At 40.1% G+C, this 51,027-nt stretch carries 49 protein-coding genes and 4 pseudogenes; 34 read left to right on the top strand and 19 right to left on the bottom strand.

Annotated elements, in window-relative coordinates; genetic code table 11:
• Positions 1 to 328: 328 nt before the first annotated feature.
• From CV014_RS16895 to CV014_RS16875, 5 genes are all read left to right on the top strand, one after another.
• Positions 329 to 487: a hypothetical protein gene (locus CV014_RS16895; protein WP_236143086.1), complete on the top strand. Its 159-nt coding sequence runs from the start codon at positions 329 to 331 to the stop codon at positions 485 to 487.
• Positions 439 to 1,869 (top strand): sensor histidine kinase, encoded by a 1,431-nt coding sequence (locus tag CV014_RS16890; protein WP_236143085.1) that lies wholly within the window; start codon positions 439 to 441, stop codon positions 1,867 to 1,869. The genes CV014_RS16895 and CV014_RS16890 overlap by 49 nt, the downstream gene beginning before the upstream one ends.
• A gap of 146 nt (positions 1,870 to 2,015) precedes the next feature.
• Positions 2,016 to 2,495: a DUF2267 domain-containing protein gene (locus CV014_RS16885; RefSeq protein WP_236143084.1), complete on the top strand. Its 480-nt coding sequence runs from the start codon at positions 2,016 to 2,018 to the stop codon at positions 2,493 to 2,495.
• Between the two features lie 245 nt (positions 2,496 to 2,740).
• Entirely contained in the window at positions 2,741 to 3,544 is an 804-nt protein-coding gene (locus tag CV014_RS16880) for a hypothetical protein (RefSeq protein WP_236143083.1), read from the top strand.
• A gap of 164 nt (positions 3,545 to 3,708) precedes the next feature.
• A complete protein-coding gene (locus tag CV014_RS16875) occupies positions 3,709 to 5,214 on the top strand; it encodes a phenylacetate--CoA ligase family protein (RefSeq protein WP_236143089.1) in 1,506 nt (501 codons plus the stop codon).
• Positions 5,215 to 5,218: 4 nt separating this feature from the next.
• On the opposite strand, the gene CV014_RS16870 is transcribed toward CV014_RS16875, so the two are convergent.
• Genes CV014_RS16870 through CV014_RS16860 form a run of 3 tightly spaced genes read right to left on the bottom strand, consistent with a single transcriptional unit; the run spans position 5,219 to position 10,602 of the window.
• Positions 5,219 to 5,470 (bottom strand): DUF4351 domain-containing protein, encoded by a 252-nt coding sequence (locus CV014_RS16870; RefSeq protein WP_236143082.1) that lies wholly within the window; start codon positions 5,468 to 5,470, stop codon positions 5,219 to 5,221.
• A gap of 21 nt (positions 5,471 to 5,491) precedes the next feature.
• Complete coding sequence (locus CV014_RS16865; RefSeq protein ID WP_236143081.1) at positions 5,492 to 6,727, bottom strand: molybdopterin molybdotransferase MoeA; 1,236 nt, start codon at positions 6,725 to 6,727, stop codon at positions 5,492 to 5,494.
• 2 nt (positions 6,728 to 6,729) lie between these two features.
• Positions 6,730 to 10,602 (bottom strand): PAS domain S-box protein, encoded by a 3,873-nt coding sequence (locus CV014_RS16860; RefSeq protein WP_236143080.1) that lies wholly within the window; start codon positions 10,600 to 10,602, stop codon positions 6,730 to 6,732.
• Positions 10,603 to 10,883: 281 nt separating this feature from the next.
• Here CV014_RS16860 and CV014_RS16855 point away from each other — a divergent pair, with 281 nt between their 5' ends.
• The 6 genes from CV014_RS16855 (at position 10,884) to CV014_RS16830 (ending at position 17,125) form a co-directional block, all read left to right on the top strand.
• Complete coding sequence (locus CV014_RS16855; protein ID WP_236143079.1) at positions 10,884 to 11,441, top strand: RDD family protein; 558 nt, start codon at positions 10,884 to 10,886, stop codon at positions 11,439 to 11,441.
• Between the two features lie 43 nt (positions 11,442 to 11,484).
• Complete coding sequence (gene rpmG, locus CV014_RS16850; RefSeq protein ID WP_103135703.1) at positions 11,485 to 11,679, top strand: 50S ribosomal protein L33; 195 nt, start codon at positions 11,485 to 11,487, stop codon at positions 11,677 to 11,679.
• A 2-nt stretch (positions 11,680 to 11,681) separates the two neighbouring features.
• A complete protein-coding gene (gene rpsR / locus CV014_RS16845; RefSeq protein ID WP_096582652.1) occupies positions 11,682 to 11,897 on the top strand; it encodes a 30S ribosomal protein S18 in 216 nt (71 codons plus the stop codon).
• Between the two features lie 334 nt (positions 11,898 to 12,231).
• Entirely contained in the window at positions 12,232 to 14,292 is a 2,061-nt protein-coding gene (locus tag CV014_RS16840) for a ribonuclease catalytic domain-containing protein (RefSeq protein ID WP_236143078.1), read from the top strand.
• 193 nt (positions 14,293 to 14,485) lie between these two features.
• Complete coding sequence (locus tag CV014_RS16835; RefSeq protein ID WP_236143077.1) at positions 14,486 to 16,309, top strand: sensor histidine kinase; 1,824 nt, start codon at positions 14,486 to 14,488, stop codon at positions 16,307 to 16,309.
• Positions 16,310 to 16,408: 99 nt separating this feature from the next.
• Positions 16,409 to 17,125, top strand: a complete 717-nt coding sequence (locus CV014_RS16830; protein ID WP_236143076.1) for a chromophore lyase CpcT/CpeT — start codon at positions 16,409 to 16,411, stop codon at positions 17,123 to 17,125.
• 46 nt (positions 17,126 to 17,171) lie between these two features.
• Here the strand turns inward: CV014_RS16830 and CV014_RS16825 are convergent.
• The 3 genes and pseudogenes from CV014_RS16825 to CV014_RS16815 all read right to left on the bottom strand — a co-directional run bounded on the left by CV014_RS16825 (position 17,172) and on the right by CV014_RS16815 (position 18,375).
• Positions 17,172 to 17,770 (bottom strand): annotated as a pseudogene (locus CV014_RS16825) (MBL fold metallo-hydrolase).
• A 161-nt stretch (positions 17,771 to 17,931) separates the two neighbouring features.
• The gene (locus CV014_RS16820; protein WP_103135697.1) at positions 17,932 to 18,129 is read right to left on the bottom strand and encodes a type II toxin-antitoxin system HicA family toxin; all 198 of its coding nucleotides are present in this window, start codon (positions 18,127 to 18,129) and stop codon (positions 17,932 to 17,934) included.
• The gene (locus CV014_RS16815) at positions 18,130 to 18,375 is read right to left on the bottom strand and encodes a DUF1902 domain-containing protein (RefSeq protein WP_103135696.1); all 246 of its coding nucleotides are present in this window, start codon (positions 18,373 to 18,375) and stop codon (positions 18,130 to 18,132) included.
• 233 nt (positions 18,376 to 18,608) lie between these two features.
• Between CV014_RS16815 and CV014_RS16810 the strand changes: the two genes are divergently transcribed.
• On the top strand, positions 18,609 to 18,836 hold the full coding sequence (locus tag CV014_RS16810) for a hypothetical protein (protein ID WP_236143075.1): 228 nt from the start codon (positions 18,609 to 18,611) through the stop codon (positions 18,834 to 18,836).
• Complete coding sequence (locus tag CV014_RS16805) at positions 18,826 to 19,203, top strand: type II toxin-antitoxin system RelE family toxin (protein WP_236143088.1); 378 nt, start codon at positions 18,826 to 18,828, stop codon at positions 19,201 to 19,203. Before CV014_RS16810 ends, CV014_RS16805 begins: the two co-directional genes overlap by 11 nt.
• A gap of 87 nt (positions 19,204 to 19,290) precedes the next feature.
• Here CV014_RS16805 and CV014_RS16800 read toward each other — a convergent pair whose 3' ends face one another.
• Positions 19,291 to 19,935 (bottom strand): hypothetical protein, encoded by a 645-nt coding sequence (locus CV014_RS16800; protein ID WP_236143074.1) that lies wholly within the window; start codon positions 19,933 to 19,935, stop codon positions 19,291 to 19,293.
• A 648-nt stretch (positions 19,936 to 20,583) separates the two neighbouring features.
• Here CV014_RS16800 and CV014_RS16795 point away from each other — a divergent pair.
• From CV014_RS16795 to CV014_RS16760, 8 genes are all read left to right on the top strand, one after another.
• On the top strand, positions 20,584 to 21,861 hold the full coding sequence (locus tag CV014_RS16795) for a serine hydrolase (RefSeq protein WP_236143073.1): 1,278 nt from the start codon (positions 20,584 to 20,586) through the stop codon (positions 21,859 to 21,861).
• A 342-nt stretch (positions 21,862 to 22,203) separates the two neighbouring features.
• On the top strand, positions 22,204 to 24,711 hold the full coding sequence (locus tag CV014_RS16790; protein WP_236143072.1) for a PAS domain-containing sensor histidine kinase: 2,508 nt from the start codon (positions 22,204 to 22,206) through the stop codon (positions 24,709 to 24,711).
• A gap of 378 nt (positions 24,712 to 25,089) precedes the next feature.
• The gene (locus CV014_RS16785; protein ID WP_103140554.1) at positions 25,090 to 25,452 is read left to right on the top strand and encodes a four-helix bundle copper-binding protein; all 363 of its coding nucleotides are present in this window, start codon (positions 25,090 to 25,092) and stop codon (positions 25,450 to 25,452) included.
• 229 nt (positions 25,453 to 25,681) lie between these two features.
• Positions 25,682 to 26,479: a hypothetical protein gene (locus CV014_RS16780; RefSeq protein ID WP_236143071.1), complete on the top strand. Its 798-nt coding sequence runs from the start codon at positions 25,682 to 25,684 to the stop codon at positions 26,477 to 26,479.
• 353 nt (positions 26,480 to 26,832) lie between these two features.
• Positions 26,833 to 27,399, top strand: coding sequence for a COP23 domain-containing protein (locus tag CV014_RS16775; RefSeq protein ID WP_236143070.1), 567 nt, complete (start codon positions 26,833 to 26,835; stop codon positions 27,397 to 27,399).
• A 6-nt stretch (positions 27,400 to 27,405) separates the two neighbouring features.
• On the top strand, positions 27,406 to 28,560 hold the full coding sequence (locus CV014_RS16770; RefSeq protein WP_236143069.1) for a S1 family peptidase: 1,155 nt from the start codon (positions 27,406 to 27,408) through the stop codon (positions 28,558 to 28,560).
• Positions 28,557 to 30,188: a trypsin-like peptidase domain-containing protein gene (locus CV014_RS16765; RefSeq protein WP_236143068.1), complete on the top strand. Its 1,632-nt coding sequence runs from the start codon at positions 28,557 to 28,559 to the stop codon at positions 30,186 to 30,188. The genes CV014_RS16770 and CV014_RS16765 overlap by 4 nt, the downstream gene beginning before the upstream one ends.
• 149 nt (positions 30,189 to 30,337) lie before the next feature.
• A complete protein-coding gene (locus CV014_RS16760; protein ID WP_236143067.1) occupies positions 30,338 to 32,014 on the top strand; it encodes a trypsin-like peptidase domain-containing protein in 1,677 nt (558 codons plus the stop codon).
• 35 nt (positions 32,015 to 32,049) lie between these two features.
• Here the strand turns inward: CV014_RS16760 and CV014_RS30435 are convergent, their stop codons facing one another.
• Together CV014_RS30435 and CV014_RS16750 are read right to left on the bottom strand one after the other, a co-directional pair.
• On the bottom strand, positions 32,050 to 32,541 hold the full coding sequence (locus CV014_RS30435) for a DUF3368 domain-containing protein (RefSeq protein WP_236143066.1): 492 nt from the start codon (positions 32,539 to 32,541) through the stop codon (positions 32,050 to 32,052).
• 5 nt (positions 32,542 to 32,546) lie between these two features.
• Positions 32,547 to 32,798: a UPF0175 family protein gene (locus tag CV014_RS16750; RefSeq protein WP_236143065.1), complete on the bottom strand. Its 252-nt coding sequence runs from the start codon at positions 32,796 to 32,798 to the stop codon at positions 32,547 to 32,549.
• 314 nt (positions 32,799 to 33,112) lie between these two features.
• Here CV014_RS16750 and CV014_RS16745 point away from each other — a divergent pair, with 314 nt between their 5' ends.
• Together CV014_RS16745 and CV014_RS16740 are read left to right on the top strand one after the other, a co-directional pair.
• Positions 33,113 to 33,529: a XisH family protein gene (locus CV014_RS16745; protein ID WP_236143064.1), complete on the top strand. Its 417-nt coding sequence runs from the start codon at positions 33,113 to 33,115 to the stop codon at positions 33,527 to 33,529.
• Positions 33,517 to 33,852, top strand: a complete 336-nt coding sequence (locus tag CV014_RS16740; protein ID WP_236143063.1) for a XisI protein — start codon at positions 33,517 to 33,519, stop codon at positions 33,850 to 33,852. Before CV014_RS16745 ends, CV014_RS16740 begins: the two co-directional genes overlap by 13 nt.
• 59 nt (positions 33,853 to 33,911) lie before the next feature.
• Here CV014_RS16740 and CV014_RS16735 read toward each other — a convergent pair whose 3' ends face one another.
• The 9 genes and pseudogenes from CV014_RS16735 to CV014_RS16695 form a co-directional block, all read right to left on the bottom strand.
• The gene (locus CV014_RS16735) at positions 33,912 to 34,157 is read right to left on the bottom strand and encodes a DUF433 domain-containing protein (RefSeq protein WP_236143062.1); all 246 of its coding nucleotides are present in this window, start codon (positions 34,155 to 34,157) and stop codon (positions 33,912 to 33,914) included.
• A gap of 264 nt (positions 34,158 to 34,421) precedes the next feature.
• Complete coding sequence (locus CV014_RS16730; protein WP_236143061.1) at positions 34,422 to 34,760, bottom strand: XisI protein; 339 nt, start codon at positions 34,758 to 34,760, stop codon at positions 34,422 to 34,424.
• Positions 34,751 to 35,161: pseudogene (locus CV014_RS16725) on the bottom strand (XisH family protein). Before CV014_RS16725 ends, CV014_RS16730 begins: the two are co-directional and overlap by 10 nt.
• Positions 35,162 to 35,295: 134 nt before the next feature.
• Positions 35,296 to 36,714: a serine/threonine-protein kinase gene (locus CV014_RS16720; protein ID WP_329608397.1), complete on the bottom strand. Its 1,419-nt coding sequence runs from the start codon at positions 36,712 to 36,714 to the stop codon at positions 35,296 to 35,298.
• Between the two features lie 75 nt (positions 36,715 to 36,789).
• Positions 36,790 to 38,643 (bottom strand): tetratricopeptide repeat protein, encoded by a 1,854-nt coding sequence (locus CV014_RS16715; RefSeq protein WP_236143060.1) that lies wholly within the window; start codon positions 38,641 to 38,643, stop codon positions 36,790 to 36,792.
• Positions 38,644 to 38,863: 220 nt separating this feature from the next.
• Positions 38,864 to 39,199 carry a XisI protein gene (locus tag CV014_RS16710; RefSeq protein WP_236143059.1) on the bottom strand — a complete coding sequence of 112 codons (336 nt, stop codon included), beginning with the start codon at positions 39,197 to 39,199 and terminating at the stop codon, positions 38,864 to 38,866.
• Complete coding sequence (locus CV014_RS16705; protein ID WP_236143058.1) at positions 39,187 to 39,603, bottom strand: XisH family protein; 417 nt, start codon at positions 39,601 to 39,603, stop codon at positions 39,187 to 39,189. Before CV014_RS16705 ends, CV014_RS16710 begins: the two co-directional genes overlap by 13 nt.
• A 57-nt stretch (positions 39,604 to 39,660) precedes the next feature.
• Positions 39,661 to 39,861 carry a hypothetical protein gene (locus CV014_RS16700; RefSeq protein WP_236143057.1) on the bottom strand — a complete coding sequence of 67 codons (201 nt, stop codon included), beginning with the start codon at positions 39,859 to 39,861 and terminating at the stop codon, positions 39,661 to 39,663.
• Between the two features lie 217 nt (positions 39,862 to 40,078).
• Positions 40,079 to 40,855: an ABC transporter permease gene (locus tag CV014_RS16695; RefSeq protein WP_236143056.1), complete on the bottom strand. Its 777-nt coding sequence runs from the start codon at positions 40,853 to 40,855 to the stop codon at positions 40,079 to 40,081.
• A 283-nt stretch (positions 40,856 to 41,138) separates the two neighbouring features.
• Here CV014_RS16695 and CV014_RS16690 point away from each other — a divergent pair, with 283 nt between their 5' ends.
• Both CV014_RS16690 and CV014_RS16685 read left to right on the top strand, forming a co-directional pair.
• On the top strand, positions 41,139 to 42,287 hold the full coding sequence (locus CV014_RS16690; RefSeq protein ID WP_236143055.1) for a DegT/DnrJ/EryC1/StrS family aminotransferase: 1,149 nt from the start codon (positions 41,139 to 41,141) through the stop codon (positions 42,285 to 42,287).
• Between the two features lie 16 nt (positions 42,288 to 42,303).
• Positions 42,304 to 42,459, top strand: a complete 156-nt coding sequence (locus CV014_RS16685; RefSeq protein WP_236143054.1) for a hypothetical protein — start codon at positions 42,304 to 42,306, stop codon at positions 42,457 to 42,459.
• Here the strand turns inward: CV014_RS16685 and CV014_RS16680 are convergent.
• The gene (locus tag CV014_RS16680) at positions 42,424 to 43,173 is read right to left on the bottom strand and encodes a DUF561 domain-containing protein (protein WP_236143053.1); all 750 of its coding nucleotides are present in this window, start codon (positions 43,171 to 43,173) and stop codon (positions 42,424 to 42,426) included. The genes CV014_RS16685 and CV014_RS16680 overlap by 36 nt on opposite strands.
• A gap of 534 nt (positions 43,174 to 43,707) precedes the next feature.
• On the opposite strand from CV014_RS16680, the gene CV014_RS16675 reads away from it, so the two are divergent.
• From CV014_RS16675 to CV014_RS16630, 9 genes and pseudogenes are all read left to right on the top strand, one after another.
• The gene (locus CV014_RS16675; protein ID WP_236143052.1) at positions 43,708 to 44,598 is read left to right on the top strand and encodes a phosphate/phosphite/phosphonate ABC transporter substrate-binding protein; all 891 of its coding nucleotides are present in this window, start codon (positions 43,708 to 43,710) and stop codon (positions 44,596 to 44,598) included.
• 15 nt (positions 44,599 to 44,613) lie between these two features.
• Positions 44,614 to 46,517, top strand: a pseudogene (locus CV014_RS16670) (ATP-binding protein).
• A gap of 59 nt (positions 46,518 to 46,576) precedes the next feature.
• Positions 46,577 to 47,011 (top strand): NADAR family protein, encoded by a 435-nt coding sequence (locus CV014_RS16660; RefSeq protein ID WP_236143050.1) that lies wholly within the window; start codon positions 46,577 to 46,579, stop codon positions 47,009 to 47,011.
• A gap of 228 nt (positions 47,012 to 47,239) precedes the next feature.
• Positions 47,240 to 47,551, top strand: a complete 312-nt coding sequence (locus tag CV014_RS16655) for a hypothetical protein (protein ID WP_236143049.1) — start codon at positions 47,240 to 47,242, stop codon at positions 47,549 to 47,551.
• Positions 47,552 to 47,908: 357 nt separating this feature from the next.
• Positions 47,909 to 49,005: pseudogene (locus CV014_RS16650) on the top strand (tetratricopeptide repeat protein).
• A gap of 81 nt (positions 49,006 to 49,086) precedes the next feature.
• On the top strand, positions 49,087 to 49,248 hold the full coding sequence (locus CV014_RS16645) for a hypothetical protein (RefSeq protein ID WP_236143048.1): 162 nt from the start codon (positions 49,087 to 49,089) through the stop codon (positions 49,246 to 49,248).
• Positions 49,249 to 49,678: 430 nt separating this feature from the next.
• Positions 49,679 to 50,362: a uracil-DNA glycosylase gene (locus CV014_RS16640; RefSeq protein WP_236143047.1), complete on the top strand. Its 684-nt coding sequence runs from the start codon at positions 49,679 to 49,681 to the stop codon at positions 50,360 to 50,362.
• A 91-nt stretch (positions 50,363 to 50,453) separates the two neighbouring features.
• Complete coding sequence (locus CV014_RS16635; RefSeq protein WP_236143046.1) at positions 50,454 to 50,624, top strand: hypothetical protein; 171 nt, start codon at positions 50,454 to 50,456, stop codon at positions 50,622 to 50,624.
• An 8-nt stretch (positions 50,625 to 50,632) separates the two neighbouring features.
• On the top strand, positions 50,633 to 51,027 hold a 395-nt coding region (locus tag CV014_RS16630), incomplete at its 3' end, for a leucine-rich repeat domain-containing protein (protein ID WP_329608396.1).

Raw genomic sequence — 51,027 nt, 5'->3', positions numbered from 1 at the left:
TTTTTGGTGTTTGATAGATAAGTTCCTTCCAGGTCAACTGCATATAGAATTTAACTTTTATGGTAAAAGTTTTGCTTCAGTAAAAACACTTAAAAATAATGGAGATGGTAACTAAAAAGTTAAGCATTGTTAAGTTCCGAATTTTTGTATAAACGGAAACTACACTATTTTGGCATTTCGTTAATAACTACTACTTTGTGAATACAATTAGAGTATGTGGAAAATACTGAGTTGAAAGTAGTAGTCTGGTGAATTCAACATGGGGGTTCGTAGTGGCGATTTATCGCTGAAATCGAGGGCTTTAGCCCAACTACAAACTTGAAAATTCATGCGCCGGACTAGTGAGTTATGGCTTACGGTAAGTTATGTAGTGGAGTATTGCGATCGCCATACCAAAAATATTCCCAAAAATAACACCTGCTGGTTGCAAATTGTCCCATGTTTCAAGCTACCCGTCGTCGTCTGGCTATTTGGTATACGGCTGTAACTGCTGTGTTGTTGCTGCTATTTGCTAGTGGTGTGTATTTATATGTCCGCAATACTTTAATTGAGCGTGTTGACGATACTTTAAATCATGTAGTGGAAATTGTAGAGCGATCGCTGGTCATTGAAAGGTCTAACAATGAGCTTGAACCATTTCATATCAATGTAGAAGCTAGTTTTCGCAACAATGCAGAGACAGTAGAAGACGACCACATTGATTTAGAGTGGTTTAGTCCGACTGGTGAATTAATTTGGTCTACTTTTTCTGAGCCTCTCAATCTTCCCATCCATAGCGATCGCAATGGTGAAACTGTACGCATAATTAAACAAGAACAAACCGAAAACCCAGAAACTCCTAACTCACAACTCAGCACTCACAACTCAGCACTACTCTTGCGTCAAGTTACCCAACGGGTGGAAATGGGACGACAGGTTTTGGGATATCTGCGTGTGAGTCATCCTTGGTTTGAGGTGACTAAACCCAGTCGCCAATTAATGTTTGATTTGGCGTTGGGTACGGGGTTAATGGTGGTGTCTGTCGCGGCTAGTGGTTGGTTTCTGTCTGGGAAAGCGATGGAACCTGTGGGAGAGTCTTACCAACGTCTCAAACAATTTACGGCTGATGCTTCCCATGAATTGCGAAGTCCCATTGCTTTGATTCAAACTAATGTGCAAGTAGCTTTAACTGATTTGGAGTTAACGGAAACTGAAGTTGGTGTGGCGAAAAATTATCGCCAACAGTTAAAGGTGGTAGAAAGGTTAACTCAGCGTTTGGGTAGGTTAGTGAATGATTTATTATTCCTGGCGCGTCAAGACGGGGGGATGAGTAGAGATGATTTTACGGCTTGTCCTGTGGATGCTTTGCTGATGGAAGTTGTAGAAGAACAACAACTTCTGGCTACAGAAAAAGCGATTAAGTTGAGTTTACATCTAATTGATCCGCCTATATCGGAAACTAGCCCAGAATTATTAGAAAATTGGTTCACCCTTTGGGGTAATTGGGATCAGTTGGTGCGTTTATTGACAAATTTGATTGGTAATGCTTTGCAATATACTCCAGCAGGTGGAGAGGTGAGTGTAGAACTAGCCAGGATAGAGAGAATTCGCTACAGTAGTGTCCCTTGTTTGCAAATTCAGGTGAGTGATACGGGTGTGGGAATTCCTGCTGAGGCGTTACCCAAACTATTTGACCGATTTTATCGTGTTGATCCTGCACGTACCCACAAAACGCGGAGTTTAGCCACAGATAATGCTACAGGTTCAGGATTGGGATTAGCGATCGCACAAGCGATTGTTGAACATCACCACGGGCAAATTCAAGTAGAAAGCACTTTAGGTAAGGGTACTACTTTTATTGTGATTTTACCAGTCACTCTGGAGTCTTAATTGATTAATTAATATTTGTTTCCTGTGACAGATGAATTGCACGCTCGGAATTCATTACTTTAATTATTGACGGTTGCATAATTTGGCTCACAATTAATATTTTTCACTGACAAAATGCAGCCATAAAGTAATTTTTGGAGTTTGCAATGTCAACTGCTATACAAGAAAGAGATATCCCATTTTTAGAGAAAGTTAAAATGGCCAGTGGGTTATCAGATATCTATGATGCTAGAGATATTACAGAAGTAGTCTTTCGAGTAATGCGTGATTTGATGACTACAGAAGCAGCTGATCACGTTGAGCAAGAACTGCACAAACCAGCAGAAATTACTGATGATAAATCTCTGCAAATGGAAATTGCTGATTTATGGCATGATACTAATCCACTTGTGAGATTTTTGAGCCGTGTACGTCCACCTTGGCAGGGGCCTGGTATTTTTAAAATTGATAGCGATCGCTTTCTTTTTCGAGTTGCTAATGAAGGCGGAATGCCCCCAAATGTCGATAGAGAACAAGTTGTCAAGGCTGTTTTTGCTGCTACTAAAGATGAATTGTCTCCAGAAAGAATAGAAGAAATTGCTAGTTGGCTACCAGACAGAGTTCGTCAACTTTGGGAGGAAGCGTAGTCAAGTTAGTGAAAGATAAATTCATCAGTAAGGACTTTAGTCCTTACTACACACTACAGATAATAAAAGTTTTTTATATGAAGCGTATTGCTACATCTGATTTTTCACGTTATGTAGAACAGTTAACGCAAAACCTAACCCCCTAACCACCTTCCCTACTAGAGAAGGGGGAAAAGTTAAGGTGTATGAAAATTTTGGTTTTGGACAAATCAAATTACCCAATTAAATGTTATTAGGAGTCATTGATGAATACACGTTCTCAAAAGTTATTTGGTGCTATTTGTGGAGGTATGCTGATGAGCATATCGCTAATTCCTCAAAGTGCATCAGCACAACAATCTACTCCCAAAGTAAATCCTTGTCCTAGCATTTTCTATGAAGAACCACATAACAATCGGGTTGTAGTTCCTCAAGGTTGTCCTCCCAATGCGTTAACTCGCAGACTTGAGGCTCAAGGGTTACTACCTCCCGTTACTTCTCCTACTACCCAATCATCATACCCACAAGGTGTAGGCGGAGAAGCACCGCAAGCACGTACCCCTGGTTTGAATCCTTGTCCTCGCATTTACTATGAAGAACCTTTCAACTCTAGAAATGTAGTCCCTCAAGGATGTCCTCCCAACGCAATTACCCAACAATTGCAATCACAAGGAATCACCCCAGAACAAGCAGCTATTCCTCGTCCAGATGTGTCCGTGACTCAGCCACCCTTACCCAGCCAACAGCAGCAACCCAGTGCTAGACTCGCTTTGGTGAATAATCAAGTTAACGTCAGGCTGATAAATGAAACTGGTGCGGAAATAACTTATGAAGTCATTGGAGATACACCACCGCGATCGCTCCAAGGTAAATCAGATGTTATGCTACAAAGTCTAAATGCACCTGTGACAGTCACACTCTACCGCAATGATGGCGGTTTGTTGCAAGTGACTCCACAACCCACCTCAACCCCAGGAATGTTGGAGGTAAGATTAGGGGCAACCACCAACTTCGGACAAGATAAAAACACAGTCAGAATTCAAGAAAATGGTTCTGTGTATTTGAACTAGTCAATAGTCATTAGTCAATAGTCATTAGTTCTCCCATACCCAATGCCCCATTCCCATAGTAACCCGCCCCTTGTTCGCTATACTTATCTATACTTGTTGTTCTTGACTCATCGCTGTATGAGTAAACCAAGACTATTGACTAATAACTAATGACTAATGACTATATGCAATATAAATCACGAAGTCAGCAGGTAATTAAGGCGTGGGAAGATTTTGTTTCTACGCCTTTAGATGTTTTATTGAATCAGCATATAAATACTTCACCAGAAAAAGTTATCTTAAATTTATTTCATGATGTGGCGGCTCATGTTCCGGCTTATGAAGCGTTTTTAGCAGCAAATTCTATTCATCCTGATAGTATTCAAAGTTTAGCCGATTTTCAGAAATTGCCGGCGATCGCGAAAGAAAATTATATCTCGCGTTATTCTCTAAGAGAGTTATGTCGTCACGGAAAACTAGAAGGTTGCGATATGATTGCGGCTTCTTCTGGTTCGACTGGGAAACCGACCTTTTGGCCGCGGTTTTTTATCGATGAGCTGCAAATTGCTACACGTTTTGAGCAGATTTTTCATGATAGCCTCGCCGCCGAAAGTAAACCCACCCTGGCTGTAATTTGCTTTACTCTCGGTACTTGGGTGGGTGGGATGTTCACTACTAACTGCTGTCGTTATCTCGCTAGCAAAGGCTACCCCATCACTGTCATTACTCCTGGTAATAATAAAGATGAAATTTTACGTGTAGTGCAGGAAATCGGCGATAATTTTGCACAGGTGGTTTTACTGGGATATCCCCCATTTCTCAAGGATGTTATTGATACAGGTATTGCTCGCGATGTAGACTGGCAACGCTATCAGATTAAATTTGTGATGGCGGGTGAGGTATTTAGTGAAGAATGGCGGAGTCTAGTGGGTGAAAGGGTAGGTTCTCAAAATCCCTGTTATGATTTTGCATCCCTTTACGGTACAGCCGATGCAGGAGTGTTGGGAAATGAAACACCTTTGAGTATTTGCATTCGGCGGTTTTTGGCGCAAAATCCAGAAGCGGCTAAGGCTTTATTTAAAGAGTCTCGTTTACCTACATTAGTGCAGTATGACCCAGTCAGCCGTTTTTTTGAAGAGGAAAACGGGCAATTATTGTTTTCTGGAAATAATGGGATTCCACTGATCCGCTACAACATTTTAGATACGGGTGGCATTATTAGTTATGATGCCATGCTGCAATTTTTGGCAGATTGGGGATTTAATCCTTTAGAAAATCTAGACCACAATTCCAGAGGGATTCACAAACTACCCTTTGTTTATGTCTTTGGACGTTCTAACTTTACTGTCTCCTACTTTGGCGCAAATATCTACCCAGAAAATGTGACAGTGGGATTAGAGCAACCTGTAATTAAAGAGTGGGTGACAGGTAAGTTTGTTTTGCAGGTAAAAGAAGATGAACACAAAAACTGGTTTTTATCTGTGGTGGTGGAATTAGCACCAGGTGTAGAAGCTAGCGAAGATAAACGTCAAGCTATAGCAGCATCGATTCTCACTCAACTATTGCGGCTCAATAGCGAGTTTGCTAACTACGTCCCCAAAGAATACCAAACACCGCAAGTTATGTTAGCACCAATGGGCGATCGCGAATATTTTCCCATCGGTGTGAAACATCGCTACACACGTAAATGAAGCTTTAAGGATGATGATTTTGCAACCAACTCACTAAATCAGCTGCGGTAGCAAAATCTAACAAAGCTTCAGCCAGATTTTCTAATTGTTCAATAGATAACTTACCAATCTGCTGTTGTAATTCCTGACTAACAACACCAATGCGCCGTGTTAGCTGGCGCATTACCACTTCTTGAGTCTGTTCTTGTCTAACTTCTTCACGAACTTCCTCATAAAAGCGAGTTTTCTTGATATCAAAATCCTCTAGTCCGAACATTTTCCTTAACTGCTCCGAAAATTACATGAATAGTTTTAAAATCTGTACTTGTTCTCCTGGCAAAATTAAGGTTTGACCTACCCGCAGTACAGCTAAAGCATTAGTTTGCGCTAAATTAATCAAATTACCAGAACTATGACGACCTCCCGCCTGATGAAATTCGTACACGCCATCAATTAAATACAACCGTCCCCAAATATAAGTTTCGCGCTTCCCGTCCGATCGCAGCTCGTCATGCGATCGCACTTGCACAAATTCTGCTTCCCAACCTTGAGTTAATCCCGCTAATTTCTTAATTGCTGGTTGTACAAATCGCCAAAATGTCACTAATACCGCCGCCGGATTTCCTGGTAAACCAAAATAGATAACGGGGGAATTGGGGAATGTGGCGACTGTGAGGGGTTTTCCTGGACGCATGGCGACGCTGCGGATGGGAATTTCTGCACCCAGAGAAGTGAGAATTTTGTCAACGTAGTCATAATCACCAACAGACACACCACCGGAGGAAATGACGATATCGGCTTGGGTGATGGCTTGTTTAATAGTTGCTGCTAAGGCTTCTGGATGATCGGAAACAATACCTAATAATATCGGTTCTGCGCCGCTTTGTTGGACTAAAGCTGCTAAGGCATACTGATTAGAATCGACAATTTGTCCTGGTTTTAGGGGTTGATTGACTGTAACTAATTCATTACCAGTAGATAAAATTGCCACACGAGGACGACGGTAAACCCTGACAGGGGAACATTGAGATGCAGCTAAAACAGCAATTTCCGCCGCCGTTAACTTGATACCGCTTGGTAATAATTGTGTCTCTGCTTGGTAATATGAGGCTTTGCGTCTGACAAATTCCCCTAGTTGGGGTGTGGTGATAATCGCCACTTGCTGATTTTCTTGGCGTGTTTTCTCTTGCATGACTACGGTATCTGCACCGTCGGGAATGACTGCACCGGTAAAGATGCGCGCCGCTTGTCCTGGTTGTAGGGTAAATTGTGGTTGCTGTCCTGCGGGAATTTCGGCGACAATTTCTAAATTCACCGGCTGTTCAGCACTGGCGTTTTTGACATCTGCATAGCGCACCGCATAGCCATCCATTGCGGAGTTATCCCAGTGAGGAAAATCTAAGGAACTGGTGACGGGTGCGGCTAAAATGCGTCCATTGGCGGCGAATAAATCTAAAACTTCTGTATCTTGCTGCTGATTTAGAGGTTTGACTAAATTAAAAATAATATTGGCTGCATCCTGGACTGATAACATATTCACTGTTGTCTGAGTAAATTGGCAATGACTTGCGCTAGTTCAAAGGGATCAATCGGTTTAGAAATATGCTGTTGAAAACCAGCTAATATTGCTTGCTGTTGATCACTGTCTCTAGTGTAGGCACTGAGGGCGATCGCGGGAATATTTCCTCCCAGTGCTGGCGGTAGTTCTCGAATCTGACGCATTAAACTGTATCCATCAATATCTGGCATTCCAATATCAGCAAGTAAAATATCTATCTGGGACTGACTGATGACTTGCAGCACTTCGGCGGCGGAAGTGGCAACTAATACCTCAGCACCAGCTTGTTCTAAAGCACAGGTAACATAATCACGGGTATCAGGGTCATCATCTACGGTGATAATTCGCACATTATCGAGGCACAAAGCTGTAAAATCACTCTCTTGATTTCGCAGTTTCTCTGTATCGTCTTGCGCCTGGAGTGGTAATTGAACTGTAAATTTTGCACCTTGTCCCTGACCTGAACTTTCGGCGATGATTGTACCACCATGTAACTCTACCAAATGACGTACAATCGCCAGTCCTAATCCTAAGCCACCAAAATTTCTGGTAATACTGCTATCAGCTTGGCGAAAATAATCAAAAATGTGGGGTAAAAACTGAGAATCTATGCCAATGCCAGTATCAATCACTTGTAGCTGTGCTTGATAGTCTATTTTGGTTAATTTAATCACAATTTTGCCGCCCGATGGAGTGAATTTGACGGCGTTGGATAATAAATTCCACACTATCTGCTGTAGTCTAGCTGCATCTCCCAAGACTATACCGACATCATCAACGATAGTCTGGATTTCAAGGGATTTAGCTTCCGCCGCCAAGCGGACTGTTTCCAAAGCATCTGTAATGATGGAAACTAAGTTAACTGGGTTAGTCTTGAGGGTTAATTTACCCCTTAAAATACGAGAAACATCGAGCAAATCGTCAATTAACTTAGTTTGTACTTTGGCGTTGCGCTCAATTGTTTCTAAAGCATTGTTTACCGTAGCTTGGTCGAGTTTACGAGAACGCAGGAGTTTTGACCAACCTAAAATCGGGTTAAGTGGCGATCGCAATTCATGAGATAAAACTGCTAAAAATTCGTCTTTAATTCGGTTGGCTTCTTCTGCTTTTGTGCGCGCTATTTGCTCCCGTTCCAATAGTTCTAGGCGTTCAGCTTCGACTTGTTTGCGATCGCTAATATCTGCACTAGAACCAACTACCCGCACTATATTTCCATCCTGATCACGGATCAAATACCCCTGATCCCATAGATACACCCAATGGCCATCTTTATGGCGGACTCGGTATTCTGCACTATAGCGATCATTGTTTCCATTCGCCACAGCTAGCCAAATGGGTTGACAGTTAGCCAAATCCTCTGGATGCAACCGTTCTGTCCACCAAGTGTTGGTTTGGGGAACTTCTTCAGGATGAAACCCAATTACCCGATACAAACCCTCAGAACGGTAAACATAGCCTGTTTGCAGATTCCAATCATACACAATCCCTGCTACAGCCTGTGCTGCCAAACGGAAGCGTTCTTCACTTTGACGCAGTGCGATTTCTGCTTGCTGCTGTGGAGTCAGATCCAGCACAAAACACAACCAAGTTAGGGGACATTCCTCCAAAATTGTCGCTCCCAACAAAATGGGGACTCGACTCCCATCTTGGCGAATATATTCTTTAGTAAAGGGTGTACATTTGCCGGTAGTTTGTAACTCTACCACGCCCTGTTCATCTAAGTGCCAATATTCTGGCGGAGTTATATCCCGCCACCGTAAATTCCCATTATTCAAATCATCTGGGATGTAACCCAGCATTTGCAAAAATAAATCATTAGCTTCAATAATATGTGTAGAATTAGCCACAACTACACCAATAATATCGGCATCAACTAAACGCCGAAATTTAGTCTCACTAATCTTTAAAGCTTTTTCTAAACGTTTTTGTTCGGTAACATCAAAAGACATTCCCGCCAACATTTTGCGTCCAGTTTCATCAATGAAGGGAAATTTGTACGTGATAAAATGAAGTTCTGCATCCCCTTGAGGAAAACTTTGTTGTAATTCCACTGGTTGATGATTTTGGCGGATATCGTGATCGCATTCGTAAAATTTATGCGCTACGGCAATTGGTAATAAGTCAAAATCTGTCTTATCAATGACATCAGCTATATCCTTTCCAACCAAGTTAGCTCCTACTTGGTTCATATATACATATTTTCCCTCCTCATCCTTAATATATGCGCTACCTGGTATATGCTGCATAAAGCTAGCAAATAGAGCCTGACTTTCTTTTAAAGCGATTTCTGTTTGTTTGCGGTCGGTGATATCTTCTGCTACGCCTACTTGACGGTATATATTGCCATTTGCGTCTGGTATGGGAAAAGAGCGATCGCGTATCCAACGCATTGAGCCATCAGGCCGGACTATGCGATATTCCATATCTGTATTACCATGAAGCGATCGCCTAAAAAACTCTGCCCTCACTCGCGGCTGATCTTCGGGATGTATAGAATCTATCCACCCATAGGGATTGCTATACAAACTCTCACAAGAATGACCCCAAATCTTTGCGTAGGCTGGACTAACGTAGATAACTCGGTAATCTCCTGGAATAATTGTAATCACCCAAAATACATCTTCTATAGCCTCTGCCATTTGCCGAAAACGTTCTTCACTCTCCCGCAACGCTTCCTGCGCTTGTTTGCGTTCCGTAATATCGTAAAAAGTCACCACCCCAGCCGTAATCTCTCCTTGACTATCACGAATGGGAGCAGAATTGACTAGCATCCAACCCTGTGTCCCATCCCCCCGCAAAAAATTGATTTCTTCATTGACAACCACCTCACCTGTACTCACAGCACGAGCCAACGGCCAGTCATGGGGACTATAGGGACGACCATCTAAGTGGAAACCTTGATATTCCTGATACTGCTCAATACTTTCCACTGGCAAAAACTGATGTCGCCAAATCTGTTCTACTTGGGGATTACCAAGCAGCAACTTACCTGATATGTCTGCAATAATTAAGCCCGCCGGCATTTGTTCTAAAATAGCTTGCAAGCGTTGTTGCTTTTCTTCTAGCTTTAGCAGTAATCGACTACGTTCTTGCTCTTGCTGATAAAGCAGCTGTTGTATTTGTTTCTGCTCGTTAATGTCAGTGGTACTGCCAAACCAACGCTGAATAACTCCATTACCATCTACTACAGGCACAGCGCGAGTAATATGCCAATGGTAGTCACCGTCCTTGCCCTGGAGGCGAGATTCTATTTCTAAAAGACTTCTTTGCTCTACAGCACTAGTCCATTGCTGTAGTACAAACGATAGATCCTCTGGATGAACTACCTGCTGCCACTTCCAACTCAGAGATTCTAAAGACGATAACCCAGTGTAATCATACCAACGCTGGTTGAAGTATTCAATAGCTCCATCAGCATCAGCAAACCAAATAATCTGGGGAATATTTTCGGTTAATGCTCTATATCGCGTTTCACTTTCCCCTAATACTTGTACCTGCCTTTCCAGCTTTTGCCTAGCAGTTTTTAAGTTCGCATTTAACGAACCAATCAGCAAAGAAACCAAGACAAAGACTGTCGCACGGATAATTTCATCAACACTCTGCAACGCCAAAGAGTAAAAAGGAGGAGTAAAAAAGTAGTTGAAGATAACCAAAGCGAATAGAGTGGCCACTATGCCAGAACGAGTCCCGCCACACCAAGAACTCAAGGCCACAGCTGCATAGAAAAAAGCAAATAGAGAATATTTAGATAATGAGTTTAGGGCAACAGTCAATAATGCTGCCAAGACAACAAACAAGATTGCTAGAAAATCGTATCTCAGGGAATGCCAGGCTGTTTCGAGTCTAATCATTCTAGCTTTAGTTTGTATACACTTAATTCCTCCACCTTAAGGCATAACAGAACATTTCTTGAACATTCTTAGGGCATATTTAAGTAGAAATTTTTAGATAAATTTACTTAAATAGAGAAAATTATGGGAGCAGAAAAAACCGCAACAAACAGAGGAAAATTATTCTTATCTCCCAATCCCCAATACTTCGACAAGCTCAGTACAAGTCCCCAGTCCCCAGTCCCCAGTCCCCAATACTTCGACAAGCTCAGTACAAGTCCCCAATCCCCAATCCCATTGTTATGACTATCGAACGAGTTCCTCAAAAACACTATCCCAAAGCTGAACTTAATCGGCGTGCTATGGCTTTGGGCTTAGATTTTCTCGTTGTTTGGCTAGTCAGTGCCTTTTTTAACAGTAATCAAGCCGGGATTCAATTCGCGCAAATCTTCGTGTTTGTCTCCGGTTGGCTGATTGTACGGGTGTTAGTGGCGTATCACAATCAAGGACAAAGTTTAGGGCGGTGGGCGTTTGACTTGAAAATCTTAGAAGTGCAGAACGGCCAAGTCATCGGCAGAATTCCCCAGTTGCTAGCACTCTTACAAAGAGAAGCTATAATTGGCTTTGGTGCAATTTTGGTGTCTATTGCCTTGGGCAATCTGCGAGCCAATCCCACTGCTATACTGCTAGTTATTCCCTTGGCTATCGATTGTGGTGCTGCTTTATCTGATACCCAGATGCGGCAAGCTCTCCATGACCGTTATGCTAAAACTTTCATGGTTTCGTCGCGTCGGGGCTATTCGTTAGATATAAAAATCAAACGAATAGTTGGAACTTTGCGCCGGAATGTGAGAAGATAGTAATTTGTGTTAATTCTCTTCAGGCTTTAGCGTTTGTAAGATTATGGCAAAGAGTAAAGGTGTCCGCATAATAGTGACACTAGAGTGTACTGAGTGTCGTACAAATCCAGATAAGCGATCGCCCGGTGTTTCACGGTATACAACCACTAAGAACCGTCGCAACACCACCAACCGCTTAGAACTAAACAAGTTCTGTACACACTGTAATAAACATACCGTTCACAAGGAAATTAAATAAAGATGAGTTATTACCGTCGGCGTTTGTCTCCAATTAAGCCTGGAGAACCAATTGATTACAAGGATGTAGATTTATTACGGAAGTTTATCACCGAGCGTGGTAAAATATTACCCCGTCGGATTACAGGCTTGACCTGTCAACAACAACGGGAATTGACATTAGCAATTAAACGGGCGCGGATTGTGGCTTTGTTGCCATTTATCAATGCGGAAGGCTAAACCCGAAACCATTTTAGATTTGTGATTTTGGATTGACTGAACCCAGTCTTGGGTGACAGATGAGGGTTTTGAAATGACTGTAGATTTATTCTGCTCAATTTCAAAGTAAGGCTAGTGCCGAAAAACACTGCTTGCACCAAAATCTGTCTTGAAAAGTTTCCGACGGCGGGAAACCCGCCTACAGAACTTTTCGCCAAATCCAAAATCTAAAATTGCCAAGGTCAGTGCTAAAATTTTGTTCTACAGTAAAAATCCTCAGATTTTGGAATTAGTAGCCATTATTTAACTCTAAAATCTAAAATTTATTTGTCAACCATTAATAATTGCGAGAGTTGTGGAGAAGGGGACGCTAGTTGAATTTCGGGTTCAAGGCGATCGCCGTTTGGGCGTGATAGACCGTCCAGACGGAAAGACCCGTTGGTTTGTGGTAGATGAACGTGGTCAATCCCACAGCCTCGCGCCTAGACAAATTACCCATACAGTTAACGGTAACACCTACAAATCATCTGATATTCCGGCTTTTTTAGCGGAGGTCAAGCCTTACTTAGACCCCTCAAGCTTAGAAGTAGCATGGGAACTATTGGTGGAAGAGGGAGAAACAGTCACACCGGCACAAATGGCCAATCTGCTGTTTTCGGAATCAGATTCCGCCCCTTGTTACGCCGCCCACTGTTTACTATCAGACGATAAACTCTACTTCAAACAAAAAGGCGATGCTTATGAGCCAAGAACGACGGCGCAAGTAGCAGAACGCAAACACCAAATAGAAGTAGAAGCCCTCAAAGCTAGGGAACAGCAGGAATTCTTAGTTCGTATAGAACAAGCACTCCAGGGTGAAACAGTCGAATGGCAACGTCACGACCGTCAACGCCTCGAAGGGCTAGAAAAATATGCAGCCCTGTTGGCGGATATTGTCAGAATGGGTGTAAACTATGACTCCCTAGCCCGTGCCTATCCTCCACCAGCCCCAGTTTTAGAGACAATGAATCTGTTGGGGCGACCCGCCACCCCTCCAGGCGCATTTCAATTATTGGTAGATTTGAAATGGTGGAGTGCAAATGAGAATTTATTCCTGCGTCGTTCTGCTATTCCCGTCCAGTTTCCTAGCAAGGTTTTAGAAGTGGCACAACAGCGTTTGGATGATCAGCCCACAGACTCAGATACAAATCGCCTAGATTTGACCCGTCTGAAAGTCTACACAATAGATGATGAAAGCACCACAGAAATCGACGACGGACTGAGTTGGGAACAACTACCAGACGGTCAAGACAGGCTGTGGGTGCATATTGCTGATCCCACCCGTTGGTTAGCACCAGAAGACGACCTAGACCTAGAAGCCAGGAAGCGCGGTAGCACTGTATACTTACCAACGGGAATGGTTCCCATGTTTCCCGAAATTTTGGCAACTGGGCCAATGAGTTTGGTACAGGGAAAAGTATGTTGTGCTTTGAGTTTCGGGGTAATTTTAGATGAAAATGGGGGAGTATCAGGTTATACTATTCATCCCAGTTTAATTAAACCCACCTACCGCCTCACCTACGAAGATGTAGATGAGATGTTGGAATTAGGGGTACAAGCAGAACCGGAAATTGCGGCGATCGCCACTTGGGCAACTAAACGCAAAGCTTGGCGTTACAATCAAGGCGCGATTAGCATCAATATGCCGGAGGCGATGATTAAAGTCAAAAATGACGACATCAGCATTGATATTTTAGATGATTCGCGATCGCGGCAACTAGTAGCAGAAATGATGATTCTGGCTGGGGAAGTCGCCGCCCGTTACGGACAAGAACACAACATTCCCCTACCGTTTCGTGGTCAACCCCAGCCAGAATTACCTCCAGAAGAAGAATTACTCCGACTGCCAGCCGGATTTGTCCGCGCCTGCGCCATGCGGCGTTGTATGCCCAAGAGTGAAATGAGTATTACGCCAGTGCGTCACGCTGGTTTAGGTTTAGATACCTACACTCAAGCCACATCCCCCATTCGGCGTTACAGTGACTTACTCACTCACTTCCAACTCAAAGCCCATTTGCGGGGAGAAGTTCTGCCCTTTAGTGCTGAACAACTCAAAGAAGTAATGATGACCGTCACCAGTACCACCCAAGAAGTGACAATGGTAGAACGGCAAACTAATAGATACTGGGCTTTAGAATATTTACGTCGTCACCCTGAACAAGTTTGGGAAGCTACAGTGTTAATGTGGCTCAGAGAAGATAGCAACTTAGCACTGATATTGCTAGAAGATTTAGGCTTGCAATTACCGATGGTATTCCGGCGGACAGTGAGATTGGGTGAACCGGTACTAGTCAAAGTGAGTATTGCCGATCCCCAAAAAGATGTGATTCAGTTCCAAGAGATAATTTATCAAGAAGCCCAGACAGTAGGAATGTAGAGAATTAGGAAGCAAACTGTCTGAAAATGATAAAATCAACAGCACTTCCATGATTTTCAGTAATTTCTGAGTTTAGGATCAGCAAGTATTTTTGGGCAAACTAGAGATAAATAATATCAATACCAGTTTTCTCGTTGTTTTCCCTTATGCTTAATTCCAGAAATCAGGAATTGCTCAATTCTCGTCATTTCTCATGAATTCCCAAAAACTGCTAAATTTCCTAGCTAACCGTTTTCAGTTCATTCTGAGACTGAAAAAACGGGCGTATCGCCTCAAAATGGCACACAAGATTAGTTGGGGATACGGAATTATCTTAGGCCTATTCATTCTAGGTACGACAATAGGAATTGAAGTTGGTGATTATTTCTTATGGGAAGCTTGGCAACAAGCACAACATTCTCGGCAAGAAACTGAGTTACTCTATCGCCTAGAAACTGATATTTTAAGGGCTAGGGATAGCCAACAACAGTTAACTTTTCTGCTAGAACGTCCACAAGAATTGCAAAATAAATATCTTCACTTACAAAAGCAAATTGTCAACATCACAAACACTTGGCAAGCAATTAAATCTTTTACGGATAGTCAGTATCACATTAAAAACGAAATCAATAATCTGCATTTAGGAGAAATTCCAGATTTTTTAGCAAAATATCATGATTTCACCATAGATTACTTTCATAATTTAGAATTTTTAGTCAAAAAAATTAAATCGAATAGATTAGAATCACCAGCTATTGAGACAGACGACCAAAAATTACTGCTCAATTTTCAAAATAGTTTCGAGGCACAAAAATTTGAAAAAATTTTAGATGATTTAACTCAGATTATTGCTCTTTCAGCTAAAGATTATGCAAGAGCGATCGCAGCTTATGATCAAGCTGATATTTTACGGCTTTCTATTAATATATTTAGCGTCATTTTATCAACAGTAATTGCTGCTGTGCTGGCTTATTTTACCAGTCAAATGATTGCTCATCCCCTAAAAGCTGTCACCCAAGTAGCACAGCAAATTACACAAAACTCTGATTTTGACCTGCAAGCACCCGTAATATCCGCCGATGAAGTGGGTATAATGGCGATCGCATTTAATCAACTGCTCCAACACGTTAGACTTATTACGCAAGAACTCCATGAGAAAAATCAGCGTCTAGAGATAGCAATGGCAGATTTGAAACATACCCAAACTCAAATCATTCAACAAGAGAAAATGTCTAGCTTGGGCAAGATAGTTGCTGGGGTAGCTCACGAAATTAATAATCCTGTGAGTTTTATTTATGGTAACGTTGCTCACGCTCGTGAATATGGCGTAAATTTAATAGATTTAGTCCAAATTTATCAGCAAGAATATCCTCATCCTACCCCAGTAATTACAGAAGCGATCGCTGACATCGACCTTGATTTTATCAAAGAAGATTTAATCAAGTTACTGAGTTCAATTAGACTTGGAGCGGAACGGATTAGAAAAATAGTTCATTCCCTGCGTAACTTTTCTCGCCTAGACGAAGCAGAATTAAAAACTGTAGATATCCATCAAGGGATTGAAAGTAGTTTATTAATTCTGCAAAATCGGTTGCAATCTCATTTACAGATTCAAGTATTCAAAGAGTATCAAGATTTGCCTTTAGTCGAGTGCTACCCCAGTCAAATTAACCAAGTATTTATGAATATCTTGCTCAATGCAATTGATGCTTTGGAAGAAATGGGGAATGAATATTGGCAAATGACATCAACAACGCCTCAAATTAGAATTTATACAAAGTTATTAGAGAAAAACCACATAGCTATTAGCTTTTATGATAATGGCATCGGGATGAATGAAAAAGTGCAAGCAAAAGTATTTGACCCATTTTTTACCAACAAAGTAGTTGGTAAAGGTATGGGACTAGGCTTATCTGTCAGTTATCAAATCGTGACAGAGCAACATCGCGGAAAATTGTACTTTAACTCAGTATTCAGACAAGGAACAGAGTTTGTGATGGAAATCCCCATTCAACAGTCACCCAGTGTGAGCATTTGAATATGTCTCACATTGATTTAATAAAAAATTTAAATAACTCAATGGCGATGAAATGTAAGAATTTTCCAGCATACTTTGAGTTGACGATGTTTTTGTGAAATGATGAACCGCATCAAAGCTTACGCAGTCACATTTTTACTGTCACTGTTGACAATACCTACTACAGCTAATGCTGCCAATGCAACAACACTTGCACAACAGGTAAAGCAGGTAGCAAACTGGTTTACTGGTTTTTTTGATAATTCTCAACAAGTGACTCAACAGCCTACTGTGCCACTGATTAGCATTACTAGTTGTAGTATTCAATTAGACAGTACAAATAATTCAGAAAATATTTATTTTGAACAAGAAAGTTCCTTTTTTGAACGCTTACGTTTGTACTCATTTAGTCAAGGAAATGAGGCAGTAAATCTGAGTATTCGCAGTTTTTTAGATGCTAATGCTGTGCGGGGTTTATGTGGTAAACCTCAATCTATGCGAATAATTCCAACAAGTAACTTGCCAATCACAAGTTGTAACTTGAGCCTCGTTTTGCTGCCGGATAAATATTATACAGGTAGTAACAGCCCGGATGGTTGTCCGGCTGGTTTGTCAAGAGTAGTTTCCAGTATCACTGTTCGACCCGATAGTATCCTTTCTCTAGACCAAATTTTTAATTCTGAAGGTGTTGTATTAGCTAATACACCTATTAAATTTCGCCGAGTTTCTGTACCTGAACCAACCCCGATATTAGCAATCATCGGGGTTGGTATTTGGGGTACAACAACAGTAATCTCTCGACAATTAAAATATCTGTCTCAGAAAAATTCTGTGTAAACTTCCGCCTGACATTGATCATTTGGGCGATATGACATTGGATAAATTACAACGTCGCCATCAGTTCCTTTAGGCGATCGCGTCCATCCCGAAACACAGACCAACCATCACCGACTAAAATAGTTTCTACCTTGTCTAAAGCTGCTAATCGCTGGACTGAAGCCACAGCCTCAGCTTTATTGAGCAACTTTTCATCAGGTAGAATACCTAAACTACCGGCTTTGTAGGCGCGGACTAAATCCCCAGTAATTAGGGTAGTTTCTTCTAGTAACAGTACCAATTCCCCTGGAGTCTTAGAACCTTGCATTTCCAACACCTGGAGTCCAGGGACAAACTCCTCACCATCAGTTAGCCAGCGATCGCACATTAAAGGAAAATACTCTTTTTCTGCGATCGGCCCTGCTATTTTGGCATAGGTTTGATCAGCAATTTCCTTAGCTGACCGAATATGGTCAGAATTAGTGATAATGATCCAATCTACACCGCCTAAAGACTCTAGATGATTCCAATCATGGTTAGATAAAGCCACAGGGTCAATCAAGATGTTACCAGTAGGGCGAATCCAAGCAATCCCGTTGAAATCAATATTTCTGGCTGGGTTGAAATAAGACAACCATACAGATCAGGACGGTGCAAAAATTTCATAATAATTACAGCTATATAGCTTTGATAGATTCATTAATAGGTCAGCATCAATAATCTATCATTCAAAGCGGTTTTGGTATATCTCATCAGGGATATGAGGGCGATCGCATGGATAATTTACCGAAGACATGACAAACAAGGCGGCTGATGGTTATCTCCGCTTAAAAGGCTTTAGGAAGTCCTGCTTGTTTCAAAATGCCGTTAGCTGTATGGCGTGACTTAATAGTTCCGTCTACTACAAACTGACGATCTGTAATTGGACTGTACCAAATTTCATGATCTCCTTTACCTTGCCTTTCAAAATAGCATCCAGCCTTTAAAAGCACCTTTTTCAACTCAGGAGTAAACGATGCACCCATCTATGAAGCGACCTCAATCAACTCTTGTCGATGGCTAATTAAGTCAAACGTGAGAGAACCTGCATAGTTAGGAGGAACGATTTTGTTAAGAATAATGAGTTCTGGAATCATATTTCGTAGTTTTTGGGTGAGAAGCTCTATTGTAGAGGCTTCTGTCACTAATCCAGGTACATCATCACTAGTTGCAACCCAGACTTCAGCTTCAGAATCCCAAAATGCTTCCACCTTAAATGTCATTTGTGTCATCATCGACTGCTGAAGAAGTAGTTCATTAGTAATTATGACAGCGATCGCCTTTCACTCGCCATCACATTGCCGATCAACTCTCGGATTTTGGAATTCTGAGGTTGAATTTTCTTGTTCCTAAATCAAAATTCCTGTTTTTATCTCAATACAGTGGATATCAGCGATAATAAATGAAGCTGAAGTCACACCGAACTAATTGATCATTAAGCACCAACAAACTGAGAACTTGATCCATGCTCATTGATAAAATTATCCAAGAACTTCAAGATATTCCAGAAGCTAAATTAGCTGAAATTTACGACATAATTCACTATTTTTGTATAGGCTTAAAGGGAGAGTTAGCTGCCGAGGAAACACCAACTGAAGTCGTGATTGAAGGCATAAATGAAGGAGTGCGAGAGGCATTGAGTGGGCAAACCATACCTCTCTCAGAAATGTGGGAAGGTATTGATACAGAGTGAACAATCACCAATTCAAATTGCTCTTACTCCTCGGTTTAAAAGGGATCTACGAGAACTAGCTAAACGTTATCGTTCAATTCGTAGCGATATACAACAGTTAATTGAACAACTTCAAGGAGGTGAGACTCCTGGAGATAGAATTGTTGGAGTTAAATATCAAGTTTTCAAAGTTCGTCTCAAGAATAGCGATATTCAGAAAGGAAAAAGTGGCGGCTATCGAGTAATTTATTATCTGAAAACTGAACAAGCAATCATTCTCACTACAATTTATTCTAAATCTGACATTTTTGATGTCGGTAATGAAGTCATTGAGGAGGCGATCGCCAAATATGAGCAAGAAATGAAAATAGAAGATAACCTAAATTAATATGACACTGAGCGATCGCCTTCCATACACCATGATTGCAGTTCAACTCCTCTCTTTACCCAGTCCCCAATCCCCAGTCCCCAGTCCCTACTTATCCTCCAACAACTGATTAACCTGTTGTCCACGACGACCAACTTTAATTTCATAGCGGCGAGTTAAATTATCTTGATAGTTCATATCTCTAGCCGCCGCAGAATTGACAAACGCATCACAATTTTTACCCTGAACCACCGTAGAAGAACTACTTCTACGTTCTTCTGTACTGTTGCTGCTAGTGTCTTTAGATTGGTTTTGATTTTCGCTACCTCTGCTAGCACCACTACCACTAACACCAATACCAAAAATGCTCACACCACCGCCACCGCCATCATTATGGCTACTAGCAGAACTAGAACGAGTGCTAGTAGAGGTAGCTAAAGCAATTTTGGTGTTGCTACTCCTAGTGTTACTACCTAAACCGACATCGCTACACAAAACACGAGGGTCTTTTGCTAAGGTGTTGGGGTCAACCCAAGACTGATGGTCGCCTAAACCTTGAATTTCACTATTACCTACGGGATTACTAGTAGGTGCAGGTGTGTTAGGTTTAACATTGCCAACGGCACTGGGAACATTACCTGGCTTGAAAACACCGGATGGCTGAATATTAAATGGCCCTGCAAAAGCAGGAAATGTACTAGTCAAAAGTGCGGTGGCGGTGAGTAAAGAACCTGTTAAGTAACGTAGTTTCATGGTTATGTTCCTCAAATTTCAGTGTTAACGTGTAGCTTGGGTTTTAACCCTTCACTGAATCTATAGGTTGACCATAATTTTTTTATGCAGCTAGTTCTTTGACTGTTAACCCACTGAATTTTAGATTTTGAATTTTGGATTGTTTTTAGTGCAATCCCCGCGCCTTGTAGCGAGTATAAATTTAAAATACTCACGGCTTTGTGTAAGCTACGCTAACATCAATCCCAAATTCTCAAACTGCATCTGTTATGGGTACAGTCAATCTAAAATTCGTCTTGGAAAGTTCTGATCGGAGGAAACCTCCGCTCAGACTTTCCGCAAAATCTAAAATCTAAAATTGGTTGACTTCTCCGTTGGAATGATTCACCAGAGTTACCAACTTATGACCTGCTCATAAAAAAGCGCAAGTTGGCAACTAATTGTGTCATGTTTCATTGTAATCTGAGAAAGACTGATTTAGTGAGTAAATTTCCGTTCAAGAATGTCGCTTTGCTATGGGAATTAGAGATTGGAACTATTTAATTTAATCAACGTCTCGATGCCAGCAAAGACATAAAGGTACAACCTTGTTGTATCTTTTTCCGGAAAAACGATCACACACCAGAAAATCTGGCACATACACCTTACTGCTTCTTACGACTCACACGCATGAAATCACCTCTTGTGCTACTCAGCTTAATCAGCGCAGTCCTTTTATCTTCTCCTGTAAATGCAGCTAAACTGCAATCATGGAATTTCAATCCCACTAAAAATCAACTGAGCATCACAACTGATTCTGATGTTAAACCACAGGCATTTTTAATTAATAATCCCACCAGAATAGTAATTGACCTGCCACAAACATCCTTTAAAAGTGATACAATCCGCAGAAATTTTGGTTCAGCAGTCAAAGAAATTCGTATCGGTAAAGTTGATAATAATACCGCCAGAATAGTAGTTGAGTTAGCACCAGGCTATACAGCTTCTCCAGACAAATTAGTAATTAAAGGCGAGTCTCCTTCTAACTGGATTCTCAACTTAGCTGCAATTGAGAGAAGCGATAATCAAACTGTTACTAATGGGGAAGAAAAAGTTGCTATCCCCGTAACTAATAATTTCACATTTGCTGGGGTTGTTCCTTTAAATAAAGAGATTTCCCAACTTGACAAAGAAATTAAAAGATTGATGTCTCGCTATAGTTCTCTTTCTCCAGGGATGTTTTTCTTGGATATGGAAACAGGAGAATATTTAGACATCAACGGCGAGAAAATATTTCCGGCTGCTAGCACAATTAAATTCCCCATTTTAATTGCATTGTTTCAAGAAGTCGATGCTGGTAGAGTCAGCCTCAACGAAACTCTGGTGATGCGACGTGATTTAATGACAGGTGGCTCAGGAAATATGCAGTATAGAAGACCAGGGACTAAGTTTAGTCTTTTGGAAACTGCAACCAGAATGATGACCATCAGTGATAACACTGCTACCAATATGGTGATTGATAGATTGGGTGGCAAAAATAAATTAAATCAGAGATTTCGCAGTTGGGGACTGCAAAATACTGTGATTCGCAATCTGTTGGGTGATTTTAAAGGGACTAATACAACTAGTCCTAAAGATTTAGTGCGGGTAGCAGCTTTAATCGCCAATAATAAATTATTGAGTAGCACCAGCCATACCAAAGTTATGGATATTATGGTGCGCTGCAAAAATCGCAGTTTATTACCTGCTGGACTGGGTAAAGGTTCAGTAATTGCCCACAAAACAGGTACATTAGGCAGAGTTTTAGGTGATGCGGGGATTATCGAAACACCTTCAGGCAAGCGTTACCTAGCTGGTATTATGGTGGCTCGACCTTTTGGTGATGCTAGAGCCAGAAGTTTTATCAATCAAGTTTCCCGCTTAGTCTACGGCTACATAGAACAGCCTATATCAGCTAGACAACCTTGAGGAAATTACTCAAATCTAGAATTCTCTGAACTAGTTTAGTTTATACATACATATCGGCAGTGGCATCCGTCACTGCCGATTATTTATACGTATATTTTTTCAGCAAAGTTATTGTGACCAGCAGTAAATGAAACATCTGATTTGGGAATAATACGGTGAGTGTAGTGAATGAAGGGAGTCTTGAAATTCTGCACAAACATTGAAAGTATTGGCAAAAATCTGAGGCTGAGGCTGGGATTATTTGCAGTCCGGCGGGTAGAGCAGAATGATTTTTGCCAAAAAAACTGCAAATTTTGTCACTTCTATTCATCTAGTACCGTAGTCATTGGGGGTCATGATTAAATGTATGCTGAAGCACTAGAACAGGAAATCACTCTTCTACAACAAGAAAATGCTCAATTAAAGCAGCAATTAGTCGCATTTGCCCAAGAATCTAGTGCAACTATTACTAAACTAGAACAGGAGTTGCAAGAAGCTCGGCATTTTTTGCAAGTAGTATTAAATACAGTACCACAAGCGATTTTTTGGAAAGATCGGGACTTACAATTTTTGGGATGTAATGAACGTTTCGCCAAAGATGCTGGATTGAAATCATCAGCAGATATCGTGGGTAAATCTGACTTTGATCTAAGTTGGCATGAATTTGCAGACAATTATCGACAAGATGATGCAGATGTGATTGCTAGTAGTATTCCTAAGTTGGACTATGAAGAACAACAAGCTAGGAAAGATAGCAGGAAAGTTTGGCTAAAAACCAGTAAAATTCCTTTGTGCAGTAGCAGTGCAGAGGTAATTGGTGTCTTTGGTTTTTACGAAGATATTACTCATCAAAAGATAACAGAAGATGAGCGCGATCGCTTCTTCGATATGTCAGTAGATATACTTTGTGTCGCTAGCTTAGACGGTTATTTCCAGCGCATTAACCCCGCCGGTGAAAAAATTCTTGGTTATTCTCAAGCCGAACTATTAAACCTATCTTTCATGGATTTAGTTCACCCAGAAGACCAAGCATCTACATTGGCAGAAATGGATAAACTCAGCCAAGGAGTGCGGGTTTTCCGCTTTGAAAATCGCTATATTTGCAAAGATAATTCCTATCGCTGGTTATCCTGGACTTCAGCAATTCATGATCATTATATTTATGCTGTAGGCAGAGATATTACCGAAAACAAAATCGCAGAAGCAGCACTCCGCCAACAAGAAGCCCAGTATCGGAGTATTTTTGAAACCGTCAGTGATGGGATCAGTGTCATGGATTTAGAGAGTGGCAAAATTGTTGCTGCCAACCCTGCTTTTTGTCAGATGCACGGCTATTCTCAAGCAGAGATTTTTAACTTAATTCCTACAGATTATATCCACCCCGATTGTTATCAGTTATTTGGGGAGTTCTTAAAAACCGTCAATGCTGGTGGTGTTTTTCATGGTGAGGGTATAGATATACACAAAGATGGCAGTTACTTTGATGTCGAAGTCACAGGAAAACTTTTTAATTACAACGGCAAACCTCATATCCTCACACTCATCAGGGATATTAGTGAACAGCAAGCCGCGCTTCGTGAACGTCAACAAGCTGCTGCCGAACAAGCAAGATTACTCGCAATTTTAGAAGCGACTCCTGATTTTATTGGTATTGCTGATTGTTCTGGTAATACCCTCTACTATAATCAAGCATGGAGACAATTAAAAGGTATTAATAATGTAGAGGAAATAAAGCAACAAACTATCTCTAAAAATCATCCTGATTGGGCAATAGACATTATTTTTAACCAAGCATTACCAGAAGCAATAAATAAGGGAATTTGGAGAGGTGAAACAGCAATTTTAGATAAAAATGGGCAGGAGATTAGTGTTTATCAAGTAATACTAGCTCATCAATCTCCTAATGGCGAAGTAGAATATCTTTCGACAATTGTACGTGATATAACTGAGCAAAAAGCAGCTCTCCTGCAACGTCAACAAATGGAAGCAGAACTAATTCAAAAAAACCAAGATTTAGAACATACCCTGCAAGAACTCCAATCTACTCAAAGTCATATGATTCAGGCAGAGAAAATGTCTAGTTTAGGACAATTAGTTGCTGGAGTAGCCCACGAAATTAACAATCCTGTTAACTTTATTCACGGAAATATTAGTCATTTAGAAGAGCATACCCGTGATTTATTAAATCTAATTAATATATATCAACAGAAAAACCTAGTTAATGATCCAGAACTGTATGATTTCATCTCAGAAATTGACTTAGAATATATTCAGGATGACTTACCTAGAATTTTACAATCTATGCAAATAGGTACACAACGCATCCGTCAAATTGTCTTATCTTTAAGAACTTTTTCCCGCATGGATGAAGCTGAATTTAAAGCTGTTGATATTCATGAAGGCATTGACAGCACCTTGATGATTTTACAGCATCGTCTTAAAGAACAATCAGAACGTCCAGCTATTCAAGTTATTAGGGATTACGCTTCTTTACCTTTAGTAGAATGTTACGCCGGACAACTTAATCAAGTATTCATGAATATTCTTGCTAATGCTATTGATGCTTTAGAAGAGGCAATATTAAAAAATCACTATGTAGTGATTAATCCCCAAATATATATTAAGACCAAGGTTGTAAACAAAAATTTAATTTCTATTTGCATTGCTGACAATGGGATAGGAATGTCAGCAGAAACTCAACAAAAAATCTTTAACCCATTTTTTACTACTAAACCAGTCGGTAAGGGTACAGGTATGGGAATGTCTATTAGCTATCAAATTATTGCGGAAAAACACGGAGGTCAACTAGAATGCAACTCCGCCCCAGGTAAAGGTACAGAATTCATCATAGAAATTCCAGTGCGGCATTAGAAAGTCGAGAAATGAGCAAAGCGGATATGAGAGCCTTAATATCTGACAAGAAATTTTTCTAAAGAATTGTCAACAAAAAATAACTCTGAAGCTGATCAGATTTTTTAGTATGATTACCGGTTTTATCTATCACTAGACATAGGCTAGATAAAACCACATTTTTTAACTAGGCTTTGGAAGCACTATTGGATAATGTTTCCAGGATAAATGGACGTAAAAATGTGTAGATTATTTCATGAATAACCGTAAATACATCGGATTAGTGTAGTTAAAATTATCCCAAAAATAAACTATTGACGACTATAAAAATTGTGATTAATGTTATGAGTAGTTCCTTTACGGAATCTCAAAAGCATCAAAAAATCGGAGGTATTTCCTATGATGATGATGATGGCTGAATCCATGACTGCTGAAATGCAAGCCTGCATGAAAGCCTGTATGGACTGTCAGAAAATGTGTATGGAAACCATGACTTACTGCATGAGTAAAGGCGGTATGTACATGGACATGAGCATGATGGGCATGATGCGTGACTGCGCGGAAATGTGCATGATGTGCATGAACATGATGATGGGCGGTTCCGAGTTCATGGGACGCACCTGTATGCTATGTGCAGAAATGTGCGATCGCATGGCGATGACCTGCGAACAAATGAAAGACGACCAAATGATGATGGACTGTGCAATGGCTTGTCGCAAATGTGCCGAAGCTTGCAGATCCATGCAAATGATGCCTGCATAATATCATTTCAAAACTTAGCAGAAGTTTAACTGCAACCTAATTTTCAAACGCTCAGACTTTTTTTAGTCTGGGCGTTTGATGTGTTTGGGGACTGGGGATTGGGGATTGGGGACTGGGGACTGGGGATTGGGGATTGGGGACTGGGTGGACAAGGTAGACAAGGTAGACAAGGTAGATTATATTTCTTATGCTCAATGACTAATGACTAATGACTAATGACTATTAACTAATGAAACACCTAAAATCCCGTTCTCAAGATTTGCGGAGTTTGTTTGAGAATAATATCACTATTGAATATGTAGCAGAATCTTTAAAGGCTGTACCAGCAGAAGCAGATGTAATGGAAGTTTTGCAATGGATGCAGACACAGGATTTTGATGTTGTGGGAATTGAGACGGGAAATATTATTACAGGTTACATCGAACGGGCTAGTTTAATCTCAGCTACTGTTGGCAAATGTGGTGATTATCAAAGAGTTTTCCATCCTAAAGAACTCATTGCTATTTCTACGCCATTAATGAAATTATTACCTATTTTGCAAGATACGCCTAGATTATTTGTCCTTGACTGCAATCAAGTGAGTGGAATTGTGACCTGCGGTGATTTGCAAAAAGCACCAGTGCGAATGTTATTATTTGGTCTATTTACTTTAATAGAAATGAACTTATTGAGGTTAGTAAGAATTTATTATCCTCAAGATACTTGGCAAAAATTTCTCAAACCTGAACGTGTAGAAATAGCCCAACGACTATGGCGAGAAAGTCAGGAGAGAAACGAAGCAACGGATTTATTAGACTATCTGCAATTCTGTGATAAACGCGAGTTAGTTTTACATCATCCAGAACTGTTACAACAATTAGATTTGAAATCCAAACGCGCAGGGGAACGCTTTTTAAAGTCTGCGGAACAGTTACGCAATAAATTAGCCCACGCGCAAAATTTAGCTAGTGGTTCTTCTTGGAAAGATTTGATTTCTCTGGCCGCACAGATGGAACAGTTATTAATTCGTTGTGAGGAAATTGAGTGAAGGGATTGGGGATTGAAAGTTCGTAGTAAGGACTTTAGTCCTTATTGAAGAACTAAAGTTCTCACTACCAACCCTTAATAAAAGAAGAAGTGCGATCGCTCCTCATCTACCAATACGCACTGACTTTCTTTATAATTTTTTTATTGAAAAACCTAATTTTTACGAAAATATCCTAGTATTTTTCCGAAAATCGGTAACTAGAACTTGTAGCAACCCCTATAATAATACCTAAATTTAAATTGAAGCTTTAATTCTTACTCCCCTTCCCTTGTAGGGAAAGGGTTGGGGGTTATGTCTAAAATCCCGTTAAAAAAGCCAAAAACACCTACTTTCATTCCTAATTGCTTAAATATATGCAACTAAGGTCACTGAATTACAGAGTCACAAGCATAACAACATCTACCATCATCTCAGCTTTAGCCGTGGGAATCACCCTCACCACCAACAGCCAGCCAAGTGAAGCAAGAGCAAACAGATTTTTCTGCACACGGGAAGGGGGTGTACCTGTCACCAAAGTACGCACCTCACGGGGAAATCAAACCCTGATTCGTTGGGTTGCTAACGACTTTAAAAAAGTCTCCCCTTTACAACGTTGTCGGATAGTCTCTGCTAGATTTCAACGCCACTACGATAACGGCGCACTGTTCATAACTAGCCGCGATAACTTTAACGGCTATCCAGTGTTGTGTATTTCTAACCGCCGAGGCACACCTTGCACAGCAGACAATATATTAGTCACCCTCAAACCTGGAACTGACACCGGTAGAGTTTTACAGCAAATGCTGAGTTTACGGCGGGATGCAGGAGAATCAGTCATTAATTTAAGTGGATGTCAAGCTTTTACTTATGACGAAGGTGATGTGTATGTTGATGTCAAGGAATTTCTAGACGGTAAAGAGTGTAGTTCATCGACTCCTTAATATTGCATGAACTGGCGGCTCAACAACAAAATTATTTATCTGGTATGCTTGCTGATTTGTCTTGGTGGTGTTTCCTTAGCACTCTCAAAACAGCAAAGCGTTTCTAGCAAGTCTACCAGAGTAGAGCGATCTAATCGCCTTTCTGTCGAGCAATTGCAAAAATTAGCTCAGACTATCACTGTCAAAATTACCACATCAGAGTTACTCGGTTCAGGAACTCTACTAAAACGCCAAGGTCAAACTTATACAGTAATTACAAATGCTCACGTTTTGAGAACCGCTAAACCACCCTATCAAATTCAAACACCAGATAGGCGTGTATATCAAGCTACTGTATTGCAGATTGCCGATTTGCAGCAGGATGATTTAGCCGTGTTGCAATTTCGTAGTCCCGATATAGTTTATCCAGTCGCTAAATTTCCTCATGCGTCTCCTTTGCAAGTCGGGGATGAGGTGTTTGTGGGTGGATTTATCGCCAATTTAGCAACTCAAAAGCAGTCTACCCCAACTAAAACTCAGTTTGTCTTTACCTCTGGGAAAGTCACCCTATTGTTAGACAAAGCATTAGAGCAAGGCTACCAGATTGGATATACCAATGATGTGAGTAAAGGCATGAGTGGCGCGCCATTGCTGAATATACATGGTGAAGTGGTGGGGATTAATAGCTTACATAAAGATCCCCTGTGGGAGACACCGGCAGTTTATCAAGATGGTTCGCAACCAGAACCCCACTTGCAAGAACTAATTACCCGTTCTAGTATGGCTGTACCGGTTAGAAAAACTGACTTTTCACGGTATCTAGAAAACCCCTCTCCAAACATCTCACCTAGCAATGTAGAGACGTTTCATGAAACGTCTCTACATACTCCCCCTTCCCTGGTAGGGAAGGCAGGGTGGTTTCATACAACCAGAGAAAAAAATAAACCTAGCTTTCAAAGCCTCTACCCCCGTGAGGGAGAGGTTTGGAGAGGGGTCAAAATCCGGGCTACAAAACGAAAAATCAAAACTTATGGATTTTTCTTTTTTCGTATGAAACCACCCTGCCCTTCCCTGGTAGGGAAGGGGGCTGGGGGGTTAGGTTTAGCGTTGACTTTTCACGTTATGTGGAAAAGTCAGATTAGAAAAGAATTATTGCAAAATCATCGAGGCAATCAATCATGAGGGTTACTGGTGGACTTGCGGCATTATTATTGGGTACAGGAATTGTCATAGTGCAGCCAGTCGCTACAGCTTTGACACCCTCAGAAATTGCTAATATTGCTCGACAAATTACAGTCCGCATTGATGGCGCAAATACTGGCTCTGGCGTAATTATTGAGCGACAAGGTAATGTTTATACTGTGGTGACAAATTGGCACGTAGTCCAACTCCAAGGTAACTACACAGTACAGACATCAGATGGTAAAAGATATACATTCAATAACAGCCAAGTAAAACGATTTCCTGGCGTTGATTTGGCGGTGTTTCAGTTTACTAGTAATACAAATTACCGTGTGGCAGAAAAGGGTAATTCTGACCAAGTAGCATTAGGAACAAATATTGCTGTAGCGGGGTATCCTCAAGGAACATCAGACATTGATTTTCGTAGGGGTGCAATTTCCCGTATGGTGTCCAACCCAAAGGATGGTTATGCTTTTGTGTATGACATCGGTGGTTTTCCGGGGATGAGTGGGGGCGCGATACTAGATGAGCAAGGTAAATTAGTCGGGATTCATGGAAGGGCTACAACTCGCCCAGATACAAATGCTACTATTGTATTGGGCATTCCGTTAAAGACTTATTTAAGTTTTGCATCATCTGTGCAGCCAGTGGCTAGTGCGCCAGCACCGACACCCACACGTACCCCAAAGCCACCACAGCCAACTACCTCAAAGCCTGTAACTCTTAATAACTCATCCAGCAATTTTGTTTTAGCTAAAACCCTCAAAGGTCATTCTGATTTGGTTTGGTCAGTCGCCATAAGTCCAGATGGCAGAACTCTAGCTAGTGGTAGTGATGACAAGACTATCAAAATCTGGAACATCGCCACAGGGCAAGAAATTCGTACCCTCAATGGTCATTCTTATGCGGTTATTTCAGTCGCCATAAGTCCAGATGGCAGAACTTTAGCTAGTGGTGGTGCTGGTGACAAGACTATCAAAATCTGGAACATCGCCACAGGGCAAGAAATTCGTACCCTCAATGGTCATTCTCGTTCGGTTTTTTCAGTCGCCATAAGTCCAGATGGCAGAACTTTAGCTAGTGGTAGTGTGGACAACACTATCAAAATCTGGAACATCGCTACAGGGCAAGAAATTCGTACCCTCAATGGTCATTCTGATTCGGTTTATTCAGTCGCCATAAGTCCAGATGGCAGAACTTTAGCTAGTGGTAGTGATGACAACACTATCAAAATCTGGAACATCGCCACAGGGCAAGAAATTCGTACCCTCAATGGTCATTCTAATTTGGTTACGTCAGTCGCCATAAGTCCAGATGGCAGAACTTTAGCTAGTGGTAGTTGGGACAAAACTATCAAAATCTGGAACATCGCCACAGGGCAAGAAATTCGTACCCTCAATGGTCATTCTAGTTCGGTTATTTCAGTCGCCATAAGTCCAGATGGCAGAACTTTAGCTAGTGGTGGTTACAAGGCTATCAAAATCTGGAATACCACCACAGGGCAAGAAATTCGTACCCTCAATGGTCATTCTAGTTGGGTTCGTTCAGTCGCCATAAGTCCAGATGGCAGAACTTTAGCTAGTGGTAGCGATGACAAGACTATCAAAATTTGGCGGCTGTCTGATTAGCTATTTAATTTGATATTTTGAATGTTATTCCAAACTTGGATTTTCACATTTTCTAGTAATTTAATAAAGCATACAATCAATTACATTTACTCTCCTATGGCTGTACCGATTAGAAAAGAATTATTACAAAATCATCAGGAGAATCAATCATGAGGGTGGCTGGTGTACTTTCGGCATTATTATTTGGTACAGCAATAGTCATAGTCCAACCAGTAGCTACAGCATTGACACCCTCAGAAATTGCTGAAATTGCTCAACAAATTACAGTCCGCATTGATGGCGCAAATACTGGCTCAGGCGTAATTATTGAGCGTCAAGGTAATGTTTATACTGTGGTGACAAATTGGCACGTAGTCCAACTCAAAGGTAACTACACAGTACACACACCAGACGGCAAAAAATACACTTTCAACCACAGCCAAGTCAAACAATTTCGCGGTGTTGATTTAGCTATATTTCAGTTCACTAGTAACGAAAATTACCGTGTCGCCGAAAAAGGTAATTCTGACGAAATAAAATTAGGTATAAATATTTCTGTAGCCGGTTATCCTCAAGGAACATCAGACATCAAGTTTATCAGGGGTGCAATTTCCAGCCGAGTGTCAAACCCAAAAGATGGTTATGCCTTTGTGTATGACATCGGTGGTTTTCCTGGCATGAGTGGGGGAGCGATACTAGATGAGCAGGGTAAATTAGTCGGCATTCACGGAAGGGCTACAACTCGCCCAGATACAAATGCTACTACTGTTTTGGGGATTCCCTTAAAGACTTATTTAAGTCTTGCGCCATCTGTGCAACCAGTAGCTACTGCACCCACTCCAAAGCCACCCAATCCGCCAGTTACAACTGTACCAAAGTCACAGCCACAAAATTCACCAGTTGCAACTGCATCATCAACCGCTCAGTTTACTCTAGCCAAGACCCTAATTGGACATTCAACAAAAGTTAATCAATATGGAGTCATAGAAGGACAAGTTGAGTCAGTTGCCTTTAGTCCAGATGGCAGGACTTTAGCTAGTGGTAGTCATGACAACACTATCAAAATCTGGAATATCGCCACAGGGCAAGCAATTCGTACCCTTAATGGTAATTCTTTTTCTATTGTGTTTAATTCAGTCGCCTTTAGTCCAGATGGTAAAACCTTAGCTAGTGGTAGTTGGGACACAACTATCAAAATCTGGAATGTTGCCACAGGACAAGAAATTCGTACCATCACTGGTTATGCTCCTGTGATGGGTTCAGTAGCCATTAGTCCAGATGGCAGAACTTTAGTCAGTAGTAGCTTTGACAAGACTATCAAAATCTGGAATATCACCACAGGGCAAGAAATTCGCACCCTCAATGGTCATTCTAGTCAGGTTACATCATTTGCCTTCAGTCCAGATGGCAGAACCTTAGCTAGTGGTAGTGTTGACAGCACAATCAAAATCTGGAATATCACCACAGGAAAAGAAATTCGGACTCTCAATGGTCATTCTGGTTGGGTTCACTCAGTCGCCATTAGTCCAGATGGCAGAACTTTAGCTAGTGGTAGTGGTGACAACACAATCAAAATCTGGAATATCACCACAGGGCAAGAAATTCGTACCCTCAATGGTCATTCTGGTAAGGTTTTTTCAGTTGCCATTAGTCCAGATGGTAAAACTTTAGCTAGTGGTAGTTCTGACAACACAATCAAAATCTGGAATATCGCCACAGGGCAAGAAATTCGTACCCTCAATGGTCATTCTGATTTGGTTAATTCACTCGCCTTTAGCCCAGATGGTAAAACTTTAGCTAGTGGTAGTAGAGACGCAACTATCAAAATTTGGCGGTTGTCTGATTAGCCATGATTTTACTAGAATTAGTTCAGATATTTTGCTTATTCATTTAATTCTCTCGCTTGTCTTAATACTTGTTCATAAAGAGGGAGACTCACCCAATATTGAGCATGATTAATCATCACATCTAACAAGGGTTGGACTTGACTAATTATTCCTCTATTTTTTGCCAATAATAGAATACCTAAAGTCCCAATTACTTGTAATCCTAAATTTTGAGCTACTTGACGTGCTTCGCGTTCATCTAACAAAATTTGCGGTTCACGAGTTTCTAGTGCGAGAGCAATTGCTTCGCGTTCACCATCATCTAATTCTGACGGTATATTGGGTAATATGGTTGAGACTGGACAAACTTGCAACCATTTTTCTGCAATTGCTTGTAACACAAATTCTGAAGCTGGAAATCCTGCAACAGTTGTTTCATCACAGACAGCTTGAGGAATAACAATTTTACCAAATGCAGCTTGCAAGATATCTAGACGATTAATAGCTGCAAAATTTATTAAAGGTGTAGCATTACAAACAACAGTCACAATTTCTAAAAACCTGCATTAATAGCTTCAATATCCTGGGCTAAATCTGCTTCATTATAATGACGTTCAATTTTATGTTTGCCCAAAACCTGCTGAAATTCCCACACAGATAAATTAGCTAAGTGACGCGCTTGAGCAAAAGTAAAAATATTCTGTGCATATAGCTGTATAGCTAACTCTTGGCGGATGGCTGACTCACCTTGACTTAAGGAATCAGGTGATATTTGTAAATTTATTGGTTGAATAAATGTATTCATTGCTCTTTTGCTCACGAACTGAGTTTTTGTAGGTTAGGTTGAGGAACGTAGCCAAATCCCGCAGAGTAACCCACAACTAAACTCATTTTACCTTTTTAGTTAAGCGGCTTACAAGTTCGTAGCTTTTTTAAACGCAAAGTAACGCGGAGGTTAGCGCAGAGTTCCACAGATTATTTCTCAAGTTAATTTAACGCATAATGCAGCACTATCATACGGTGCGTTAAGGCTAGATATCATTTGTTCACACCCCAAATCATACTTAATACTTAACTATCAGGTAGAATGATAATACTCCCAGATAAATAAATTAAGTTATGTCAGCAAAGGATAAATTTCACGATATTGTGAAATTAGCTTTGGAAAAAGATGGTTGGAATATCACAGATGACCCTCTGTATATTGATTTTGGTCAAGTTCAGATGCGTATTGATTTGGGAGCAGAGAAGTTACTTGCAGCAGAAAAGGAAGGTGAAAAAATTGCTGTTGAAATCAAAAGTTTTCTAAATCCATCAGCCATCACGGATTTTCATCTTGCTCTCGGACAATTCCTTAATTATCGTACTGCTCTGAGAGAGAAAGAACCAGAACGTCACCTATATTTAGCTGTTGATATAGAAACTTATAATGATTTTTTTACGCTTACATTTATACAAATTCAAATTCAAGAATTTCAATTAAAGCTAGTGATTTACGATACTGAAATTGAGGAGATAGTAAGATGGATAAGTTAGAAAAATATAGGGAATACATTCAGCAATTTTTGACAAAATATGGTAGTTATAAACCTTCTTATGGTGATGTAGAAGTAGAACAAATATTTGATACTGTACGTGACCATTATCAAATTGTTCATGTGGGTTGGGAAAATAAACGTCGTGTTTATGGTTGTTCAATACACATTGATATCAAAAATGAAAAAATTTGGATTCAATGGAATGGAACAGAGATAAATATTGCAGAAGAATTAGTGGCGATGGGTGTTCCCAAACAAGATATTGTCATAGGATTTCATTCGCCTTATAAAAGACAATTTACAGATTTTGCAGTGGGTTAAGAAGTAAATTAGACATACCACACTCATCATCAGGAAATTTTCATTTGCTAAAAATCGTATCATGCTGACTCAGATAAAAACGGTAGCATATACAAAGATTCATCTTGCATACACTCAGTGACAAATATAAACACAGCTTGTAAAGCTTCCGGTGTTAAAATTGGGTAATTAGCTAAAATTTGCTCTACTGTCCAACCTCTAGCAAATAAACCTAGTATAAATTCAACAGATAACCGTGTGCCTTTTACAGTTGGTTTACCTAACAATATTTTGGGATCAGAATGAATATATTCTCGCCAGTCCATAAAGAATATTTTTTGCTTGTAATAGTAATCTTATTTTATCTTGTGTAAAGCGCATCGCTACCCAACATGGCAAATTCAGAGGTGTGTTGCAGAATTTCTTCCCATGTCCCTTCAAAAACCTGCTGTAGTAAGTGAAAAAACTTAATTGATTCTTTTGTCTTTTAACTTGATTCGGTGAATCGGGAGGGCGATCGCCTTGACGATATAGATTGAATGAAAATTGCGATCGCTTTACAGTATAGGTTAAATTACATAATTTTATTTTTAACTGCCAAATTCAGTAAACTGACGTATATAGGGTTCATGAAATGCTAAAATAATATCTTGCTTAGGTACTCCCATTTCTACTAATTGATTAGCAATTCCAACTTCAGTACCATCATGTTGAATCCAAATTTTTCCATCTTTGATATCAAGATGTAAAATACAACCAAAATCCCGTTTATTTCCTCTCCAACCGACATAAAGTAATTGATAATGGTCTTGCTGCTCGTCAAAAATCGTTTGCACCTCATACTCTTCGTAATTTCGTGACATTGAAGCTCTCTTTTGTCGTTCCAAAAGAATCTGCCGAATATATTGTCGATATTGCTCTACAGCCATTGACTAATAACCTCTTCTTCTACATCGTAAATCATCAGTCGTAATTGATATTTTACAACTGCCGATATAATAAATTTTCGTTGAAAAAAAGTTTCATAAACAGGCAATCTTACAGCCAAATAAAGCAGACGTTCTGGTTCAATTGTATCTAAAGCATCCCGATAATTTAAAAATTGTCCCAAGGCTGTATGAAATTCGGAAACATTCGATGGACTAATAAAACTTTTAATTTATACCGCTATTTTTCGTCCTTCTCTCTCTGCTCCTAAAAGTTCCTCTGCTGCTAAATCAATCTCAAAATCGACATCATCAATATTAATTTCGTAGGGGTCGGCTGTAATATTCCAGCCGTCTTTTTCTAAAGCATTTTTAACAACATTATGAAATTTATCTTTTGCCATAGGGGTTTACTATGCCGACAATTAGGCTATTTTAAACCAGACTTATACAGGACTTACGTAAGTGTCACAATTGATAGTTGGTGCGTGACCACATAAAGAATATGCCAGTTGTGTAAGCATTCAAAAATGATAATTCATTCGGCTTTAATTTCAAATGAATTAATCATTTCCTCAACCACATCTAAATATTTGTTATATTCTTTCTCTTCTGCTGTATAGGTGATGAAGTAAGCCTTGCCATTTCTGAGTGTACCGATTTCCATTGCTTGCAGCTTACATTCCCCATCTTGGCGAGTGTAAGTTAATTGATAAGCCGGAAATTTTGATAGTGTGGTTGATGGTTGAGAAGCATCCGTAATTTGTTGATTCGGATTATTATTTTGGATTTGTTTTAATGCTTCACTTTTAAATTCATCCAGAGATAATAATTTTTTAGGTAGTTCATGACTATTGATCACAACTTCTAAAATACATTTACTTTCCTGATTCTGATTCTTTGGGACAAATTTAATCACCTCATCCTCAAAATCTCCCCCAGGAGGTTTAATTAGTTGCCAGTCGGCTGAAGGATATTTAATTGTAATACCAGTATTTACGCCATCATAAGTTGTAAATGTAGGTTTTGGTTTATTCAATTGGGAGAAAATCCAGAAAATTACAGGTGTAATTAATACTAATAAACCCGCACCAAACCATAATTTTTTCGGTGAATACTTCCGAGATAAAGTTTTTATAGCTTGCAATACTTCATTAACTGATTGATAACGCTGACGGTAATCGTAGCGCACCATTTTATCAATGATATTTGCTAGTTTAGAACTAACTTGAGCATGATTGCGCCAGATAATTTCACCTGTTTTTGAATCTGTGGGAAACCCTCCAGGGTAGGGATTTATGCCTGTTAAAGCTTGGATGGCGATAATTCCGACTGCATAAATATCACTCTGAAAAGTTGGTTTACCATTGGTTTGTTCACTTGGTATATAACCATGAGTACCAACAGCAACAGTCAAACTTGTTTGTCCTTGAGCATTAACAAACTGAGTGGTAACTTCCTTAACTGCACCAAAATCGATTAAAATAATTTTGCCGTCAGATTTGCGGCGGCGAATATTTGAGGGTTTAAGATCCCGATGAATTAATTTCTGTTCATGAACAAAATTTAAGACTTCTAAAATATCTTGTAAAAGTTGAATTACGATCGCCTCACTCAGCTTTTGACCAGTAATTAATTCTTGCGCTATGTCGTGACCTTCTATATATTCTTGTACTATATAAAATTGTTGGTTTTCTTCAAAGAATGCCAAAAGTCGGGGAATCTGGTCATGAGTTCCTAACCTTTCTAGTTTTTCGGCTTCGGTGTCAAACAATCTTTTAGCATTCGTCAAAGTATATAAACTGACAGACATTGGTTTAAACTGCTTGACGATACACTGAGGAGTCCCTGGTCTTCCTGTATCAATGGCTGTGTAGGTAATGCCAAATCCACCTTGACCAAGTTGTGCTGTAATTTGGTAGCGTCCACCGAGAATTTGACCTATCATCCCAGTCACCAATGCTTGCTAGAAGTTTTATACCATATATGGGTATGGGATATGGGGTATGGGGCATTGGGCATTGGGCATTTATTAAGATGTTAGGTCAATGTCTTCTTGGTATTTTATGAGCAATTTGGGAATGTAATCATACCCGTCTACGCCGATGATGGGTATTATTTTGGGGCGGTGTTGTTGTAGTAGGTTTTGAAAACTTTCTACACCTATTTGTCCTTGTAAAATTATTAATAACCTTGCTGGTTGTCGCCATTCATTTGAGGCTATTTGCTCTAGGAGATACATTCCTAGACAACCTGTGTAAATGACTGTTTCAAAGTTTTGTAGTTGGTAACTGGCTTCAGCTAGATTCGCTAAATTTCTACCTTGTAAATATAAATCACCGGAAATTTGGGCTATTTTGAAGCCTTCTTCTAGATATTGAATGGCATTTTGTGGTTCTTGAATTACTAAATATGCTATGCCTAAACTACTTAGACATAGGGCTTTACTTTGAATATCGCCTAGTTTTTCTGTTAATTTTAATCCTTGTTCTAAATAGTTAATTGCCATTTCATAGGTTTCTGGTTCGGCTTGTTCCAGTTGTTGCGCTTGCATGACTTCGCTGTAGCCTAAGTTAACTAAGGCGTTGGCTTCTCCTGTTTTATCGCCTGCTTGTCTACTTAACATTAAGGCTCTTTGGCTCTGATTAATGGCTTCAGAATAATTTTGCTCTTGTACGTAAGTCCGGCTGAGGTGATTGAGGTTGGCAATTTCACAGGGGCGATCGCCTGCGTTTCTGGCAATTTCTAAGGCTTGCTCATGAAACTTGATAGAACGTTGATATTGACCTAAAGCACGCTGGGAATACCCTAAAAGGGTCAAAATTCGTGCTTTTTCCTGAGTCATCGCCACTTTGCGTAATGGCTCGTCTAAATAATCTAAAGCATCGCGTAAATAACTGCCAGAAAAGGACGCGAAAATACCACCATATAGAGGAAAATAGGGGCGTTGAGCAAAGGTGCGTAAAATTTGGAGCATGATTTGTGATGCGCCATTACTGTAGAGTGTCTGGCTTTGGAAACCACTTGCTAACTGACTCCAAATGACTGCAAAAGTTAAAAAAGTAGAAATCGACAGTTTTGAACCAGCTTGAATGTTGTATGGTTGTTGGTCAAACCAACTTACTAAACCCCGTTGTAAATACTGCAAAATTAAGGCTATTTCTACCCAATCACTTAAGCTAATAGTGCTGTGCTGTTGAGCAAAGGGAATGGCAGATTGTTCTACCGCTAAGGTGCGTAATAATGTTTGCGGTAACTCACTATTCACTTTTTTCGCCCAAGTAGCCCAAGGGCCAGTTTCTCCTGGTACACCACCAAAACCCAAGGCTTGATTCTGCTCATACATCCAGCTAACTAAATGTTCTTGTAACCTTTGCCAAGCTGTTAACCCACGGGTAATTCCCTGGGATATCTGCGCTATATCTTCGCTAAACTGGGAAAATTGCTGCAAAGATTTAGATAGTTGCTGTAATTGCGCTGTGTTAAGTGGTTCTTTGAGGTTGGGATCAATCAGACGTAAAAATGTGGCTAGACGTTCATCTGTGGCGGCTGTGGTAATTTGTTGAGATGCAGAAGCGATCGCTTCCGTGGCTTTATTTTGTTCTCTATATCTTTGCCATTGCGTTTGAATTGTCTTAATTGCCCGTAAACTCCGGTTAGCCTTGGCTTGTTTGAGTTCATCTGTTTCGCTATCTACTTGAGCTTGGATGGCGTTGAGGCGATCGCTCAAACCTAACTCAAAGATTTCTCCCGTACCTGCCAAGATATTTTTTTGCAGCATTTGATACACCATCTCCACAGAGCTAATTTTCCCTTGGAGGGTGAGTTGAACAATTTCATCAATCAGGGCGAGATAGCGATCGCGCAATGGCAATGAGTCAGACACTTTAGTTAATAGAGAACTTCACTTCCCATTTTAGTGTGAGGCGAGGTACTAGTACAAAAAGCCGAAAGTGAAAAGGCAGGGGAGCAGGCTTGCCCTGAGCGAAGTCGAAGGGGAGCAGGGAGCAGGGGGAGAAAATCACCCACAAAAGGCGTTAGCAGATCGGTATGGAGTACAGCTTTGAAGCTTATCTTTTTCGTTAAAGGAGACTTATGTTGCTTATTTATCCAACACCAAAGCCTGTGTACTCTCGCACATAGGGAGCTTGGAAACCTAAGACAATATCTTGTTTAGGAATACCCATATTCGCTAATTCATGGGCAATTTGCAGTTCGGTTGAGTTATGTTGTATCCAAATTTTTCCATCTTTAATATCTAGATGCAATACACAGCCATGCACTCTACGATCACCATCCCAGCCTACGTTCATCACCTGATAATGGTCTTGCTGAATATCGAAAACAGTTTGTGATTCGATTTCGCCGTTGGCGATGGGGATGGCAGTATAGTTTCTCAGGATTTCTTGAATACACTGGCGATAATGCTCTAGTTTATCCACTGTACAATCACCTCTTCTATTGGATTGTAAATAAGTCGCTTAATTTGATATCTTTCAACCGAAAGCTGGGCAAATTCACGTTGAAAAAATGACTGATGCACAATAACTGGAATCGCTAGATATAGGGTGCGTTCAGGTTCGCTTAGTTCTAGAGCTAGACGGTAGTTGAGAAATTGACCTAGTGCTGCATGGTAATCTGTAACAGGTGAGTCACTTAGAAAAGTTTTAATTTCAACGGCAATTTTTTCATTGTTTCGTTCAGCAGCTAAGATTTTTTCTGCCCCTAAATCTATTTCAAACTTTGTTCCACCCACTTCTATTTTGAGCGGATCGCTAGTGATAATCCACTGTTCTTTTTGTAAAGCGTTCTTTACTGCTTGATGAAACAGATCCTTTGCCGCCATAGCATATATAGTTCTTTTGTCTGCTAGATTGTTCTGGTATGTCTGTCATACTGTCTTTTACTTATCTTGCCTCACTTCATCTAGAATTGATTGTTTTTCCCTAGCCCAATGAGTGATCATTTCTTCAAGTGCTTTGCTTTGATCTGTTTCAGTAGCAGCGCAAATAGTTTTAAATAGTAATGCTAGGTCTTTTGGTATGTAACCAGAGATTAATCGATAGTTGGGATCTCCTCTCTTACCTCGCAGATTTTCAGTCATAGAAGTTCATCAGCATAGATATTAAATCTATGGTGACATGAACCCAGACAATAGCAATGTATTTTCTTGGTCTGTGTTCATGTACATTTGTCATTCTATCAGCAAGTACACCAGTACACAATCCATCATGCCCAATTGGGATAGTGTTTTCCCAAAGACGGATAAATCATTAGTTAGCTAAGTTCTACCCAATCCCCAATCCCCAATCCCCAATCCCTTATCTCACCAACTGCGCGGCGGAATTAAAGAACTGACGACATAATCCTTTAGTAATTAAAACTGTGGTGAGTAAATTGGCGAAAGCCACCATGAAAATAATCAAAATTTCGTAAGATACAGCCTCTAGGGGTGTAATCCCAGCTAGTAACTGTCCCGTGGTGATTCCAGGGATTGCTACCATCCCCACCAAAATCATCTGGTTGATAGTTGGTAGTAAGGCGGCGCGGATGGCTTCTTTGCGGTACTGGTTGGTAGCTTGTTGGGGAGTAGCACCTAAACTTAAATGGGTTTCGATTTCGTTGGGAAAGGTGTTCATACTATTCACTAAACGTTCCCCAGCGATCGCAGCTGCATTCATCCCATTTCCTAACACAATCCCCGCCAGGGGAATAATATAACGCGGTTCGTACCATTTATCTGGTTGAATGATTAAGAAGTTGGTGTAAACCAGTGTCATCAGGGTACTCACAAAAATTGCACCCCAAACTAAAGGCAATACACCAGGAATCTTTTGACTGATCCGATTTCGTGCGACAATCGCCGTAATTGTCAGCATGACAACTAGAGCCGCTAAAACAGCCCAAGGATTGCCCACAGCAAAGATGAAGTCTAAAACGTATCCCAAAACAGCTAACTGTAGGATAGTTCTACCGGTAGCGATCGCTAAATTTAACTCTAATCCCAATCTTTCCCAAGCAGATATCCCAATAGCGATCACCATCAATCCTACAGCGATCGCTAAATCTACCAAATCTAACTTGATTAAATCTTGCATGGGTGGTTTAGGGGTTTAGGGGTGTAAGGGTTTAGGGGTGTAGGGGAAGAAAAATCCAATTCCCCATGCCCTATGCCCCATGCCCAAGATAGTCAGTTTACAAACAGGCACTCATAATTTACCACTGATGCACGTTTTACCCATAGAATTATTGCGGTAATAATCCTTGCTTTATAAGTATCTCAGGCGACAGTCTTGACAAGCTTTTTTGAGAATAAATTCCCTTAGCAAGAATTGACAGTCGGTGTGTATTCTTTGTATCTTCAGACTAAAATGAAAACTTATGATCCAAAGTATAAATTCTGTCCCTGCCTTTGATATCAAGCAGCAATACACTACCCTAGAGGCTGAAGTTAGTGCTGCTGTTGTAGAGGTTCTAGCATCCGGTCGTTATATTGGCGGCCCCTTAGTAGAAAGTTTTGAACAGCAATTTGCTAGTTATCATGGTGCAACTGCTTGTGTAGCTTGTAACTCTGGTACTGATGCGTTATATTTGGCACTACGTGCATTAGGAATTGGTGCGGGTGATGAAGTCATTACCACCCCTTTTACATTCGTCGCTACAGTAGAAGTAATTATTGCTGTCGGTGCAAAGCCAGTATTTGTAGATATAGATGCGACAACATTTAACCTAGATGTACAGCAAGTAGCAGCAGCTATCACACCTCAAACCAAAGCGATTATCCCAGTGCATCTATTTGGACAGCCTGTGGATATGACAGCATTGATGGCGATCGCACAATCTCATAATATTGCTGTAATTGAAGATTGCGCTCAATCGACAGGCGCGATGTGGGATGGTAAAAAAGTCGGCAGTATAGGACACTTTGGTTGCTTTAGTTTTTACCCTACCAAAAACTTAGGGGCTTGCGGCGATGGTGGCGCAGTTACCACCAATGATCCAGAGTTGGCGGCTAAGGTCAAAATTATTAAAGAGCATGGGCAAAAAAATCGCTATCAATATGAAGAAATCGGCGTAAATAGTCGTTTAGATGCCATACAAGCGGTAATATTGCAGATTAAGCTGCGTTATTTAGAGCAGTGGAATCAACAACGTCAGGCGATCGCAGCCTATTATCAACAATATCTCAGTCAAATTCCTGGCATCATCGCACCACAAACATTAAGTGGCGGTGTGAGCGTATGGAATCAATATACTATTCGTGTATTGGGTGCAGGCAGTAACGGTAATACCGCCACACAGCGTGAATTGGTACGCAACCAACTCCAAGAAAAAGGGATTGGTTCAATGGTTTATTATCCCTATCCTTTACATCTGCAACCAGCATATCAACACCTTGGTTATCAACCAGGGCAATTACCAGTAGCCGAACAAATTTGCCATGAGGTGTTATCTCTACCCATGTTTCCAGAACTCACAACTCAGCAGCAAGACCAGGTAATTTATGCTTTAAAAGATATTTTATCTTAGGGACTGGGGATCGGGCATGGGGCATGGGGCATGGGGCATGGGGCATGGGGGTTGGGGGTTGGGGAGTGGAGAATTTCACTACTCACCACTCCTGACTCAGCACTTCACTACGCACTCAGCACTCAGCACTCAATACTCAGCACTCAATACTCAGCACTCTCGTATTCGCTAAAGCTTCAACTAAACCGCGTACAGCAGCAATCATCGCCACTTCGCTGTTGAGTTGGTTAATTGCAGAACCAACACCAACACCAGCCGCACCAGCTGATATGGCTAGCGGTGCAGTAACGTTAGAAATACCAGAAGCACACAATACTGGTACTGAAACAGCACGAGAAATTTCATAGGCTGCGGCTAAGGTGGGTGCAGCTTTTTCAATTAATCCCAAGCTTCCAGCGTGAGAGGGCTGGCTGCTGGTACCGCCTTCAGTTTGGATGATATCTGCACCAGCTTTGACTAATTCTTCAGCTAGTTGTACTTGTTGATCCAGTTCCAGAATATGGGGAACAGTTACAGATAGGGTGATTTCTGGTAATAAAGCGCGGGTTTGATGTGTTAAAGCTAAGACTTCCTCGGCTTCAAATCTGCGTCCTTGAGCGTAAAAACTATCAAAATTCCCGATTTCAATTAAATCTGCACCCGCAGCGACGGCGACGACGAATTTTTCTGGTTCTACTGCGGAAACACAAACAGGTAAGTTAATCAATTTTTTGGCTAACTTTACTAAAACAGGATCAGCAGCAATATCTACGAAAGTTGCACCACCAAGTTCAGCTGCTTTCACAACGGCTGCGACACGATCAGCGTCAAAGTTGTGTAAACCGCTAATCACTTTCAGGACACGGCGGTTAGTAAATGCACTTTGTAGTGTAGAAGGCATTGCCATAGTTGTAATCTTGAAGCTACGAAAATAACGTCTATTTTACCCCCACTCTCAAGATGACAGGACTATATTCTGAGGAAAATTTTCGTAAAAATTGATCAAATTATCACTGTAGTGGAGTATGAGCGTAGAAATAGCCTTTCGTAGACATAGCTCCAGTACACAACTAGTTATATAAGATACAATTTTCTACGCTAATACTTGGTTAATAAGAATAATTCAGAAGTTAACTTCCCAACTTCTTGACAAAATCAGTAAGGTAAATATCACAAGATTGAGCGATATTTATCAGAAAAGTAGCAAGTTATAGGAAAAATTATTAAGGATTATTGTAGTTTTATATCCCCCATAATTTATCAATGGTCAATTCAACAAAGTAGAAGATTATCTAACCTTTTAGATAATCTTCTCTTAACCTAAATTACTAATAAATACCTAAACTATTTTCAGTAATCTCACAGAAGTTTTTAATGCGTTACAGAATTACTATTTAGTTTATATAGCCAAAATATATTATATCTTTATAGAATCACAGTGATGAAACGACGTTTTTTAATTGGGTATTCATTTCTATTTATTGCAGGATGTACAGCAACTAAAAATACTAGTAATAATAGTTCATCACAAGTATCAAATTTACCAAAATATCTAAAACTTGCAGTTACAGATGTATCAGGAATTAATGAACTGCAAAGAGATTTTGGAGAATTTAGTACAGTTTTAGAGGATATATTAAAGATCAGAATTGAATTATTTCCTGTGGAAAATCCTACCGCCGCCGCACCAGCATTGTTATCAGGAAATTTAGATATTGCATTTTCCGGCCCATCAGAGTACCTAATTTTACATTCTAGAGCTAAGGCAATTCCGATTATTGGTGTGAAACGTAAAGATTACCATACTATTTTTGTAGTGCGTGCGAATAGCAATATTCAAACTTTAGCTCAGTTAAAAGGCAAAACAATTGCTATGCGAAAAATTGGCTCAACATCTGGACATATCGCGCCTACTGGTTTATTGATAGATGCGGGATTAAATCCAAAAACTGACTACAAAACAGTCATGCTAGATAATAAAGGAGGCAAAGCCTTGAAAGCAGGTGAAGTAGATGCTTGGACTATATCATCTGACCGATATAAAAACGTTTTAGAATCGGAAGGCTTGTCTGAGAAAGATTTCAAGATTATTTTCAAGGGTCCCGAACTTCCAAGCGATGTATTTGTTGCTAGTAACCAATTAGCAAATAACGTAATTGAAACCTTGCGATCGCAGATGCTAAAAAATCAAGAGCGACTCATTCAAAGTATGGTCAAAGCTCAAGCCAATCGCAAGTATGTAGATAGCCAAATGGTTATAGCAAACGATGCTGATTATAAGACAATTCGAGAAGTTTATCAAAAAATCGGACAAGACAGCTTTATTAAATAATGTCCATCTAAATTCATGATCAAACGTCGCTCCATTACATTATTCAACCATATTTTAACTAGTCTGACTAGTTTGACAAACAACTGGAGCATTACTAGAAAAATTGGCTATAGTTACACCTTTGTAATCGGTACTACATTACTTGGCACGATCAGTGGCTCATTAATTGCTTATTATTATGAAATATCTGCTTATAAACAACTTAATTTAGCTTATCAACAACAATATCTTTTAAAAAACTTAGAAAATAATGTAAATAGAGCCAGAATTCATCCCCAAAGGCTTATTCTTGTACTAGATGATTCTGTGTGGTTAGAGTTTGAAAAAAATAGATTTATCTCGGACATTCAAGATATCAATCAGCAGTTAAATGAAATAGATAATTTTGTCAAAAATCATCCCTATGATTTAGCCTTAAATTATCAAAATTTCCAAAATATATTAAAAGTATATAGGCAAAACACATCATTATATAATCAAAATATTCAATTATTATGGCAAGAGATTTCATCTCAAGACTCTAACGATTTACCTTTAAACAAGCTATTACTATTTATCAAGCATCAAGAAAGTATTAATATTAATGTCAAACTTGAACAGACATCAGATGAATTACTCCAAATGATTGTTCAAGCAGAAAGGCAACAGCAGCAAGCAAATACTAATTTTAAAGATGCCAGGAAATTAAGATTAAAATTAATAAGCATTAGTATGTTATTGTCTACTGCGATCGCTGCAATTATTGCCATAGTAACTAGTAAATTAATTGCTCGTCCGTTACAAACAGTAACTAGTATTGCTAGAAAGATTACACAAGAATCGAACCTTGAACTGAGAGCTAATATTCATACACATGATGAAGTAGGAACACTCGCGAGTTCTTTAAATCAATTAGTAGAATGGGTTGGTGATTATACTGAAGCACTGGAAATTGCACGCCAAACTTTAGAACAAAGAGTAGAAGAACGCACTCAAGAACTGCAAGAAGCTCACCAAACTTTAGAGAAAAGAGTAGAAGAACGTACTGAGGAGTTACGAATCACATTACAAGAATTGCAAGAAACCCAAGGACAATTAATTCAAACCGAAAAAATGTCCTCTCTTGGACAAATGGTTGCAGGTATTGCCCACGAAATCAATAATCCTGTTAATTTTATTTATGCTAATGTCGAATGTGCAAATAATTATATTAAAGATTTACTACACTTAGTTGACTTATATCAAGACTCTTATCCTCACCCAGACCAGATTATCTCAGAAACAATGGCAGAGATTGATCTCGATTTCATTCACCAAGACTTATTAGATATACTAGCTTCGATGAAAATGGGCGCGCAACGTATTCGAGAAATTGTCTTATCTTTGCGTAACTTTTCACGTCTCGATGAAGCTGATATGAAAGAAGTAGACATACATGAAGGAATTGATAATACTCTCTTAATTCTCAATCATCGGTTTAAATCAGATATTAAAGTCATAAAAAATTATGGTGAATTACCTTTATTACAGTGTTATCCAGCCCAACTTAACCAAGTATTTATGAATATCATTAATAATGCGGTGGATGCAGTCTTAGATTGTCCAGAACAGATTAATAAACAAATAGTAATTTCTACCAATAACCTCAAAAATAGTCATATTCAAGTTGAAATTCAAGATAACGGCTCAGGTATTCCTCCAGAAAATATCAAAAATTATTCGATCCCTTTTTCACAACTAAACCTGTTGGCAAAGGGACAGGCTTAGGTTTAAGTATTTGTTACCAAATCATTGAAAAACATCAAGGTAAAATAGAAGTATATTCCACATCCAAACAAGGTAGTAAATTCGTCATTTTCCTGCCATTACATACGAAAAAAGCTACAATCGTAAATGCCCAACCTGATCAAGAGCTTATTTCGGTTTTGCCTAAAAAGTGAGCTGTGTAGTGATGATTTCTAACTTTGGGTTAATATTTCTTTAATTTTCTCAAAAACAGATGACAATCTATTTTTATACTGTCCGTGAGGAATATGGCTGTTTCTCTAACTTCTCTCTTCACGGGTTTATGTTAGATGATTTGTACTGGTATACAAGTGAACATTATTTTCAAGCCCAGAAATTTTTAGAGACATTTCATCTAGAACAAATTCGTCAAGCACCAACCCCGAAAGCCGCAGCAGAAATGGGAAGAGATAGAAAACGTCCTTTGCGTTCTGATTGGGAGCGAGTCAAAGATGATGTGATGCACAAAGCCGTCCTGCAAAAATTTACAACCCATGCAGATATTAGAGAAATCCTGCTGTCTACAGGTGATGAGGAAATAGTAGAAAATTCGCCGATTGACTACTATTGGGGTTGCGGTGTTGATGGGAGTGGTAGAAATATGTTAGGGGTAATTTTAATGGAAGTCAGAAAGCAACTACGCTCATAGAGAAAACATCAAAACAAACAATGACTTTGAATTAATATTTTTGATGTTATATCTGATTCCAGAAAAGACTGAATGTCAGTAAAATATTATTTAGTTTTTAGGGTTAACAAGAAAATCTCAGTATAGGGAGTTAATTTTTAACCTTATCTCAAGGTACTGTCTAGCACAGTGCCAAGTATATTCTTATAAAATAGCTTATGAGTAGTCTTTTATAGGAGTAGAGAAGTGATGCCTACAATGGCTCCACAGAAAAAGTATTGTAAGTGGTTCTGGGACGAATCACTAGGGGGCGATTTCGATACTTGGGGTACTAGTACCTATTTCATAGAATTAACCCTGGTAGGTAATGATTTGTGTGCTACCAGACAGATAGAAGTTTATGAAAATGGCAACGTCCTATTTTATGATGAAGACCATTTGGCTGATAATTACGGAATGTTGTGTGATAAACCCTTAGACAGTAAAGATTTACAGGAATTTGGCATCACTCAGGCCGAGTTTGAACAGATTTGGAATACAAAAACACCAATGAATAGATGAAACTATATCAATTTCAGCTGGTGACTTTAGCTGTATCGCTCACCAGCCAACATTAAATTCAACTGCGTTAAATCAACAGAATCTGTTACCAAAATAAGCTAATTCGCCTCATCACATAGCTTTTTTGCGCGCATCAAGTTTTTGTCAAAATTCCATAATAATTCCCCCATAACTCAGCCATTTCCAAATAAGTGATACCAATTTGACTAATAACTGCGACAAATAGATTTCCCAAAAGCTTACTAGTCAAGCAGTTCACCATCCGAAATCCCAAATTTAAAATCCAAAATGCTATGAGATAAGTATTTTGGTTTTGGGAACACTATAAGTATCACCACAGCTAGCAGGAATTGGTCAATGTCACAAGGTGAACATCATAACAACAGTAAAAATACGATCCCTGTGGAAGTTGCAAAATATATGAAACAAGTTAGACGCAACACTATTACCCATGAATTTGACCAGGGATTACCAGAAGAACTGCTACTGACTCAAGAGAGTGACGACCAATTATCGGCTGCATCTTCCCTTTTAAGACAAGGAATCAAACAGCAGAAAGCAGGAGATGTCATCGCCGCTATCCAATTTTTCCGGCAATCTCTGGAAATGTTTCAACTAGCCGGCGATGTCCCACAACAAGAGCAAGTCTTATCGTTATTGGCATTAGTGACTTACACTTCTGGCGATTATAAAAGTGCAATTACCTATTCCCAACAATGTCTAGCTTTAAAAAATACCTCAGATCCAGCAGTGCGAATGCAAGTGCTTTCTCATTTAGGGAATGCTTATCGTCATCTCAACAACTACAGCAAAGCCGTTGAATTTCTAGAAGAGTGTTTGAAATTAACCAAGCAACTACAAGACAAACGCAGTCAAGTTGCAGCTTTGAATAATTTGGGATTAGTTTATAAAGCTTCAGGGAACTTTCTTAAGGCCATCGAGTATCAAGAACAAAGCTTAGAAATTGTTCAGGAATTGCAGGATAACTGGGGATAGAACAAGTCCTGAAGAATATAGGTAATGCTTGGTATGCTTTAGACAACTACCCAAAAGCGATCGCCTACTACGAAAAATGCGTTAAAATCGCCATCTCCTTGAATAATCCCCGCAGTGCAGCTCAGGTACTTAAAAATTTGGGTAATGCTTGTTACGCAGTAGGAGATTACGCCAAAGCAATTAAGTATTACGAAAAACGTCTACAGTTAGCTAGACACCTCAAAGACCAGCGCAGCGAAGAACAGTCCCTTGCTAGCTTAGGTGTGGCTTGCGAAGCTTTAGGCGACCACGGTCGCGCCATCACATACTATGAAGCCCGCTTATTACTCGGTAGAACCTTAAAAGATCGTCGCATAGAAGAACAAGCACTTGCCAGTTTAAAAATCGCTTGCTATGCCTTGGGTGATTATGCCAAAGCTATGCAATACCAGCAAGGGACGACAAATCCAGGGGTTTAGGGGTGTAAGGGTGTGAGGGTTTAAGGGTTTAAGGGTTTAAGGGTGTGGGGTGTAGGTTTTCAAAACAGAATGACGCGCCATATGTTTCTGTTTTCTATTCCCAATGCCCAATGCCCAATGCCCGATTCCCAATACCCAATGCCCACTAAAGAATTACGAGTCGTGATGCGTAAAGCCCCCAAGCACAAGGTACAAAACCAAAAAAGTTTTGTGTCTTGTGCGTCTTTTAAGTGGGGGATATAAGTTTCGACTACGCTCAACTGCCGCGAATGGGACAAATTTATTTGTCCGCGAAAAATGATACAATCGAAATTGTCCACAACACAGGCAGAGTCTCGCCGCAAGGGAGGAACCTGTCTCGTAATGGGTGGCAAAATATTGTTTCGCCGTCGGGCAGCCGGTGTATGCTTGCGGTTAGCGTAGCGGCGCGTTAGCGCGGGTAAAGTAATCTGGGATGTTGCTGTATGGATTCGTCCTTTGGGTATCTTGGATCTCCCGATGAAGCAAGAATCCCCCGTTTTTTAAACGGGGGAGTGTCAAAACTGGTACAATTATGGTCTAGTTAATAACAGTATTCAGTAATCACCTGCGTCTGAAAAATATTTTTAACCAGCTATAGATAGCTATAGCTTCAGACAGATTTGCTGGTGCTGACTCCATCAACCAGATTTTCATGAGTAGCGAAATCCAACTCAGCCTTTTTGGCGAACCACCTAGTTTTAACCAAAAAGAGCTGATTCCCACAGATGCTAAAATCCCTGTTCCACCTGGAACTTACGCCAATATAACTGAATTGGCACAGCATTGCAATAATTGCCATCGCTGTGAATTAGGTAACACCCGTACCAATGCTGTAGTCGGGCGGGGTAACTTAAAAGCTCCAATTATGATTATTGGTGAAGCACCAGGACAAAACGAAGACGAAACAGGTTTACCCTTTGTGGGTCGTTCAGGACAGTTGCTAGAACAAATACTGGCATCGGTGGATTTAAATACCGAAAATGATGTGTATATTGGCAACATCAATAAGTGTAGACCACCAAATAATCGAGTGCCGACACCAGACGAAATGGCAGCTTGTCTACCTTATTTATTAGAACAAATTCGCCTAGTTGACCCAAAAATTATTTTGTTAACAGGCGCAACAGCAGTTAAAGGTATAACCGGTGATAAGCGGGGAATTACTAAGATTCGTGGTCAGTGGATAGAGTGGGAAGGGCGTTTATGTATGCCGATTTTTCACCCATCCTATTTACTCCGTAACCCTTCTAAAGAAAAGGGTAGTCCTAAATGGTTGATGTGGCAGGATATACAAGCTGTACGCACCAAATACGATGAAATTCGGCAAAATACTTAAAGCTGTTCTTCAGTAGTGCTAAACGCCGCGCTACTAATAACACCACTCAAATCAATTCAAAATTCAAAATTCAAAATTCAAAATTCAAGAATTGATTACTGAACACTCAGCACTTAGCACTCAGCACTCAACACTCAGCACTCAGCACTCTCTTAGCGGGACTTACACAAAAGTTAAGCCCAAATTTAGCCCAAACTTACGAATTGGTATTAATTGCCGTAATTTAGAATACCTTGATATTATTTGGCTAATAGTTGAGTGATTTCCATTATGAACGAGCAAGAATTGCTACGGGTAATTGAGCAAGCCGCTATAGATAGCGTAACTGAACTCGACTTATCTGGTAACAATTTGACAACTTTACCGCCGGAAATTGGTAAGCTAATTCAACTAAAAAAGCTAATTCTCGGCAAACACCAATATGACGAATATGGTTATCTCGCCTTTCCTATCGGCAACAATCTGAGCTATTTACCTACAGAAATTGGATTGTTAACTCAACTTGAAGAACTTGAGGTTGCTGGTAATCGTTTAACCAGTCTGCCAGAGGAAATTGGTCAACTAATCAATTTGCGGTGGCTTGACCTCCACAATAATCAACTCAGCAGTCTGCCAGAGGAAATTGGTCAACTGGTCAATTTGCAAACCCTCCACCTCGGCAAGAA

It is taken from the genome of Nostoc sp. CMAA1605 (genome assembly GCF_021596505.1).
Lineage (GTDB): Bacteria > Cyanobacteriota > Cyanobacteriia > Cyanobacteriales > Nostocaceae > Trichormus.
This window is presented reverse-complemented; position numbering and strand designations above follow the sequence as displayed.

Coding starts and splice junctions, on each gene's coding strand:
- CV014_RS16895 (WP_236143086.1), top strand. CDS start 329: ATGCGCCGGACTAGTGAGTTATGGCTTACGGTAAGTTATGTAGTGGAG.
- CV014_RS16890 (WP_236143085.1), top strand. CDS start 439: ATGTTTCAAGCTACCCGTCGTCGTCTGGCTATTTGGTATACGGCTGTA.
- CV014_RS16885 (WP_236143084.1), top strand. CDS start 2,016: ATGTCAACTGCTATACAAGAAAGAGATATCCCATTTTTAGAGAAAGTT.
- CV014_RS16880 (WP_236143083.1), top strand. CDS start 2,741: ATGAATACACGTTCTCAAAAGTTATTTGGTGCTATTTGTGGAGGTATG.
- CV014_RS16875 (WP_236143089.1), top strand. CDS start 3,709: ATGCAATATAAATCACGAAGTCAGCAGGTAATTAAGGCGTGGGAAGAT.
- CV014_RS16870 (WP_236143082.1), bottom strand. CDS start 5,470: ATGTTCGGACTAGAGGATTTTGATATCAAGAAAACTCGCTTTTATGAG.
- CV014_RS16865 (WP_236143081.1), bottom strand. CDS start 6,727: ATGTTATCAGTCCAGGATGCAGCCAATATTATTTTTAATTTAGTCAAA.
- CV014_RS16860 (WP_236143080.1), bottom strand. CDS start 10,602: ATGATTAGACTCGAAACAGCCTGGCATTCCCTGAGATACGATTTTCTA.
- CV014_RS16855 (WP_236143079.1), top strand. CDS start 10,884: ATGACTATCGAACGAGTTCCTCAAAAACACTATCCCAAAGCTGAACTT.
- rpmG (WP_103135703.1), top strand. CDS start 11,485: ATGGCAAAGAGTAAAGGTGTCCGCATAATAGTGACACTAGAGTGTACT.
- rpsR (WP_096582652.1), top strand. CDS start 11,682: ATGAGTTATTACCGTCGGCGTTTGTCTCCAATTAAGCCTGGAGAACCA.
- CV014_RS16835 (WP_236143077.1), top strand. CDS start 14,486: ATGAATTCCCAAAAACTGCTAAATTTCCTAGCTAACCGTTTTCAGTTC.
- CV014_RS16830 (WP_236143076.1), top strand. CDS start 16,409: ATGATGAACCGCATCAAAGCTTACGCAGTCACATTTTTACTGTCACTG.
- CV014_RS16820 (WP_103135697.1), bottom strand. CDS start 18,129: ATGGGTGCATCGTTTACTCCTGAGTTGAAAAAGGTGCTTTTAAAGGCT.
- CV014_RS16815 (WP_103135696.1), bottom strand. CDS start 18,375: ATGACACAAATGACATTTAAGGTGGAAGCATTTTGGGATTCTGAAGCT.
- CV014_RS16810 (WP_236143075.1), top strand. CDS start 18,609: ATGCTCATTGATAAAATTATCCAAGAACTTCAAGATATTCCAGAAGCT.
- CV014_RS16800 (WP_236143074.1), bottom strand. CDS start 19,935: ATGAAACTACGTTACTTAACAGGTTCTTTACTCACCGCCACCGCACTT.
- CV014_RS16795 (WP_236143073.1), top strand. CDS start 20,584: ATGAAATCACCTCTTGTGCTACTCAGCTTAATCAGCGCAGTCCTTTTA.
- CV014_RS16790 (WP_236143072.1), top strand. CDS start 22,204: ATGTATGCTGAAGCACTAGAACAGGAAATCACTCTTCTACAACAAGAA.
- CV014_RS16785 (WP_103140554.1), top strand. CDS start 25,090: ATGATGATGATGATGGCTGAATCCATGACTGCTGAAATGCAAGCCTGC.
- CV014_RS16780 (WP_236143071.1), top strand. CDS start 25,682: ATGAAACACCTAAAATCCCGTTCTCAAGATTTGCGGAGTTTGTTTGAG.
- CV014_RS16775 (WP_236143070.1), top strand. CDS start 26,833: ATGCAACTAAGGTCACTGAATTACAGAGTCACAAGCATAACAACATCT.
- CV014_RS16770 (WP_236143069.1), top strand. CDS start 27,406: ATGAACTGGCGGCTCAACAACAAAATTATTTATCTGGTATGCTTGCTG.
- CV014_RS16765 (WP_236143068.1), top strand. CDS start 28,557: ATGAGGGTTACTGGTGGACTTGCGGCATTATTATTGGGTACAGGAATT.
- CV014_RS16760 (WP_236143067.1), top strand. CDS start 30,338: ATGAGGGTGGCTGGTGTACTTTCGGCATTATTATTTGGTACAGCAATA.
- CV014_RS16750 (WP_236143065.1), bottom strand. CDS start 32,798: ATGAATACATTTATTCAACCAATAAATTTACAAATATCACCTGATTCC.
- CV014_RS16745 (WP_236143064.1), top strand. CDS start 33,113: ATGTCAGCAAAGGATAAATTTCACGATATTGTGAAATTAGCTTTGGAA.
- CV014_RS16740 (WP_236143063.1), top strand. CDS start 33,517: ATGGATAAGTTAGAAAAATATAGGGAATACATTCAGCAATTTTTGACA.
- CV014_RS16735 (WP_236143062.1), bottom strand. CDS start 34,157: ATGGACTGGCGAGAATATATTCATTCTGATCCCAAAATATTGTTAGGT.
- CV014_RS16730 (WP_236143061.1), bottom strand. CDS start 34,760: ATGGCTGTAGAGCAATATCGACAATATATTCGGCAGATTCTTTTGGAA.
- CV014_RS16705 (WP_236143058.1), bottom strand. CDS start 39,603: ATGGCGGCAAAGGATCTGTTTCATCAAGCAGTAAAGAACGCTTTACAA.
- CV014_RS16700 (WP_236143057.1), bottom strand. CDS start 39,861: ATGACTGAAAATCTGCGAGGTAAGAGAGGAGATCCCAACTATCGATTA.
- CV014_RS16695 (WP_236143056.1), bottom strand. CDS start 40,855: ATGCAAGATTTAATCAAGTTAGATTTGGTAGATTTAGCGATCGCTGTA.
- CV014_RS16690 (WP_236143055.1), top strand. CDS start 41,139: ATGATCCAAAGTATAAATTCTGTCCCTGCCTTTGATATCAAGCAGCAA.
- CV014_RS16685 (WP_236143054.1), top strand. CDS start 42,304: ATGGGGCATGGGGCATGGGGCATGGGGCATGGGGGTTGGGGGTTGGGG.
- CV014_RS16680 (WP_236143053.1), bottom strand. CDS start 43,173: ATGGCAATGCCTTCTACACTACAAAGTGCATTTACTAACCGCCGTGTC.
- CV014_RS16675 (WP_236143052.1), top strand. CDS start 43,708: ATGAAACGACGTTTTTTAATTGGGTATTCATTTCTATTTATTGCAGGA.
- CV014_RS16660 (WP_236143050.1), top strand. CDS start 46,577: ATGACAATCTATTTTTATACTGTCCGTGAGGAATATGGCTGTTTCTCT.
- CV014_RS16655 (WP_236143049.1), top strand. CDS start 47,240: ATGCCTACAATGGCTCCACAGAAAAAGTATTGTAAGTGGTTCTGGGAC.
- CV014_RS16645 (WP_236143048.1), top strand. CDS start 49,087: ATGTTTCTGTTTTCTATTCCCAATGCCCAATGCCCAATGCCCGATTCC.
- CV014_RS16640 (WP_236143047.1), top strand. CDS start 49,679: ATGAGTAGCGAAATCCAACTCAGCCTTTTTGGCGAACCACCTAGTTTT.